Source organism: Pseudotabrizicola algicola (genome assembly GCF_010915705.1).
In the GTDB taxonomy this organism is placed as follows: Bacteria; Pseudomonadota; Alphaproteobacteria; order Rhodobacterales; family Rhodobacteraceae; genus Pseudotabrizicola; species Pseudotabrizicola algicola.
Genome location: NZ_JAAIKE010000006.1, coordinates 112,412 through 167,622, shown reverse-complemented (window position 1 = coordinate 167,622; position 55,211 = coordinate 112,412). Strand labels below are relative to the sequence as shown.

At 63.6% G+C, this 55,211-nt stretch carries 58 protein-coding genes and 1 riboswitch (2 of these 59 running past the window's edge); of the genes, 44 read left to right on the top strand and 14 right to left on the bottom strand.

What is annotated here, in order from left to right; genetic code table 11:
* Positions 1–474, top strand: the 3' portion of a protein-coding gene (locus G3572_RS17020; RefSeq protein WP_164614109.1) for a fumarylacetoacetate hydrolase family protein. The gene continues 651 nt to the left of window position 1, outside the view; only the last 474 of its 1,125 coding nucleotides appear in the window; its start codon lies beyond the left edge, outside the window; it ends in the stop codon at positions 472–474.
* A gap of 47 nt (positions 475–521) precedes the next feature.
* On the opposite strand, the gene G3572_RS17015 is transcribed toward G3572_RS17020, so the two are convergent.
* The gene (locus G3572_RS17015) at positions 522–1,424 is read right to left on the bottom strand and encodes a LysR family transcriptional regulator (RefSeq protein ID WP_164614107.1); all 903 of its coding nucleotides are present in this window, start codon (positions 1,422–1,424) and stop codon (positions 522–524) included.
* Positions 1,425–1,520: 96 nt separating this feature from the next.
* On the opposite strand from G3572_RS17015, the gene G3572_RS17010 reads away from it, so the two are divergent.
* The 6 genes from G3572_RS17010 (at position 1,521) to G3572_RS16985 (ending at position 9,503) form a co-directional block, all read left to right on the top strand.
* On the top strand, positions 1,521–2,699 hold the full coding sequence (locus G3572_RS17010; protein ID WP_164614105.1) for a pyridoxal phosphate-dependent aminotransferase: 1,179 nt from the start codon (positions 1,521–1,523) through the stop codon (positions 2,697–2,699).
* Positions 2,699–4,891: a dehydrogenase E1 component subunit alpha/beta gene (locus tag G3572_RS17005; protein ID WP_164614103.1), complete on the top strand. Its 2,193-nt coding sequence runs from the start codon at positions 2,699–2,701 to the stop codon at positions 4,889–4,891. The genes G3572_RS17010 and G3572_RS17005 overlap by 1 nt, the downstream gene beginning before the upstream one ends.
* Complete coding sequence (locus G3572_RS17000; protein WP_164614101.1) at positions 4,888–5,919, top strand: ACP S-malonyltransferase; 1,032 nt, start codon at positions 4,888–4,890, stop codon at positions 5,917–5,919. Before G3572_RS17005 ends, G3572_RS17000 begins: the two co-directional genes overlap by 4 nt.
* Before the next feature lies 1 nt (position 5,920).
* Positions 5,921–7,423 carry an L-piperidine-6-carboxylate dehydrogenase gene (gene amaB / locus G3572_RS16995; protein WP_164614099.1) on the top strand — a complete coding sequence of 501 codons (1,503 nt, stop codon included), beginning with the start codon at positions 5,921–5,923 and terminating at the stop codon, positions 7,421–7,423.
* A complete protein-coding gene (locus tag G3572_RS16990; protein WP_240335600.1) occupies positions 7,413–8,735 on the top strand; it encodes an NAD(P)/FAD-dependent oxidoreductase in 1,323 nt (440 codons plus the stop codon). Before amaB ends, G3572_RS16990 begins: the two co-directional genes overlap by 11 nt.
* A gap of 90 nt (positions 8,736–8,825) precedes the next feature.
* Positions 8,826–9,503: an SGNH/GDSL hydrolase family protein gene (locus tag G3572_RS16985; RefSeq protein WP_164614095.1), complete on the top strand. Its 678-nt coding sequence runs from the start codon at positions 8,826–8,828 to the stop codon at positions 9,501–9,503.
* A gap of 9 nt (positions 9,504–9,512) precedes the next feature.
* Here G3572_RS16985 and G3572_RS16980 read toward each other — a convergent pair whose 3' ends face one another.
* Positions 9,513–9,764 carry a hypothetical protein gene (locus tag G3572_RS16980; RefSeq protein WP_164614093.1) on the bottom strand — a complete coding sequence of 84 codons (252 nt, stop codon included), beginning with the start codon at positions 9,762–9,764 and terminating at the stop codon, positions 9,513–9,515.
* 149 nt (positions 9,765–9,913) lie between these two features.
* On the opposite strand from G3572_RS16980, the gene G3572_RS16975 reads away from it, so the two are divergent.
* From G3572_RS16975 to G3572_RS16960, 4 genes are all read left to right on the top strand, one after another.
* Positions 9,914–10,429 carry a ferritin-like domain-containing protein gene (locus G3572_RS16975; protein WP_164614091.1) on the top strand — a complete coding sequence of 172 codons (516 nt, stop codon included), beginning with the start codon at positions 9,914–9,916 and terminating at the stop codon, positions 10,427–10,429.
* Between the two features lie 127 nt (positions 10,430–10,556).
* A complete protein-coding gene (locus G3572_RS16970; RefSeq protein WP_205518772.1) occupies positions 10,557–10,799 on the top strand; it encodes a DUF2934 domain-containing protein in 243 nt (80 codons plus the stop codon).
* Between the two features lie 120 nt (positions 10,800–10,919).
* Positions 10,920–12,665, top strand: coding sequence for a malto-oligosyltrehalose trehalohydrolase (treZ, locus tag G3572_RS16965; RefSeq protein ID WP_164614089.1), 1,746 nt, complete (start codon positions 10,920–10,922; stop codon positions 12,663–12,665).
* A 69-nt stretch (positions 12,666–12,734) separates the two neighbouring features.
* Complete coding sequence (locus tag G3572_RS16960) at positions 12,735–13,028, top strand: hypothetical protein (RefSeq protein WP_354004059.1); 294 nt, start codon at positions 12,735–12,737, stop codon at positions 13,026–13,028.
* Positions 13,029–13,094: 66 nt separating this feature from the next.
* On the opposite strand, the gene G3572_RS16955 is transcribed toward G3572_RS16960, so the two are convergent.
* The 3 genes from G3572_RS16955 to G3572_RS16945 all read right to left on the bottom strand — a co-directional run bounded on the left by G3572_RS16955 (position 13,095) and on the right by G3572_RS16945 (position 15,305).
* Positions 13,095–13,619, bottom strand: coding sequence for a superoxide dismutase family protein (locus G3572_RS16955; protein WP_164614085.1), 525 nt, complete (start codon positions 13,617–13,619; stop codon positions 13,095–13,097).
* 90 nt (positions 13,620–13,709) lie between these two features.
* On the bottom strand, positions 13,710–14,762 hold the full coding sequence (locus G3572_RS16950) for a DNA topoisomerase IB (protein ID WP_354004058.1): 1,053 nt from the start codon (positions 14,760–14,762) through the stop codon (positions 13,710–13,712).
* 66 nt (positions 14,763–14,828) lie between these two features.
* Positions 14,829–15,305, bottom strand: coding sequence for an Lrp/AsnC family transcriptional regulator (locus tag G3572_RS16945; protein ID WP_164614083.1), 477 nt, complete (start codon positions 15,303–15,305; stop codon positions 14,829–14,831).
* Positions 15,306–15,508: 203 nt separating this feature from the next.
* On the opposite strand from G3572_RS16945, the gene G3572_RS16940 reads away from it, so the two are divergent.
* From G3572_RS16940 to G3572_RS16915, 6 genes are all read left to right on the top strand, one after another.
* Positions 15,509–15,961 carry an Rrf2 family transcriptional regulator gene (locus tag G3572_RS16940; protein WP_164614081.1) on the top strand — a complete coding sequence of 151 codons (453 nt, stop codon included), beginning with the start codon at positions 15,509–15,511 and terminating at the stop codon, positions 15,959–15,961.
* Between the two features lie 197 nt (positions 15,962–16,158).
* A complete protein-coding gene (locus G3572_RS16935; RefSeq protein ID WP_240335599.1) occupies positions 16,159–16,413 on the top strand; it encodes a hypothetical protein in 255 nt (84 codons plus the stop codon).
* 104 nt (positions 16,414–16,517) lie between these two features.
* Entirely contained in the window at positions 16,518–17,636 is a 1,119-nt protein-coding gene (locus G3572_RS16930) for a sulfate ABC transporter substrate-binding protein (RefSeq protein WP_164614079.1), read from the top strand.
* Between the two features lie 9 nt (positions 17,637–17,645).
* Positions 17,646–18,482: a sulfate ABC transporter permease subunit CysT gene (gene cysT / locus G3572_RS16925; RefSeq protein WP_164614077.1), complete on the top strand. Its 837-nt coding sequence runs from the start codon at positions 17,646–17,648 to the stop codon at positions 18,480–18,482.
* Entirely contained in the window at positions 18,475–19,353 is an 879-nt protein-coding gene (gene cysW / locus G3572_RS16920) for a sulfate ABC transporter permease subunit CysW (RefSeq protein ID WP_164614075.1), read from the top strand. Before cysT ends, cysW begins: the two co-directional genes overlap by 8 nt.
* A 10-nt stretch (positions 19,354–19,363) precedes the next feature.
* Positions 19,364–20,083 (top strand): sulfate/molybdate ABC transporter ATP-binding protein, encoded by a 720-nt coding sequence (locus tag G3572_RS16915; RefSeq protein WP_164614073.1) that lies wholly within the window; start codon positions 19,364–19,366, stop codon positions 20,081–20,083.
* 66 nt (positions 20,084–20,149) lie between these two features.
* On the opposite strand, the gene G3572_RS16910 is transcribed toward G3572_RS16915, so the two are convergent.
* Together G3572_RS16910 and G3572_RS16905 are read right to left on the bottom strand one after the other, a co-directional pair.
* The gene (locus G3572_RS16910) at positions 20,150–20,803 is read right to left on the bottom strand and encodes a DUF1236 domain-containing protein (RefSeq protein WP_164614071.1); all 654 of its coding nucleotides are present in this window, start codon (positions 20,801–20,803) and stop codon (positions 20,150–20,152) included.
* A 168-nt stretch (positions 20,804–20,971) separates the two neighbouring features.
* Positions 20,972–21,841, bottom strand: a complete 870-nt coding sequence (locus tag G3572_RS16905) for a hypothetical protein (protein ID WP_164614069.1) — start codon at positions 21,839–21,841, stop codon at positions 20,972–20,974.
* A gap of 163 nt (positions 21,842–22,004) precedes the next feature.
* Here G3572_RS16905 and miaB point away from each other — a divergent pair, with 163 nt between their 5' ends.
* The 9 genes from miaB (at position 22,005) to trmB (ending at position 30,860) form a co-directional block, all read left to right on the top strand.
* Positions 22,005–23,315, top strand: coding sequence for a tRNA (N6-isopentenyl adenosine(37)-C2)-methylthiotransferase MiaB (miaB, locus tag G3572_RS16900; RefSeq protein ID WP_164614067.1), 1,311 nt, complete (start codon positions 22,005–22,007; stop codon positions 23,313–23,315).
* 237 nt (positions 23,316–23,552) lie between these two features.
* Positions 23,553–24,095 (top strand): OmpA family protein, encoded by a 543-nt coding sequence (locus G3572_RS16895; RefSeq protein WP_164614064.1) that lies wholly within the window; start codon positions 23,553–23,555, stop codon positions 24,093–24,095.
* 5 nt (positions 24,096–24,100) lie between these two features.
* Positions 24,101–24,478, top strand: coding sequence for a hypothetical protein (locus G3572_RS16890; protein WP_164614062.1), 378 nt, complete (start codon positions 24,101–24,103; stop codon positions 24,476–24,478).
* Positions 24,479–24,679: 201 nt separating this feature from the next.
* Complete coding sequence (locus tag G3572_RS16885) at positions 24,680–25,687, top strand: PhoH family protein (RefSeq protein WP_164614060.1); 1,008 nt, start codon at positions 24,680–24,682, stop codon at positions 25,685–25,687.
* A gap of 126 nt (positions 25,688–25,813) precedes the next feature.
* Positions 25,814–26,317, top strand: a complete 504-nt coding sequence (gene ybeY / locus G3572_RS16880) for an rRNA maturation RNase YbeY (protein WP_164614058.1) — start codon at positions 25,814–25,816, stop codon at positions 26,315–26,317.
* Between the two features lie 39 nt (positions 26,318–26,356).
* Positions 26,357–27,298, top strand: coding sequence for a transporter associated domain-containing protein (locus G3572_RS16875; RefSeq protein WP_164614056.1), 942 nt, complete (start codon positions 26,357–26,359; stop codon positions 27,296–27,298).
* A gap of 56 nt (positions 27,299–27,354) precedes the next feature.
* Complete coding sequence (lnt, locus tag G3572_RS16870; RefSeq protein WP_354004057.1) at positions 27,355–28,791, top strand: apolipoprotein N-acyltransferase; 1,437 nt, start codon at positions 27,355–27,357, stop codon at positions 28,789–28,791.
* A gap of 32 nt (positions 28,792–28,823) precedes the next feature.
* Positions 28,824–28,873, top strand: a riboswitch (SAM-SAH riboswitch).
* 7 nt (positions 28,874–28,880) lie between these two features.
* Positions 28,881–30,047, top strand: a complete 1,167-nt coding sequence (metK, locus tag G3572_RS16865) for a methionine adenosyltransferase (RefSeq protein WP_164614054.1) — start codon at positions 28,881–28,883, stop codon at positions 30,045–30,047.
* Between the two features lie 117 nt (positions 30,048–30,164).
* Entirely contained in the window at positions 30,165–30,860 is a 696-nt protein-coding gene (gene trmB / locus G3572_RS16860; protein WP_164614052.1) for a tRNA (guanosine(46)-N7)-methyltransferase TrmB, read from the top strand.
* Here trmB and G3572_RS16855 read toward each other — a convergent pair.
* Positions 30,857–31,921, bottom strand: a complete 1,065-nt coding sequence (locus G3572_RS16855; protein WP_164614050.1) for an MBL fold metallo-hydrolase — start codon at positions 31,919–31,921, stop codon at positions 30,857–30,859. The genes trmB and G3572_RS16855 overlap by 4 nt on opposite strands.
* 97 nt (positions 31,922–32,018) lie before the next feature.
* Here G3572_RS16855 and aroA point away from each other — a divergent pair, with 97 nt between their 5' ends.
* The 8 genes from aroA to G3572_RS16815 all read left to right on the top strand — a co-directional run bounded on the left by aroA (position 32,019) and on the right by G3572_RS16815 (position 39,505).
* Positions 32,019–33,365 carry a 3-phosphoshikimate 1-carboxyvinyltransferase gene (gene aroA / locus G3572_RS16850; protein ID WP_164614048.1) on the top strand — a complete coding sequence of 449 codons (1,347 nt, stop codon included), beginning with the start codon at positions 32,019–32,021 and terminating at the stop codon, positions 33,363–33,365.
* A 95-nt stretch (positions 33,366–33,460) separates the two neighbouring features.
* The gene (locus tag G3572_RS16845) at positions 33,461–34,063 is read left to right on the top strand and encodes a (d)CMP kinase (protein ID WP_164614046.1); all 603 of its coding nucleotides are present in this window, start codon (positions 33,461–33,463) and stop codon (positions 34,061–34,063) included.
* 219 nt (positions 34,064–34,282) lie between these two features.
* Positions 34,283–34,915 (top strand): NAD(P)H-dependent oxidoreductase, encoded by a 633-nt coding sequence (locus tag G3572_RS16840; protein WP_164614044.1) that lies wholly within the window; start codon positions 34,283–34,285, stop codon positions 34,913–34,915.
* 170 nt (positions 34,916–35,085) lie between these two features.
* Positions 35,086–36,069 (top strand): hypothetical protein, encoded by a 984-nt coding sequence (locus tag G3572_RS16835; RefSeq protein ID WP_164614042.1) that lies wholly within the window; start codon positions 35,086–35,088, stop codon positions 36,067–36,069.
* A gap of 107 nt (positions 36,070–36,176) precedes the next feature.
* Positions 36,177–37,919, top strand: a complete 1,743-nt coding sequence (gene rpsA / locus G3572_RS16830) for a 30S ribosomal protein S1 (protein WP_354004060.1) — start codon at positions 36,177–36,179, stop codon at positions 37,917–37,919.
* 186 nt (positions 37,920–38,105) lie between these two features.
* On the top strand, positions 38,106–38,390 hold the full coding sequence (gene ihfB, locus G3572_RS16825) for an integration host factor subunit beta (RefSeq protein WP_135429377.1): 285 nt from the start codon (positions 38,106–38,108) through the stop codon (positions 38,388–38,390).
* Positions 38,391–38,477: 87 nt separating this feature from the next.
* Positions 38,478–38,837, top strand: coding sequence for a lipopolysaccharide assembly protein LapA domain-containing protein (locus G3572_RS16820; protein ID WP_205518771.1), 360 nt, complete (start codon positions 38,478–38,480; stop codon positions 38,835–38,837).
* Positions 38,838–38,842: 5 nt separating this feature from the next.
* Entirely contained in the window at positions 38,843–39,505 is a 663-nt protein-coding gene (locus tag G3572_RS16815; protein ID WP_164614038.1) for a phosphoribosylanthranilate isomerase, read from the top strand.
* A 97-nt stretch (positions 39,506–39,602) separates the two neighbouring features.
* Here G3572_RS16815 and G3572_RS16810 read toward each other — a convergent pair whose 3' ends face one another.
* Positions 39,603–40,382, bottom strand: coding sequence for a DUF4394 domain-containing protein (locus tag G3572_RS16810; protein WP_164614037.1), 780 nt, complete (start codon positions 40,380–40,382; stop codon positions 39,603–39,605).
* Positions 40,383–40,558: 176 nt separating this feature from the next.
* Between G3572_RS16810 and trpB the strand changes: the two genes are divergently transcribed.
* The 4 genes from trpB to G3572_RS16790 all read left to right on the top strand — a co-directional run bounded on the left by trpB (position 40,559) and on the right by G3572_RS16790 (position 43,626).
* Positions 40,559–41,791, top strand: a complete 1,233-nt coding sequence (gene trpB / locus G3572_RS16805) for a tryptophan synthase subunit beta (RefSeq protein WP_164614029.1) — start codon at positions 40,559–40,561, stop codon at positions 41,789–41,791.
* Positions 41,792–42,026: 235 nt separating this feature from the next.
* A complete protein-coding gene (locus tag G3572_RS16800; RefSeq protein WP_164614027.1) occupies positions 42,027–42,560 on the top strand; it encodes a PepSY domain-containing protein in 534 nt (177 codons plus the stop codon).
* Between the two features lie 106 nt (positions 42,561–42,666).
* On the top strand, positions 42,667–43,083 hold the full coding sequence (locus tag G3572_RS16795; protein ID WP_205518770.1) for a hypothetical protein: 417 nt from the start codon (positions 42,667–42,669) through the stop codon (positions 43,081–43,083).
* Positions 43,084–43,107: 24 nt separating this feature from the next.
* Positions 43,108–43,626, top strand: coding sequence for a helix-turn-helix transcriptional regulator (locus G3572_RS16790; protein ID WP_164614025.1), 519 nt, complete (start codon positions 43,108–43,110; stop codon positions 43,624–43,626).
* Here the strand turns inward: G3572_RS16790 and G3572_RS16785 are convergent.
* Complete coding sequence (locus G3572_RS16785; RefSeq protein ID WP_164614023.1) at positions 43,623–44,018, bottom strand: group III truncated hemoglobin; 396 nt, start codon at positions 44,016–44,018, stop codon at positions 43,623–43,625. The two genes, G3572_RS16790 and G3572_RS16785, sit on opposite strands and share 4 nt — an antisense overlap.
* Positions 44,019–44,061: 43 nt before the next feature.
* Complete coding sequence (locus G3572_RS16780; protein ID WP_164614021.1) at positions 44,062–44,439, bottom strand: DUF2237 family protein; 378 nt, start codon at positions 44,437–44,439, stop codon at positions 44,062–44,064.
* A 271-nt stretch (positions 44,440–44,710) separates the two neighbouring features.
* On the opposite strand from G3572_RS16780, the gene ileS reads away from it, so the two are divergent.
* A complete protein-coding gene (gene ileS, locus G3572_RS16775) occupies positions 44,711–47,641 on the top strand; it encodes an isoleucine--tRNA ligase (RefSeq protein WP_164614019.1) in 2,931 nt (976 codons plus the stop codon).
* A 158-nt stretch (positions 47,642–47,799) separates the two neighbouring features.
* On the opposite strand, the gene G3572_RS16770 is transcribed toward ileS, so the two are convergent.
* Entirely contained in the window at positions 47,800–50,013 is a 2,214-nt protein-coding gene (locus G3572_RS16770; protein WP_164614017.1) for a primosomal protein N', read from the bottom strand.
* A 76-nt stretch (positions 50,014–50,089) separates the two neighbouring features.
* On the opposite strand from G3572_RS16770, the gene fsa reads away from it, so the two are divergent.
* Positions 50,090–50,743: a fructose-6-phosphate aldolase gene (gene fsa, locus G3572_RS16765; RefSeq protein ID WP_164614015.1), complete on the top strand. Its 654-nt coding sequence runs from the start codon at positions 50,090–50,092 to the stop codon at positions 50,741–50,743.
* On the opposite strand, the gene G3572_RS16760 is transcribed toward fsa, so the two are convergent.
* A complete protein-coding gene (locus G3572_RS16760) occupies positions 50,744–51,595 on the bottom strand; it encodes an asparaginase (RefSeq protein ID WP_164614013.1) in 852 nt (283 codons plus the stop codon).
* Between the two features lie 159 nt (positions 51,596–51,754).
* On the opposite strand from G3572_RS16760, the gene G3572_RS16755 reads away from it, so the two are divergent.
* The 3 genes from G3572_RS16755 to G3572_RS16745 all read left to right on the top strand — a co-directional run bounded on the left by G3572_RS16755 (position 51,755) and on the right by G3572_RS16745 (position 54,127).
* Positions 51,755–52,447, top strand: coding sequence for a DUF484 family protein (locus G3572_RS16755; protein ID WP_164614011.1), 693 nt, complete (start codon positions 51,755–51,757; stop codon positions 52,445–52,447).
* Positions 52,441–53,364 (top strand): tyrosine recombinase XerC, encoded by a 924-nt coding sequence (locus G3572_RS16750; RefSeq protein WP_435530989.1) that lies wholly within the window; start codon positions 52,441–52,443, stop codon positions 53,362–53,364. The genes G3572_RS16755 and G3572_RS16750 overlap by 7 nt, the downstream gene beginning before the upstream one ends.
* Positions 53,365–53,425: 61 nt before the next feature.
* Positions 53,426–54,127, top strand: coding sequence for a CDP-alcohol phosphatidyltransferase family protein (locus G3572_RS16745; RefSeq protein WP_164614007.1), 702 nt, complete (start codon positions 53,426–53,428; stop codon positions 54,125–54,127).
* Here G3572_RS16745 and G3572_RS16740 read toward each other — a convergent pair.
* Complete coding sequence (locus tag G3572_RS16740) at positions 54,124–54,960, bottom strand: EamA family transporter (RefSeq protein WP_164614005.1); 837 nt, start codon at positions 54,958–54,960, stop codon at positions 54,124–54,126. The two genes, G3572_RS16745 and G3572_RS16740, sit on opposite strands and share 4 nt — an antisense overlap.
* A gap of 137 nt (positions 54,961–55,097) precedes the next feature.
* On the opposite strand from G3572_RS16740, the gene G3572_RS16735 reads away from it, so the two are divergent.
* Positions 55,098–55,211 carry the 5' portion of an MFS transporter gene (locus G3572_RS16735; protein ID WP_164614003.1) on the top strand. It continues 1,119 nt past the right edge of the window, so 114 of the gene's 1,233 nt are visible here — the first part of the coding sequence; it begins with the start codon at positions 55,098–55,100; its stop codon lies off the right edge, out of view.

Sequence of the window (55,211 nt, the reverse complement as noted above, 5' to 3'; positions counted from 1 at the left end):
CTGCGCGACGTCGAAGGGCGCTCGGCGCTGCTGCTGTCCAAGGCCAAGGATAACAACGGGTCTTGTGCCATCGGACCCTTCATCCGCCTGTTCGATGCAGGGTTCGGTCTGGAGGATGTGCGCAAGGCCGAACTCGCGCTGCGAGTGGAGGGAGAGGATGGCTTTGTTCTGGAAGGACAATCCTCGATGGCGCAGATCAGCCGCGACCCCGAGGATCTGGTTGCGCAGACCATCGGGCGGCACCACCAGTATCCGGACGGGCTGATGCTGTTTCTGGGCACCCTGTTTGCCCCCACAAAGGACCGTGGCGAGGCGGGGGCGGGGTTCACGCACCATCTTGGCGATGTGGTCACGATTTCCTCGGAGGCGCTTGGCACCTTGCGCAACCGCGTGACGCTGTCGACCCGCTGCGCCGAATGGACTTTCGGGGCGCGGGCCCTGATGACCAACCTTGCCGCGCGCGGGCTGTTGTAAGGGCGGTTTGCGAAAGCGGCGGGCGGCGCCGGGCAGGGCCTGAGCGGTCAGCCCGGGCCTTGCACGGTTTGGCTGTCCTGCTCCAGCCAGTGCAGCAACTGTTGCAAGGCACGGCTGGGCGGGCGGATTTGTGGCCAAACCGCAAAGTAGCGCCCGTCCACCGTCGTGAAGCCGGTGACGGCAGGGCGAAGCCGGCCCGACCGGAACTCGGCTTCGGCCAGAAACCTTGGCAGAAGCGCGATTCCGAAGCCGAGGGCGGCTGCTTCGGCCATCTGGGTGAACTGGTCAAACAGCATGCCATGCAGATGCCCCGCATCGCAGCCGTGGCGGGCAAACCAGTCTTCCCACGCGCCCGGGCGGCTTTCGAGGTGCAGCAGCGGCATGTCCAGCAACTGGCGCGGGGCAAGCGGGGCCTGCGGCACCAAGGAGGGGGCGGCGGAGGGGATGATCTCTTCGCTGGCCAGCGCAAGGTAATCGACCCCCGGCCAGTTCCGGGCGCCAAAATGGATCGCCGCGTCAAACCCTTCGCGGCTGAAGTCGAAGGGGGCCAGCCGCGTGCCGAGGTTTACGGTGATGTCGGGATGCTGGGCCGAAAAGCGGTAGAGTCGCGGCAGCAGCCAGTGGGTGCCAAAGGCCGGCAGCACCGCGAGGTTCAGGCTGCTTTGCTCGCCCGCCGCACGTATCTTGAGACTGGCGCGGGCCAGATGCTGCAAGTATTCGCGCGTCGAGGCGGCATATTCCTTGCCCGCAGGCGTCAGTGCGAGCCCTTTGCCGTCGCGGTGCAAAAGCGCGACGCCTATCTGGTCTTGCAGCGCCTTGAGCTGTCGGCTGATCGCGGAATGGGTCAGGGACAGCTCGCTTGCCGCTGCGATGGCCGTTCCGAGCCTGTCGACCGCTTCGAGCGCGAGGAGCGAACTCACGGATGGCAAAAAGCGTCTTGGGGCGATCATGTGAGTTTTTCTCCAAGGTAATGACCCATTCCTTGCTCATTTTTGCGGGCATGGCCAGCTATGCTAGGGGCCAATTCCTTTGGATAAGGTCATAAAATGCTCGACTCGCCAGAGTTTCACCGCGCTGCCCGTATCCGGGGTCTGGAGATTTCAGAGATTGTCCAGATTTCCGAACGCGCGGCTGCGCGCAAGGCGCTGGGGCATGATGTGGTGGCCCTGTCGACAGGAGAGCCCGATTTTCCGACGCCCGAGGCGGTGATCGCGGCGGCGCACAAGGCTGCGACGGACGGCAAGACACGCTATACCCCCACGCTTGGCACGGCAGAGTTGCGCGCGGCGATTGCAGCGGATGCCAAGGCGAGGCCGGATCAGGTGATCGTATCTTGCGGGGCCAAGCAGGTGATCGCCAATGCGATGCTGGCGACGCTGGAAGCCGGTGATGAGGTGGTGATGCCCGCGCCGTTCTGGACGAGCTATGCCGATATCGTGCGCATGGCAGGCGGCAGCCCCGTGATCGTTTCCTGTGCAATGGCGGACGGCTTCAAGCTGACCCCTGCAGCGCTGGAGGCCGCCTTGACGCCGCGCACGCGCTGGCTGATGCTCAACGCGCCGTCAAATCCGTCGGGCGCGATCTACAGCCCTGCCGAACTTTCGGCCCTGGAGGCGGTGCTGCTGCGGCACCCGCAGGTCTGGGTGCTTTCGGATGAGATTTACGAGCATCTCAATTTCATCCCGTTTCATCGCCTTGCCGATGTCGCACCGGACCTGCGCGGCAGGCTGCTGACGGTGAATGGCGTATCGAAGGCATGGTCGATGACGGGCTGGCGGATCGGCTGGGGGATCGGCCCTGTCGATCTGATCCGTGCCATGGGGGCGGTGCAGGGGCAGGTCACCTCGGGGGCCTGTTCCATCGCGCAAGCCGCCGCGACAGCGGCGCTGACGGGCGGGACCGAGGTGCTGGATGTCCGGCGTGACGCCATGCGCGCACGGCGAGATCTGGTGGTGTCGGCACTCGATGCGATGCCCGGCATCGAATGCGCCGCGCCCGATGGGGCCTTCTATGTCTTTCCGCGTATCACGGGGGCGATGCAGGCCCAAGGCCATGCGACAGACGCTGCATTTTGCGATTGGCTGCTGGCCGAGCATGATCTGGCCCTCGTTCCGGGGCGGGCGTTCGGATTGCCCGGACACTTGCGCCTGTCCTTTGCCTATGCCGAGAGTGAGTTGCAGACGGGCCTTGACCGCCTGGCCAGAGCTTTGAACGGGGATACCTGATGGACCGCAGCGCGATCGTTCACGACAACTTCCTGCGCCGTGTCGCGGCACAGGATTTTCCGCAGGGCCGCGCGCCCGATGGCCCGCTGGATGCGGTGACAGCGGTCGGCATCTACCGCGCGGCTTGCCTTTCGCGGGCGCTTGATCGGCAAAGCCGCGAGATGCAGCGGGCGGGGCAGGGGTTTTACACCATCGGGTCATCGGGCCACGAAGGTCTGGCCGCGATTGCCGCAGCCTTGCGGCCCACCGATATGGCTTTCCTGCATTACCGTGATGCCGCCTTCCAGATCGCGCGCGCCGCGCAAGTGCCGGGCCAGTCGGTCGCGTGGGATTTTCTGCTGTCCTTCGCGGCATCTTCCGAAGACCCGATTTCCGGTGGCCGGCACAAGGTTCTGGGGTCCAAGGCGCTGAACATTCCGCCGCAGACCTCCACCATCGCCTCCCATCTGCCTAAGGCGGTGGGGGCGGCCTATGCGATTGGCGCGGCACGCAGGCATCGGCCCGAACATGCCGAATTGCCCGATGATGCCATCGTCTATTGCAGCTTTGGTGATGCCTCGGCCAACCATTCCACCGCCCAGGGGGCCTTCAACGCAGCCGGATGGACAGCCTATCAGGCCGTGCCGCTGCCGCTGCTCTTCGTGTGCGAGGATAACGGCATCGGCATCTCGACCAAGACGCCGGAGGGGTGGATCGAAGCCAGTTTCAGGCATCGTCCCGGTCTGGCCTATTTCGCTTGTGACGGTCTGGACATCTTTGACACCTATGCCACCGCACTCAAGGCCACCCAGTTCGTGCGTCTGCGGCGCAAGCCCGCGTTTTTGCATGTGCGCACGATCCGGCTTTATGGCCATGCCGGTGCCGATGTGCCGACCACCTATCTGAGCAAGGCCGAGGTGGAGGCGGAAGAGGCGCAGGACCCGCTGCTACACATGGTGCGGGGGCTGGCGCAATCGGGTGCGCTGACGCCGGATGCCGCGCTCAGGATTTACATAGACACCAATGACCGTGTGGCCCGTATCGCCGCCGAGGCTGTCACCCGGCCGCGTCTGAAAACGGCTGCCGATGTCATGGCCTCGCTCATCCCGCCGCGGCGGACGTGCAAGCCCACCAACGGCCCCACGCCCGAGGCGCGCGCCGAGGCCTTCGGTAGCGACATGAAGCAGATGGCCGAGCCGCAGATCATGTCGCGGCTCATCAACTGGGCGCTGACCGACCTGATGCTTGCACACCGCGAGATCGTGATGATGGGGGAGGATGTGGGGCGCAAGGGCGGGGTTTATGGCGTCACGCAAAAGTTGCAGGCGCGCTTTGGCCCCGACAGGATGATCGACACGCTGCTGGACGAGCAGTCGATTCTGGGGCTTGCGATCGGCATGGCACAGAATGGTTTCGTGCCGATGCCGGAGATCCAGTTTCTGGCCTATCTGCACAATGCCGAAGACCAGTTGCGCGGCGAGGCGGCCACGCTGCCGTTTTTCTCGAACGGGCAATACACCAACCCGATGGTGCTGCGCATCGCGGGGCTGGGGTATCAGAAGGGATTTGGCGGGCATTTCCACAACGACAATTCGGTCGCCGTCTTGCGGGACATTCCGGGCCTTATCCTGGCCTGTCCGTCAAACGGCGCGGATGCGGCGATGATGCTGCGCGAAGCGGTGCGGCTTGCGCGGGAGGAGCAGCGGGTGGTGGTGTTTCTGGAACCCATCGCGCTGTATCCGATGCGCGACCTGCATCATGACAAGGATGGCGGCTGGATGCGCGTCTATCCCGAACCGTCGCAGGTCATTCCTTTGGGCGAGGTGGGGGTTCATGGCGCGGGCGCGGATCTGGCCATCGTCACCTTCGGCAACGGCACTTACCTGTCGCATCAGGCCGAACCTGCGCTGGCCGAAGCGGGGATTGCCACACGGATCATCGATATGCGCTGGCTTTCCCCTTTGCCTGCTGCGGCGCTGACTTCGGCTGTGGCGGGCGCCAAGCGGATCTTGATCGTCGACGAGACACGCCAGAGCGGCGGGGTGGCCGAAGCGCTGATGGCGCATTTCGCGGAAAGCCAGCCCGGCACGCCCTTGGCCCGCATCACGGCAACCGACAGCTTTATCGCCACCGGCCCGGCCTATGCAGCCACCATGCCCTCGCGCGACAGCATCATTGCCGCCGCCAAAGCCCTGATGGAGCGTGCAGAGTGAAAACCGCCGTTGTGATCTGTCCCGGACGGGGCACCTATACCAAGACCGAACTCGGCTATCTGAAACGGCATTTCAAGGATGCCGCGCTGCTGGCGGATTTCGATGCACGCAGGGCCGCCGCCGGCCAAGAGAGCCTGAGCGCGCTGGACGGGGCCGCGAGCTATTCGGTTGCGCGTCACACCCGTGGCGACAATGCGTCGGCGCTGATCTATGCCAGCACGCTCGGCGATTTCCGCGCGCTGGCCGGTGTGAAGGTGGTGGCTGTCACCGGCAATTCGATGGGTTGGTATTCCGCGCTTGCCTGCGCGGGGGCGCTGACGGCAGAGGCTGGCTTTGACGTGGTCAACACGATGGGCACGCTCATGCAGGAGCGGCTGATCGGCGGTCAGCTCATTTATCCCTTCGTCGATGAAAGCTGGCGGCCCGATGCCGCCCGCAAGGCCGAGCTTTTGGCTCTGGTCGCGGCGATTGGTGCGCGTGCAGGCCATAGCCTTGGCCTGTCGATCGATCTGGGCGGAATGCTGGTGCTGGCGGGGAATGAGGCGGGGCTGAGTGCGTTCGAGGCGGCGGTGCCCCCTGTGCAGGGGCGCTTTCCCATGCGCCTTGCCAATCACGCCGCCTTTCACACCGCCCTGCAGGCGCCGGTTGCCGCCGAAGGCCGCGCCCGCCTGTCGCCCGCGCTGTTCGGGCAGCCCGACCTGCCGCTCGTCGACGGGCGCGGCCATGTCTGGTGGCCGGGGGCGGTCGATCCGCAGGCGCTATGGGATTACACGCTGGGCCATCAGGTGACCGAGGCGTATGATTTCACGCGGGCCATAACCCATGCCGCGCGCGAGTTTGCGCCCGACCTGTTCATCATCACAGGCCCCGGCACCACATTGGGCGGCGCGGTTGCGCAGAGCCTTATCCTCGCCAACTGGCGCTCTTGGCGGTCCAAGACGGACTTCCAGACAGCGCAGACTGCGGCCCCTGTCCTTGTCTCGATGGGCATGGACGACCAGCGCCGCCTTGTCACCAAAGGAGATTGACATGGACCACGCCGAAATTCTCGAGGCAGCAGGGCTGCAGGCTGCCGAACTGACGGGTGGCACCTTGGCCGTCCGATCGCCGATTGACGGGGCGGTTGTCGCGCAGTTGCAGGAGACGGAAGCGGGCGGAATGCCAGCGGTGATTGCCCGCTCGCAAGCCGCGTTCAAGGCGTGGCGCAATGTTCCCGCCCCGCGCCGGGGCGAGCTTGTGCGGCTGCTGGGGGAGGAGTTGCGCGCCTCCAAGGCGGCGCTTGGCGCTCTGGTGACGCTGGAGGCGGGCAAGATCACGTCGGAAGGCTTGGGCGAAGTGCAGGAGATGATCGACATCTGCGACTTCGCGGTCGGGCTGTCGCGCCAGATTTACGGGCTGACCATCGCCTCGGAACGTCCGGGCCATCGCATGATGGAAACATGGCACCCGATGGGGCCTGTGGGCGTGATCTCGGCCTTCAACTTTCCCGTTGCGGTCTGGTCGTGGAATGCGGCGCTGGCGCTGGTTTGCGGCAATCCGGTGATCTGGAAACCGTCCGAGAAAACACCGCTTACCGCGCTTGCCACCATGAAGATCATGCAGCGCGCGCTGGACCGGTTTGGTGACGATGCCCCCGAGGGGCTTTGCCAGCTGGTGATCGGCGGGCCTGCGGTGGGGGAGGCGCTGGTCACATCGCGCGAGGTTCCGGTGATCTCTGCCACAGGATCGACGCGGATGGGCAGCATCGTGGGGCCGAAGGTTGCCGCGCGTTGGGGGCGGTCGATTCTGGAGCTTGGCGGCAACAATGCGATGATCGTGGCCCCGTCCGCCGATCTGGACATGGCGGTGCGCGCCATCGTGTTTTCTGCGGTGGGAACGGCGGGACAGCGCTGCACGACCTTGCGGCGGCTGATCGTGCATAACTCGATCCGTGCCGAACTGGTCGGGCGGCTGACGGCAGCCTATGCCTCCTTGCCGATCGGCGATCCGCGCAAGGGGTCAACGCTGGTCGGCCCCTTGGTCGATGCGGCCAGCCGCGACCGGATGCTGGCGCAGATCGAGAAGGCGCGCGGCGAAGGCGGCCGCGTTCATGGCGGCCGCGTGGTGACCGATGGCGTGCCTGCGGGCGGTGCCTATGTCGAACCTGCGCTGATCGAGATGCCCGCCCAGACCGACACCGTGCGCGAGGAAACCTTTGCGCCCATCCTTTATGTACTTGGCTATGACAGCTTCGATGAGGCCATCGCCTTGCAAAACGATGTGCCTCAGGGCCTGTCGTCCTGCATTTTCACGCTGAACCTGCGCGAGGCCGAAACCTTCCTTTCGGCAGCAGGGTCGGATTGCGGCATCGCGAATGTGAACATCGGGCCATCAGGCGCGGAAATCGGCGGGGCGTTCGGCGGAGAGAAGGAAACCGGTGGCGGGCGCGAAAGCGGATCGGATGCATGGAAGGGCTATATGCGCCGCCAGACCAACACCATCAACTATTCGGCACATCTGCCCTTGGCGCAGGGGGTCCGGTTTGAGTTCTGAGGTCAATCTGTGGCGGGCTTCCAGCCGCGAGCATTTCGCGGCCCCGCCACTGGCGACGAGCCGCGAGGTCGATCTTGCGGTGATCGGCGGCGGGTTCACCGGCCTTGCCGCCGCTTTGGAGGCGCGGCGGCACGGAGCCTCGGTTTGCGTGCTCGAGGCGCAGACGGTGGGGCATGGCGGGTCGGGCCGCAATGTGGGGCTTGTCAACGCGGGGCTCTGGCTGCCACCCGAGGCGGTGATTGCCCGGATGGGACCGACAGGGGGCAAGCGTCTGATTGACACGCTGGCCGAGGCGCCGCAGCGGGTGTTCGACCTGATCGCGCGCGAGGGGATCGATTGCGAAGCGACCCGCAATGGCACCTTGCACTTGGCCCATGCCCCCGCAGGACTGCGTGACCTGCAGGAACGCTATCGCCAAGGCAGGGCGCATGGTGCGCCGCTGCGGCTTCTCGATGCGGCGGAGACGGCGCGCCGCACCGGAAGCCGCGCCTTTCATGGGGCGCTGTTTGATCCGCGGGCCGGAACGATCCAGCCCTTGTCCTACGCGCGCGGGCTCGCACGGGCTGCGGTGCGGGCCGGAGCGGAGGTGCATGAGCAAAGCCCCGTCACCGGTCTGCAGCGTGCGGCGGGCCAGTGGCAGGTCACCTCGCGCGGGCAGAGCCTGCGCGCCCGTCATGTCTTGGTGGCCACCAATGCCTACCATCTGGGTTTTCATGATCCCTTTGCGCCGCAGATTGTCGGCGTCCACTATTGCCAATATGCGACCGATCCGCTGCCCGAGCCGCTGCGCCGCTCTATCCTCGCGGGTGGGGAAGGGTGTTGGGATACCGCGCTGGTCATGTCCTCGTTCCGGCTGGATCAGGCGGGCCGTCTGGTCATCGGCGGCATCGGCAACGGGGATGGACCGGCCGGGCGCGTGCATGCCGCATGGGCGGCGCGCAAGCTGGCGCGGCTGTTTCCCGACCTTGCGGGCCTGCCGTTCCGTCATGGCTGGAGCGGGCGCATTGCGATGACGGGCGATCATATTCCCAAGATCGTGGCCTTTGGCCCGCAGGCCTATGCGTGTTTCGGATATTCCGGCCGCGGCATCGGCCCCGGAACCGTGTTTGGCACGCAGGCCGCCCGTGCGCTTTTGCTGGACCGCCCCGATCTGCTGCCCGTCGATCCGCTTCGGCAGCACCGCGAAGGCTTTGCCGGGCTGCGGGCCGCCTATTACGAAGCGGGGGCAAGCGCCGTTCATGCGATTGCGGCGCAGGGGAGCGTTGGCGCGCGGGCTGGCCTGCCGCAGGCCGGTGCGTCATCCCGCGCCTGATCGGAAGGCCCCGCCCCACAAGGGTTTGATTTGCCCCTCGCCGGTCTGCGCCTACCTTTGCCGCCTGTTCGCCCGGTTCAGGGGATGCGGATGCGTGTTGTGACTGTTCTGTGCCTTGTGCTGGTTCTGTGCGGCTGCGGGCTGGCATCCAGACAGACGGATGGCGACATTCTTGTGATCGGAGATTCTGTTCTGGCGTGGAACAGGGGCGCGGGCGGCGATGTGGGGCGCGTGATCAGTGCCGAATTGCGGCGCGAGGTGGTGAACCATGCCGCTTTGGGCGCGCGTCTGGGGCGCGGGGGCATCGGGCGGTTCGGAGGGCTGAACATTCCGGCGCAATTGCCGCCGGGGCGCTGGAACTGGGTGGTCATGAACGGCGGCGCCAATGATCTGGGCCTGACCTGCGGCTGCACGAGGTGCGAGGCCGAGATAGACCGGCTGATATCGAAAGACGGCAGGACAGGTGTGATCCCTGACCTGATCTCTGCCGCGCGCGGACGTGGCGCGCGGGTGCTCTGGGCCGGGTATTACGCCGCGCCGCAGTCACGGTCTTTCCGGGGCTGCCGCCCGGGGCTTGTGGAGTTGGAGCGCCGCATTGCCTTGCATGCGCAGATGATGGACGGCGTCTTCTTTGTCGATAGCGAGGACGTGTTTGACGCAAGCAACACGTCCTTGTTCGCGGCCGACAACACCCATCCTTCGGTTGAAGGGTCAGCTGTCATCGGCCGATATCTTGCCCGACAGATCGCGGCGCGGACACCGCGCTGACGGGGCCGTTCAGTCTTTCACGGGTTCACCCAAAAGACGCTTGCGGCGCATGTCGTCGGGATCAAACTGCTCTTGGTCGCCATTGTCGTTGGGGTCTTCGTCCAGCGGGTCATTGCCCGGCAGGATATTGCCTTCGTCATCGGCGGGCAGGGTTTCGTCCTGTGGCCAGGGAAGGTCGTCCTGCGCCTTGTCAAAGACCGGCTCCTGGTCATCTTGCGGGCCATCGACGGGCGTGGCGGGGGTCTTGGGGGATTGGGCCATGAAACGCTCCTGAGGTAACTTCCTGTGACACCAATCCGCCAGCCTGCCTCGGGGTTCCCACATCGGGCCTTTTGCACCGGGTGCGCAGGCCGCGGGAACAAACCCGACTGCCACCCGTTATGACCGCCATCTCAAAACGGAGGTCCATCATGGCCGATACCACCAGTGCGCAAGATCTCTTCATCGTCGGGTTGCGAAATGCCCATGCGATGGAAAAGCAGGCCCTGTCCATCATCCAGCCGCAGTTGAACCGGCTGGAACACTATCCCCAAGTGGCGGAATTGCTGGAGCGGCATCTGCACGAGACGGAGGGCCAGATCGTGCGGCTTGACGAGGTGATGCAATCGCTTGATGCCACCTCTTCCGGGCTCAAGGATGCCTCCCTGTCCATCGCGGGCAGCATGGCGGCGCTGAGCCACACGATTGCCGATGACGAGATCCTGAAGAACTCTTTCGCGAACTTTGCCTTCGAGCATTACGAAATCGCGTCCTACATGTCGCTCATCTCGATGGCCGAAGCCTCTGGGGCCACCTCGGCGATTTCCCTGCTGGAAAATTCGCTGGATGAGGAGCGCCGGATGGCCGCCGCGATCCGCGACACGCTGGAGCCTGTCACCCGCCGCTACATGTCGCTGCGGGCCAGCGGCGAGCGGGCCGATATCTGATCGGCGCAATGCCCCCCTGAGCAAGAGGTCGAGGCGGTCATGCACCGCCTCGATTATTTTGCGGGATGGGGAACAAAGCGCTGTTTCAGGCAGTTGGGGCAAGCAGGGATAGACAGGAGTTGCTATCATGGACCACCGAGAGGACCTGATCCGCGAACGCGCTTATGCGCTGTGGGAAGCGGACGGACGCCCAGAGGGCAAAGCGATGCAGCATTGGGAACGTGCCCAGGCCGAGGCCGCTGTGGAGCAGGCTTCGCAGGTGCGCCCTGCCGGAAAAAAGGCGATGAAAAATCCGCCCGAAACCTGGAGCATCGTGGACGAGCAGTCAGACGAGTCCTTTCCGGCCAGCGACCCGCCGGGAAACTACTGACAAGCGGGGTGCGGCGGCCTGCGCGGGCAACCGGCGACCGCTGCCGCCCCTAGAGCGTTTCGCCCCTATTGCATCCTTTTGCGCACGGCGTTGCGTCAAGGGCTAAGAAGGAACGGCCACATGCCGCAAAATGCCGCTGCTGCTCTGGCATCAGACCATTCACATGATTTTGCCTGGGGCGCTGTTCCGGAAGGAGCGGGTCGGTGGCGGTTTCGCATCTGGGCGCCGTCGGCCCATGCGGCGGCCGTGCAACTTGGCGACCGGACGGAGCCGATGACGAAGGGGGCGGACGGGTTTTTCGAGGCGCGTCTTTCCGCGCAGGTCGGGGACAGCTACGGATTTCTGGTCGATGGCGCCTTTATTCCCGATCCGGCGGCGCGGCGGCAAACGGGCGGGGTGCATGATGCGTCTACCTTGGCCGATCCGGCGGGATACCGTTGGACAACCCCATGGGCGGGCCGCCCGTGGCATGAGGCCGTGGTTTACGAGTTGCACATCGGAACCTTCACCGAAGAGGGCACTTTCCGCGCCGCGCGCACCAAACTGGCGGAGATTGCGGAACTGGGGTTCACCGCGATTGAAATCATGCCTGTGGCTTCCTTTCCCGGTCAGCGCGGTTGGGGCTATGACGGCGTCCTGCTTTTTGCACCCCATGCGGCCTATGGCACCCCCGAAGACATGCAAGCCTTTGTCGAGGCGGCGCAAGCGGTTGGTCTGATGGTGTTTCTTGACGTGGTCTATAACCACTTCGGATCGGAGGGCGCCTATCTTGCGCCCGATTTCTTCCATAGCGAGAAACACACGCCCTGGGGCAGGGCGATTGATTTCTCGCAGCCCGCCGTCCGGCAGTTTTTCACCGATAACGCATTGATGTGGCTGCGGGACTATCGGCTGGATGGACTGCGCTTTGACGCGGTGCACGAAATCATCGATGACACGCACCCCGCTTTCATGGTGGAACTCGGGCAAACCGTGCGCGGGTTGGATCTGGGGCGTCCGATCCACCTGATCCTCGAAGATGAACGCAACGTGACCTTCTTGCGCGACACCGGTCTTTATGATGCCGAGTGGAATGATGACTTCCATCACAGCGTCCACGTCCTGCTTACCGGCGAAAATCACGGGCATCTGGCCCCTGTCGCTGTCGATCCGATGGCCGATCTGCTGCTCGCCCTGCGCGACGGGCAGGTGCGGCAGGGACAAGACCGTGGAAAGGCGAGCCCGCCCGGCGAGGCCTCGGGGCATCTGCCCCCGACGGCCTTCGTCAACGCCATCCAGACACATGACCAGATCGGCAACAGGCCGCAGGGCGAGCGTCTGATCACGCTGGTGCCGCAGGAGGCCACGGAGACGGCCTATGCCATGCTGATGCTGTGCCCCTTCATCCCGATGATCTTTATGGGGGACGAGGCAGGCGAGACGACCCCGTTCTACTTCTTCGCCGACTATTCGGGCGAGTTGGCGGAGATGACGCGTGAGGGGCGGGTCGCCGAGTTCGGATCGCCATCGGGCGGAACAGCGCCGCCCGATCCGATTGCGCCTTCCACCTTTCGTGCGTCGCGCCTGCAAGAAGCGGATGCGGCCCATGCTGCCCACTGGCGCGCCCTGACGCGGGAATTGCTTGGCCTGCGCGCGGCCCATGTCGTTCCGCTTCTGGCAGGGGGTGCGCAAGCCAATGCCGAAGTCGTTCAGACGGGGCCACGGTCTGTGCGGGCTACATGGGCATTTGAAGAGAAAAAGCTGACGCTTCACGTCAACCTCGGGGCGGTGCCGGATCAAGAGCCGGACAGAGCTGGCGCGCTGTTTTCCCTGCGAGACACCGGAACAGACCCCTATGCGCTGTCGATCGAGGTAAGCGGGCTGTGATGGGTTGCAAGCGCGCATGGACCCGCCCACGGGCGGGTCAGTTGAAACAGGATCGAAAGGATGCACACCGTGACGAAAGACCCCGCCCCGCCGCGCGCCGGACTGACTGTCGAGGCGATCGAAGGCAAGCTCTTGGCGCAGCGCAAGGTGCTGGCGCTGATCCTGTCGCGGCTGCTCGGTTCTGACGCCGGCCGTGACCTGCGGGCGGCGCTGGACAGTCTGTCGGTGATGCAGGACCATCAGGAAGACCCCGGCGTGCTGCTGGACGGTCCCGAGGTGATCCAAAGCGCCTTGGCGGTCGAGGTGCGCGAGATCGTTCTGGCCGCCACCCGCGCACAGACGGCGATGGAACCGGAGGCGTGACCGAAACCTATCCGCCGGACCAAGCGGCTCCGGCGGATATGCCATTTTGTTTCAGGCCGGTCGCGCTTAGCCGATCACCGCGCAGGCGAGCCGTTCGCCAGCGTCGCCCGATGGCTGGCTGGCGTGATCGTCGGGGTCGGCGTGGATCATCAAGGCGCGGCCCAGAACGCTGTTCTGACCTTCTGCCAGCAGGATGAAGGGGTTGAACACCTCTGCCCGCGCGACGCCGGCATCATCCACCCAAAGGTTCGGCATATCGCCGGCATGTGGCCCCGTATCTGTCAGAAAGCCGTGCTCGACTCCGCTGGGGTTGAAATGGTCGCCAGCGCTTTCGTGCTGGCTGGCCGGATCGCAGGTGCCGATTTCATGGACATGAAAGCCCACCCATGAGCGTGGCGGCAGGCCGTTGATCTCGACGCGGAGCAGCACGCCGCCATCGGTGGCGGTCAGGGTCGCCGCGCCAATTTCATTGCCACTTTGGTCAACAAACGTGGCTTGGGCATCCTGCGCGAGCACGGTGGACGGCAGGACGGCAAGCCCGAGCGCGGCAAGGCAGCGGATTGCGGTCGCGGCAAAGGAGGTATGGGGCATTGTGATATCCTCTGGTGCTGGGTTGGGTGTAACCGCAGGCAGAGGGGATTGTTCCGTGCTTCCGGCGGGCTTGCTCGGGCCATATCGGCGTTAACCCGATTTGCCGCGCCGATCCGGTGCCGTCCGGGTCAAGAACGCGTGCAGGCGCGCTTCGTTGCGGCGAAGTCCGGATATCGGGGCAGGGCGCAGGGCGGCAAGTTCGTCAAGCCTTTCCGCGGGGGACAGCGCGGCGAGGCCGAGCACATCGGGATGGATATAGGATTTGCGGCTGATCGTGGCGGTATTGTGCAACCGCTTGGCCGCCGCTTCGGCCAAATCACGGATGCTGAGGGCGCAATCCGCCTCTGCGGCCATAGCCGTTTCAAAGGCCGCGAGCGAGCCGCCCCATGTGCGAAAGGTCTTGGCGGTTATGCCGCTGCCTGCGACACCGGTCAGATAGGCGTTCACATCGGCAGACCCGATCGGGCAGGCCTGACCATCTTCGGACAGATAGGTGAACAGGTTCCGGCCGGGCAGATCACCGATCTGTTGCAGCACTTTGTGCAGGCGCTTGTCACGCAGGGTCTGGCGCACCCTTTTGCCGCCCTTCGCGCGGAAGCCAAGCTCGACCACGCCATCGCGCAGGCGCAGATGGCGGCGCAGCAATGTTGTTGCCCCGAAGGACCGGTTCTGTGCGGTGTAGGTCGGGTTTCCGATCCGCAGATAGCCACGGTCAAGCAGCATCACCAGCGCTGCCACGGTAAATGCCTTGTCACCCGCCTCGCCGCGCAAGTCGGACTGAATGCGCCGACGGATCGCGGGCAGGGCTTCGGCGAACCCTGCAAGTTGGCCGTATTTGGTTTCCGCCTGCGCATCGGCCCACAGGGGATGGTAGATGTATTGTTTGCGGCCGCGCGCGTCGCGTCCGGTGGCTTGCAGATGACCCCGAGGGTCGGGGCAGATCCATACGTCGCGATAGGCAGGAGGGATGCCCAGTTTCAGCACCCGCGCCCGTTCGGCTCCGGTCAACCGTCTGTTCTGCGGGCAATAGAAGGCAAAGCCCCGTCCGAACCTGCGGCGCCGTATGCCGGGTTCGTTATCGGTGACATGCACCAAGGCCCGTTCTTCTGATGGGGTTTGCGAGGGAATGTGTGCGGGTGCCACGGCGTGCCTCCGTGCTTGGCACAGCAAAAACGCCCCAAGCCTGCGCCGGTTCCACGACGGACAGCATCACGGCTTCGCACTGGTGTTGACGGGGTAGGCCGTGGTGAACTTGATCCGCTCCATCGCGAAATGGCTGGTCACATTCTTGATCGGGATGGCATCGGTGAGGCGTTTGTAGAGGGTGTCAAACGCGGCCATATCGGGCACGGCGATGCGCAAGAGGTAGTCCATCTCTCCGGCCATGCGATAAATCTCCATGATCTGCGGCATGTCGCGCGTGACCTTGGCAAAAGCCTCGCGCCAGTCGGCGCTATGGTCGGGTGCCTCGATCCCGACAAAGATGGTCAGGCCAAAGCCCAGCTTGTCCGGGTCGGCCAAGGCGACGCGAGCTGTCAGGACACCTTGTTCTTGCAGTTTCTGGATGCGTTTCCAGCACGGGGTCTGCGACAGTCCCACCTTGTCGGCGATCTGGGAGACGGGAAGGGTCGCATCCCGCATCAACTCTGCCACGATCTTGCGGTCGATCAGATCAAGGGTGTCCATGCACTGTCTCCATCTCGCTCGGGTTCGGGGGCAGCTTGAGCATGACAGTAAAATTATATTTGTCTATCATCTTTATCGTGTATTTTGCAGGGTTGGAAAAATGTTTCTTATACAATGGGTTGCATAGTAGTGGCGGCATGGGGAGCGGTTTGTCCCGAGAATCTCGACCTTGAAACTGAGATTTCTTGGGGCTAGGCTGAACCATGATCACGCAAAAGATGAAATATGCGCTGAAGGCACTTTTGGCGCTGGCGGATGAGGCGGCGCAGGCCAAGCCGCAATCTCTGACCATTGAAGAGATTGCAAAACGGTCGGGCGCGCCGAAGCGCTTTTTGGAACATATCTTGCTGGAGGTGCGCAACGCGGGTGTGATCGGGTCTATCCGGGGGCGGTCGGGCGGTTATGTGCTGATCAAAAAGCCGGGCGACATATCGATCTCGGAACTGCTGCGTACGATCGACGGTCCGATTGCGCCGCTGCCTTGTCTGTCGCGCCGGGCCTATCAGCGCTGCGAGGATTGCAGCGACGAGGCGAGTTGCCGGATCCGCAAAGTGTTTGCCGAGGTCTTCTGGTCTTATCTGTTGATCATCGAATCGCTCACCTTGGAAGACATGCTGCGCTCCGGAGCGGTGGCAGATCAGGTGATTGGCGTCTGACCTTGCCGCGTAAGCACAAGTAATCAATATATTTTCTGGCTTCTTGTCTCGTCGCCGCCTGTGCGGTGGCGAGAAAATTCTTCTATATTCACGACAAAATTAGACGTGAATATTCCGTTGCAATACTCGACCAATCCTGTCGATATTAAATCATCGAGGCGGCACCGGATGCCCCCGAAAATGACAGGAGATTGCAGATGACCGCTGGTATTGCCGCACACTATTCCGCCTCCGCTCGGGACGGAGCCATGTCGATGATGCAAGGCACTGCGCGGGCCTGCATCGTGCGTTTGATCGACCGCCGGACCGGTGCCGCGCACCGGATCAATGGCACACCCCTGACGCTTTACACCCGCCGCCCCGCCGAGGCTGCTGCCGAGTTGCTGCAGGGACGCGACCCCGCCCTGTGGGAAGCGCGGGTCGAACTGATTGACCCGCAGGTGCCGCGATGAGCGCATATGGCCATCCGACCTGCCTTTTTGGCCTCGCGCCCGTTTTTTCACGCAGTCCCGCCGCGCCGCAGGGATCAGCCCCCCAACCTTTGAAGGAGACCATCATGTTGACGACCATCAAGATTGCAGGCCAAGTGACCGCACAGGGTTTGAAAGTTGCCGAACTTGCCGATGGCCGCGTGACCATCGAGACGGGGCGAGAGCGCATCACAGGCTGGCCCTTGCCGCGTGTGGTGCGGGGGGTGGTGTCGGGTCTTGCGCTGGCGCTCTTGTCGGTCTGGGCGATGCCCGCGCAGGTGCAGGCGCAAACGCTTTTGAACGTCAGCTACGACCCGACGCGCGAATTGTATCGCGAGTTCAACGAGGCGTTCAGCGCGCATTGGGTGGGGCAGGGCAATGCCGCGCCGACCATCGAGGTGAGCCACGGCGGATCGGGGTCGCAAGCCCGTGCGGTGATTGACGGGCTGGAGGCGCAGGTTCTGACGCTGGCGCTGGCGGGCGATATCGACCGCGTTGCAGCAGCAGGCAAGCTGCCGGCCGACTGGCAGTCGAAACTGCCCAACAACTCATCACCCTATACCAGCACGATCGTGTTCCTGGTGCGCGAGGGGAATCCCGAAGGCATCGCCGATTGGGATGATCTGGTGAAAGAGGGGGTGGAGGTAATCACCCCCAACCCGAAAACCTCTGGCGGGGCGCGCTGGAATTACCTTGCTGCCTGGGCCTGGGCGGAAAAGAACGGGCAGGACCCGCAGGCGTTCGTGGGCAAGCTGTTCGCCAATGTGCCGGTGCTTGACAGCGGCGCGCGCGGGTCCACCACCACCTTTGCGCAGCGCGGCATCGGCGATGTGCTGCTGGCATGGGAGAACGAGGCCTATCTTGCGCTGAAAGAGCTTGGCGAGGACCAGTTCGACATCGTGGTGCCGTCTATCAGTGTGCTGGCAGAGCCGCCGGTGGCATTGGTGGAAGGCAACATCAAATCGGATGAGCAGCGCGCGCTGGCCGAGGCCTACCTGAACTTCCTCTACACGCCCGAAGGTCAGGCGCTGGCGTTCAAGCACTTCTACCGCGCCTGGGATGCCTCTGCCGCCAATCCCGAAGATGTGGCCCGCTTCCCCGAGCTGGAGCTTGTGGACATTGCCAGCTTTGGCGGCTGGGCAAAGGTGCAGGCCGACCACTTCGCCGATGGCGGCATCTTCGACCAGATCTACGTGCCGAAATAAGGAAAGATGATGGGCAGACCCCTGATCCACCGCTCCCCCATGCCCGGCCTTGGCCTCAGCATGGGGATCACCCTGACGATGCTTTCCCTTGTCGTCCTTCTGCCCATCGGCGCCCTTCTCCTGAAGGGCGCCAATTACGGGCTGGCGGGGATATGGGAAACGGTGAACCGTGAACGCGTCTGGGCGGCGCTGTTCCTGTCGTTCCGCCTGTCGCTGTTTGCGGCGCTGTTCAATCTGGTCTTCGGTGTGCTGCTGGCCTGGGTGCTGGTGCGTTATCGCTTTACGGGGCGGCGTATCCTTGACGCTGCGGTTGACCTGCCCTTTGCGCTGCCAACGGCGGTGGCGGGCATCTCGCTGACCGCGCTTTACGCGCCCAACGGCTTCTTCGGGCAGATGGCTGCCGAGATCGGCTGGAAGATCGCCTATACCCAATGGGGCATCTTCATCGCGCTGGTGTTTGTGGGGCTGCCCTTTGTCACCCGCACCGTGCAGCCCGTGGTCGAGGAAATCGAGCGCGAGGTGGAAGAGGCGTCGGCCACCCTTGGCGCAAGCCGCCTGCACACGATCCGCCATGTCATCCTGCCGATGCTGACGCCCGCCGCGCTGACGGGCTTTGCGCTGGCCCTCGCCCGTGCGGTTGGCGAATACGGGTCGGTCATCTTTATCGCGGGGAACATCCCGCTGGTCACGGAAATCGCGCCGCTGCTGATCATCATCCAGCTGGAAGAGTTCAACTATGACGCCGCCGCCGCCATCGGCATCGCCATGCTGCTGATCAGCTTTGCGATGCTGCTGGTCATCAACCTCATCCAGGTCTGGAGCCGCCGGAGGATTGGCTATGTCTGATATCACAGTGACCAAGGGCGCGCCGGCCCGCTTCCGCTCGGCCACCGAAGAGGCGCCGCTCGCCCGTTGGGCGATGATCGCGGCGGCCGTGCTGGGGCTTGGCATTCTGGTCTTTGCCCCGCTGATCGCCGTCTTTGTCGAGGCATTGGCGCGGGGCGTGGCCGCCTCGCTTGCCAGCCTTGCTACGCGTGACGCGCAAGAGGCGATCAAGCTGACGCTGACCATCGCCGCCATCTCGGTGCCGTTCAACGCCATCTTCGGCGTGGCGGCGGCGTGGTTCATCACCAAGTTCGACTTCCGTGGCAAGGCCTTCCTGATCACGCTGATCGACCTGCCGTTCTCTGTCTCGCCGGTGGTCGCGGGGCTGTGCATCGTGTTGATGTTCGGGGCCAATTCCCTGATTGGCGGCTGGCTGGTGGCCAACGGCTTTCCCATCGTCTTTGCGATGCCGGGCATCATTCTTGCCACGATGTTCGTGACCTTCCCCTTTGTCGCGCGCGAGTTGATCCCCGTGATGATCGAACAGGGAAGGGCCGAGGAAGAGGCGGCGCTGACGCTGGGCGCATCCGGCTGGCGGGTGTTCTGGACGGTCACGCTGCCCAACATCCGCTGGGCGCTGCTTTACGGTGTCCTCCTTTGCAACGCGCGCGCGATGGGCGAGTTCGGGGCGGTGGCCGTGGTCTCGGGCAAGATCCGCGGCCAGACCGCCACGATGCCGACCACGATCGAGATGCTGTATCAGGAATACCTTTCGGTCGCGGCCTTCAGCCTTGCCGCCGTGCTGGCGCTGCTCGCGCTTGTCACGCTTCTGCTCAAGACCGCTCTGGAAATCCGCCATGCCGACCAGCTCGCCGCCACGCACCGCCACTAGGAGACATCCCATGCATATCGAAATCGACGAAATCTCCAAATCCTTCGGCACTACGGCGGCGCTGCATCCGGTGTCGCTCTCTATCCCCTCGGGGGCGCTGGTTGCGCTTCTGGGCCCCTCGGGTTCGGGCAAGACCACGCTGTTGCGCATCCTCGGCGGGCTCGAATTCCCCACCTCGGGCCGCGTTCTGTTCGACGGGCAGGACGCCACGGGCCTTTCCGTGCAGGAACGCCGCGCGGGGTTCGTGTTCCAGTCCTATGCCCTGTTCCGCCATATGACGGTGTTCGACAACATCGCCTATGGCCTGAACGCCCGCCCGCGCGCCAGCCGCCCGACCAAGGCCGAGATTGCGCGCCGCGTGACCAAGCTGCTGGAGCTGATCCAGCTGCCCGACATCGGCGCGCGCTATCCCAGCCAGCTGTCGGGCGGGCAGCGCCAGCGCGTTGCGCTTGCCCGGGCGCTCGCCATCGAGCCGCGGATGCTGCTGCTCGATGAACCCTTCGGCGCGCTGGATGCCAAGGTCCGCAAGGAATTGCGTCAGGGCCTGCGCGATATCCACGACACCACGGGCCTGACCACGGTCTTTGTGACCCATGATCAGGAGGAGGCGATGGAACTCGCGGATCTGGTGGTGGTCATGTCGATGGGTCGGATCGAGCAGATCGGCAAACCGCAGGACGTGCGGGCCAAGCCGAAAACCGCGTTTGTGCGCGAGTTCATCTCTTTGTGACCAGAGGTCGGCGCAAGGAACAAGGCGGCCCGCAGCGGGGCCGCCTTGTCTGATCCGATGAAGCGATCAGCGCACGATATAGACGATCTGGCGCTGCTGCGGCTCGACAATCACCGGCAGACCGTTGACATAGGCATAGGAGTAGTCGCTGTCAGGCACTGCCACCAAGGTGACGGCTTCGGGAATGCCCGCTCCGACGACGACCTCGCCTTCCAGATAGACCGGCTCGACCGGATTCGACACGACATAGGTGGTCACGGTTTCCGTGGGCGTCACCGCAGCGCCAAGCCCGCCGCCAAGCACAACACCGGCCAGCGCGCCGACCGGTCCACCGACTGCCGCCCCTGCAAGCGCACCCGCGGCGCCGCCTGCGACCGTGCCATCGGCACTGCGCGTTTCCTCATAGGTCACGGTGCCGACGGCCACCCGCTCGCGGTTGGCATAGACGACAACCGGCGCGTTATCGACCTGCGCTGTCAGATAATCGCCTGATGCCCAGCCTTCGGTGCCATCATAGGCGACCTTGCACCAGTTCGCGGTTTCGAGGCAGCCCTCCACAGACACCACACCATCGGCCGGAATGACCGAGACGATCTCATAGATCGGGCCGGGCCCCGCGCGCAGGTTCAGATCGGTGAAGGCAGAGGCTTCGGTCGCCGCATGGGCCGTGGTGGACAGCAAAGCGCCGGTTGCGGCGATGATGAAGGTTTTCTTGAACATGGTCATCCTCATTGTTTCGGTCAGTGGCACCGAGGTGCCGGCGACCCTGCGCAGAGGTAACAGAGCAGGCCCCGTTTCGTTCCCGCCTGTGCCGGACTGTGGGGAATTTGTTATTTTTTACAATTGCTTGACGCTGCGGCAATGCGACGTCGGCGCCGCGTCAGAGCGTCAGAACCACTGACCCGGTTCCATCAGGCCCAAGTCCATCAGTTGCTGGCTTTTCCATTCAAAGGGGGTGGAATTGCGCCAACGGAAATCCTGGATGTCAAAGCGCGAGCCCGGATTGCTGCGCAGTGCTTTTGCCGTGCGAAAAGAGGCCAGCACCGTGGTGATGTTATTGTGCCACGGGCAGGCGTAGGTGTTCATCTCTTCGTCCGAGAGCGTGAAATCGGGCCGCAGGGTCAGGCCCGGTTTGGTGCGGAACAGGCTGATGCGGTCAATCTTGCGGCGCTGCGGCGAGATATGTTCCTCAAACCGCCAGCGCAGGCCGCCGAAGAAATTGAGTTGCCGCTCTCGCGGGTAATTGTGGTTTGCCGGGTCGGGACGGCCCAAGGCGTAATAGCCAGACTTGTCCAGATGCGCATCGCCGAGCGATACGGCATTCGGGCTGCGCGCCAGATCGCCAGCGTAAAGATCGATCACATAGGTCAGCAGGGAATCGCGCCGCTCTTCCGTGTGGAAGGCAAGCATTTCCAGAACGTTGCGCGTTTCGCAAAAGGGGTGGAACAGGTATTCGGCATTATAGCCATAGAACAGCCAGACATCGGGGATGGCCTCGATCATCGCATTGACGGCAGTGATCAGGGCACCTTCGACATGGACATCATGGTCAACGCGGTGAATCCCGTCTTCGACCGCAGGGTCCAGCGATATTTCCGGAGGGGCCAGAAGAACCAGAACCGGAAACCCTGCACGCTGGTGGTGGCGCACTGTGCTTTCCACCTCCACCTCGTCCTCGGCCATGATCAGGGCGACCGGCCCCTTGCCAACGGTGGCGCGCGCGCGGGCAAGAAATTCGGTCATTCCGCTGTGGCGCATGTCTTCTCCATTGCCGGTCCCGACCCGGTTGTGCACAAAGGTCTGCGATGCTTGGTCGCAATGCAAGGGGGCTGGTGGGGGCCCGTTGCGCCTTTTGCCGCCGCGCGTTGCGCCTTTGCGTGGTTCAGGGTAGAAAGCGCGCTGATCCACGGCGGGGTGAGCCATGTCTGATGCAAAGAAACTGTTCATCAAGACCTATGGCTGTCAGATGAATGTCTATGACAGCGAGCGTATGGCCGAGGCCATGAGCGCGGAGGGCTACACCCTTACCGATGTGGCCGAGGACGCCGACATGGTGCTGCTCAACACCTGCCATATCCGTGAAAAGGCCAGTGAAAAGCTGTTTTCCGATCTGGGGCGGCTGCGCCCGCTGAAGGACGCGAGGCCCGATCTGAAGATCGGGGTGGCGGGCTGCGTGGCGCAGGCGGAAGGGGCCGAGATCCAGCGGCGGATGCCCTTGGTCGATATCGTGGTCGGACCGCAGGCCTATCACCGCCTGCCCGCTCTGGCGCGCGCCAGCGGGCCGCAGGTGGACACCGAATTTCCTGCCGAGGACAAGTTCGATCACCTGCCCGAGCGCAAGGCGCTGCGCGGGCCCACGGCTTTTCTGACGGTGCAAGAGGGCTGTGACAAGTTTTGCGCGTTTTGCGTGGTGCCCTATACGCGGGGCGCGGAAGTCAGCCGTCCGGTCGAGCGTATCTTGCGCGAGACGCGCGATCTGGTGTCGCGCGGGGTGCGAGAAATCACGCTCTTGGGGCAGAACGTGAACGGGTATCACGGTGAGGGTCCGGATGGGGTCTGGAGTTTGGGGCGGCTGATTCGGGCGCTGGCCGAGGTCGACGGGCTGGAGCGCATCCGTTACACGACAAGCCATCCGAACGACATGGATGACGATCTGATCGCTGCGCATGGCGATGTGCCGCAACTGATGCCCTATCTGCATTTGCCGGTGCAGTCCGGATCGGACCGCATTCTCAGGGCCATGAACCGCAAGCACGGCAGGGACGACTATTTTCGCGTGATCGACCGGATCCGCAAGGCGCGGCCCGACATCCTGTTTTCATCGGATTTCATCGTCGGTTTCCCGGGTGAAACGGATGCCGATTTCGCCGACACGCTGGATCTGGTCCGGCGCGTGGGGTTCGGCCAATCCTATTCGTTCAAATATTCGGCGCGTCCGGGAACCCCTGCCGCCGAAAAGGCCCCCGTCGCGCCGGCCGTCGCCGACGAGCGTCTTCAGATTCTGCAAGCCCTGATCCTCGAGCAACAGCGCGCGGGGCAGGAGGCGATGGTGGGGCGCGAGGTGACCGTGCTTTACGAAAAGCCCGGACGCCAGCCCGGCCAGATGGTGGGAAAGTCCGATCACCTGCATGCGGTCCATGTCAATGATGCGGGCGGACGGGTCGGCGAACTGGCGCGGGTTCGTGTGTTAGCTTCGGCAGCCAACTCGCTGTCGGCTGTCAGAATTTCCTGAATTTGACCAATCCGGCAACCGTGGCCGGATTGTTGCTGCAGGCACATCAATGGCGCAAGATGTAGCGGCTTTGCCCCGGGGCAAAGCTAAGGGTTGCCACACAAATGCCCTAAATTGTTCAAATTTCGCTTTACTTCACTTTTTCTCGACGTCAATTCTGGTCGCATTAGTCTGCTTGTAAATCGTCATATTAGGAAAGGGGCTGCGGCTGTGGAACGTTTTTCCAAAGCGTTGCGGATGATCCTTGGGGGAGCGGCGCTTGCAGTCGGAATGTCGGGTGCGACATCCGCGATGGCGCAAGGAGCCCCCCAAGTTACCGGTAAGATCGAATGGGGTGTGTGGATCGACGATGACGGCTGCATGCACTGGTGGGCCGATGGCGGGCTCGAAGGCTATATGGTGCCGCGTCGCAACCCCAAGGACGGCAAGCCCGTCTGCCTGAAGCGCAACACCTGTCTGGTGGAAAACACCGACACATTGTTTGCAACCGACAGCGCCCGTCTTACGGCGCAGGGGCATTCAAGGCTCAAGTCGTTCTTCCAGTCGGCGGGTGCCTTCGGCTATGCCATCTATGGTCATACCGACAGCCGCGCCTCGGATGAATACAACATGGACCTGTCCAAGCGCCGTGCTGCTGCCGTGGCCAATGTCGCGCGCTCTGTCGGGGCCCATGTGGAACGCGAAATCGGCTTTGGCGAGCGTCAGCCCGTCGCCTCGAACAATTCGGCTGCCGGAATGCAGAAGAATCGTCGGGTTGAAGTCGTCTGCTACCGGTGGTGATCAGCATGAACAACACATTCAAAATCGGCGCAGCACTGGCCGCATTGGCGCTGAGCGGTTGCGTGTCCGGTGACGGTCTGTCGCCCTATCGCGGGCCGGATTCAGTGATCGCAACCGGGGTGGACAAGGGGCGCGACTCGGGTGTCCTGCGAAACGGCAATGCCGCCATCGCCTATGATCCGGATGGCTGCCAGAACTGGATCATGGATGATGGCGTCGAAGGCTACTCCAGCCCGCGCTTTGACCCGCGCACGGGCCTTCCGGTGTGCAATGATCTCTTCCCGCCGGGGACCGTGATCAAGAACTACCAGACCGGCAGTCAGGGCATCCGCGACTACGTTCCCGGCCCCGGCATCCGCACGGTGGTGCGCCGCGCCAACTGAGGCCGGAAAAATGAGAAAAGCGGGGGGTCACGGGGAACCGTGGCCCCCTTTTGCCTGTTGGAGCCTTTGCCTGCCGTTTGGGCAGGTGTCACATTTCCGTGCGGGCTGTGGATATAAAGTCGGGCTGATACGAAATCGATGCTTGCCAGATCATGTGACGCGGCGCACGATACATACAGGCCCTAGCCAAAGGAGACCTCATTGGGCATCAGCGCGCTGACCCCCCCGACCAAACCCGAGGACATCATCGAGACTGTTCTCGAATTCCCAGACAACCGTTTGCTGATAGATCTGTGCGGCGAATTCGATCGCAATCTGGCACAGGTAGAGCACCAGATGGGGGTTCACATCCTCAGGCGCGGAAACCGCCTTGCGGTCATCGGGGACAAGGGGGCGCGAGAGCAGGCAGCCGCGGTGCTGCGCAGCCTTTACGCGCGGCTTGAGTCGGGCCGGACAGTTGCGGCGGGCGATATCGACGGTGCGATGCGTCTTGGCCAAGCGTCCATCGGGGCCGAGGGAGAGCAGATTGAGCTGTTCAATCCCGGCAAGGAAATCCGCACACGCAAAAAGCCGGTAGAGCCGAGGACAGAGGCGCAGAAGGCCTATGTCGCCAATCTGTTCAACCATGAACTCGGCTTCGGCATCGGGCCTGCGGGCACCGGCAAGACCTATCTGGCCGTCGCGGTCGGCGTGACCATGCTGGTGTCGGGTGCGGTGGAAAAGATCATCCTGAGCCGTCCGGCCGTCGAGGCGGGGGAGCGGTTGGGTTTTCTTCCCGGCGACATGAAGGAAAAGGTCGATCCCTACATGCAGCCGCTCTATGACGCGCTGAACGATTTTCTGCCCGCCAAGCAGGTGCAGAAGTTGATGGAGGAAAAGCGGATCGAGATCGCACCGCTGGCCTTCATGCGGGGCCGGACGCTTTCGAATGCGTTCGTGGTGCTGGACGAGGCGCAGAACGCGACCACCATGCAGATGAAGATGTTCCTGACCCGTCTGGGGCAGGGGAGCCGCATGGTGATTACCGGCGACCGCACACAGGTGGACTTGCCGCGCGGGATGCCTTCGGGTCTGGCCGATGCCGAACGGATTCTGAAGGGCGTGAAAGGGGTGACCTTCAACTACTTCACCTCGAAAGATGTGGTGCGGCACCCGTTGGTCGCGCGGATCATCGAGGCCTATGAGGCCGACGAGACGCCGCAGGCCTGAGCCTTGCACGCGCTGAGGTGTCCGGGGGATGTCTGCCCCCGGACCCTTGAGCACATTTTCACACAGAAAACCGACGGAGCCGGAGTCGGGCTTGCCCGATCCTGTCGCTTGAGGTAGGGCGCGGGGATGGAGCCGCTGGTCGATTGCGTGATAGAGGATGCCCGCTGGGAGGGGCCGGGGCTGGAGTCCCTCTCTTTGCGTGCGGCATCGGCGGTGCTGGTGGCCCTCGGGTTGCCGCAGAGCGGGTTCACCCTGTGCGTGATGGGCTGTGATGATGCGCGGATTTCGGTGCTGAACGCCGAGTTTCGCGGCAAACCTGCGCCGACCAATGTGCTCAGCTGGCCCTCGGAGGAGCTGTCGGAAGAGGGGCCGGGGGCGGAGCCTGCACGGCCCTTGCCGGGAGAGGCCGGAGAGCCTTGGTCATTGGGCGATATCGCGATATCTTTCGACACCTGTCTGCGCGAAGCCGAGGCGGCAGGGAAACCCTTTGCCGACCATGTGACGCATCTTGTTGTTCATGGTGTGTTACATTTGCTTGGCTATGATCACATCGATGATGCGGATGCGGAACTGATGGAAAAACATGAGGTGGCGATACTTGCCACCCTCGGGGTCGATGACCCATATTGACGGTGCATCCGGCTTGGGGTGTTTTTGGGATAAGGACTGATGGGCAGTAGCAACGACGGGTCTATGGCGGCGCATGGCGCGCTGTCTGATATGCAGGCCGACGAAGATCAACCTCCGAGTAGAAGTCTGTTCGGGCGACTGATGGGAGTGTTTTCGGGGGCCGACAGCCCGTCTGGCAGCAGGTCTGACGAGTCGGCGCCCGTCTCGGCCAGCGGTGTCTCGTCCGCACCCGGTCTGGGCAATTTGCGCCGTCTTCGGGTCGACGATGTTGCCATCCCCAAGGTGGATATCGCGGCCGTGCCCCTTGACATCGGGCGCGACGAATTGGTCGAAGTCTTTCGCGAGCAGGGCTTTTCGCGTCTTCCGGTCTACAAGGGAACCCTGGACCATCCACAGGGTCTGGTGCTGCTCAAGGATCTTGCCTTGCAGCACGGGTTTGGAAGTTCGGGGCGGTTTTCCCTGCGCAAGTTGCTGCGTCCGCTGCTTTATGCGCCGCCCTCGATGCCTGTCGGCGTCTTGTTGCAGAAAATGCAGCGGGAGCGGGTTCATATGGCCCTGGTCATCGATGAATATGGCGGTGTCGACGGGTTGGTGACGATCGAGGATCTGATCGAAACCGTGATCGGCGAGATCGAGGATGAGCATGACGAGGACGAGGGCCTGCTTTGGAAAGAAGAGAAGCCCGGCGTGTTCCTTGCACAATCCACCGCGCCGCTGGAGGAATTCGAGGCAGCCATCGGGTTCAAGCTGCGCCATGACGAGGACGACCAAGAGATCGACACTTTGGGCGGGCTGATCTTTGTGCGAACGGGCCGTGTGCCTGTGCGCGGAGAGATTGTGCCGCATGAGTCCGGAGCCGAGTTCGAGGTGGTTGACGCCGATCCGCGCCGCATCAAGCGGTTGCGGGTGCGTCTGCCGGGCAGCCAGCCCGACGCTGTGGCAGAGCTTGCGCCGCCCGTGCTGGAGAAGGCCGCGTCTTGAGAATTGGCGCGCGGTTTCTTGCGTCTGCCCCATCGCGGCGGGCTGGGGCAGTCGATGTGCTGGCCGGCGCTGCGGCAGCTTTGGGGCAAGCGCCGCTTTCGGCCTGGTATCTTGCGTTTCCGGCTTTGGTCTGGGCGATGGCGCGGATGCTGCGGACCGGATCTGCCGCCAGCGCCTTCTGGGTGGGCCTTCTGGTCGGGGCGGGGTATTTCGCAGCCTCGTTGAACTGGATTGTTTCGCCCTTTCTGATTGATCCTTTGGTCTATGGCTGGATGGCGCCCTTCGCCCTGGTGCTTATGGCCTTGGGCTTTGGCCTGTTCTGGGGAGCGGCCAATGCGCTGACCTGCCGTTTTGCACTGCGGCCTCTGGCTCTGGCGGCGGGGTTGGGCACGGTGGAACTGCTGCGCGGCAATATCCTGACGGGGTTTCCCTGGGCGTTGACCGGCCATATGTGGCATGCCACGCCAGTAATGCAGACGATGGCGCTGTGGGGCGCGACCGGTCTTACGGTTGTGACGCTGGCTTTGGCTGCCTTGCCGCTGATCTGGCGGGTGTGGGGCGCGGCGGCGGCGGCCTTGGTTCTGGCGGCGGGCTTTGGCTTTGGCCAATGGCAACTGGCACAGCCCGATCCCGCCCCGCGCGTGGCGAGCTTGCGCCTTGTCCAGCCGAATGCCGAGCAGCACCTGAAATGGAACCCGGACGAGGCGCGTATCCTGTTCCAGCGCCAGCTTGACCTGACCCGTGCCGGAACCCCTGCCGATCTGACGATCTGGCCGGAAACGGCAGTGCCCTATTTGCTGGAATACTCGCCCGAGGTCGCCCCGATCATCACCGGCGCGTCCGGCGGGCAGAAGGTGGCCATCGGCATCCAGCGCGTCGAGGGGGACCGTGGCTGGAACTCGCTGCGCGTGCTGGAAGGAGACGGCGCGCTGGTGGCGACCTATGACAAGTTTCATCTTGTGCCGTTTGGCGAATACATGCCGATGGGCGATCTGTTGCAGGACTGGTTCGGAATCGGGGCCTTTGCCGCGCAGGTCGGCAATGGCTATTCGGCCGGCACCGGGCCTGCGGTGATCGATCTTGGCCCCGAGTTGGGGCGCATGTTGCCGCTTATCTGCTACGAGGCGGTGTTCCCCTATATTCCGCGCCGCGCGCCGGAACGACCTGACTGGATGTTGCAGATCACCAATGACGCATGGTTTGGCACGCTTACCGGCCCGTTCCAGCATTTCCAGCAAGCGCGGATGCGCGCTGTCGAGCAGGGGCTTGCGCTGATCCGCGTGGCAAATACCGGAGTGACGGCGGTGATCGATGCACGCGGGCGGGTGGTGCAGGCCTTGCCTTTCGGCGAGGCAGGGGCCCTGGACGTAGCGGCCATTCCGGGTGCGCTGGCCGCGACGCCCTATGCGCGCTGGGGCGAATGGCCTGCCATTGCCGCGATATTGCTGCTTTTTGCCGGGGCCTTCTGGCGCAGGCGACGCCACCTCGCTTGACCCTCCTGGGTATTCGCTCTAGGCACATCGCTGAACCGCCACAACGGCTTCCTGGCGTGGCGGGGATCATTCAAATGGAGCACGACCCCATGAGCCGCAAGAATTACGTTTTTACCTCGGAATCCGTTTCCGAGGGGCATCCGGACAAGGTCTGTGACCGTGTTTCGGATGCCGTGTTGGATGCCTTTCTGGCCGAAGAGCCGAATGCCCGCGTTGCTTGCGAGACTTTTGCGACGACGAACCGGGTGGTTGTCGGGGGCGAGGTGGGGCTGTCAAGCAAGGCTGCGACCGATGCCATGCTGGAACGCGTCGAAGGCATCGTGCGCGACTGTGTGAAGGATATCGGATACGAGCAGGACAAGTTCCACTGGAACACCCTGACGGTGCATAACTACCTGCACGGCCAGTCTGCCCATATCGCGCAAGGGGTCGACAAGGATGGCGCGGGCGATCAGGGTATCATGTTCGGTTATGCCTGCCGCGAGACGCCGGAGCTGATGCCCGCACCGCTGCAATATGCGCAGGCCATTCTGCGGCGTCTTGCGCAGGCGCGCAAATCGGGCGAGCAGCCGACGCTGGGGCCGGATGCCAAGTCGCAGCTTTCCCTGCGGTATGAGGATGGCAAGCCGGTCGAGGTGACATCCATCGTGCTCTCGACCCAGCATGCGCTGGAGACCCAGACCTCGGCCGATATCCGCGCCATTGTGGAGCCTTATATCCGTCAGGTGTTGCCCGATGGCTGGCTGACCGAGGCGACCAAGTGGCACGTGAACCCCACGGGAATTTTCGTCATCGGTGGACCCGATGGCGATGCGGGTCTGACCGGGCGCAAGATCATCGTGGATACCTATGGCGGCGCAGCCCCGCACGGCGGCGGCGCGTTCTCTGGAAAGGACCCCACCAAGGTTGACCGTTCGGCCGCTTATGCCGCACGCTATCTTGCCAAGAACGTGGTGGCGGCGGGGCTTGCCGATCGCTGCACCTTGCAGGTGTCCTATGCGATCGGTGTGGCTGAGCCGTTGTCGATTTATGTCGATACGCATGGCACAGGCCAGGTGGAGGCTGCCCAGATCGAGCGTGCGGTTTCGGCCTGCATGGACCTGACGCCGCGCGGGATCCGCACGCATCTGAACCTCAACCGCCCGATCTATGCGCGCACCAGTGCCTATGGTCACTTTGGCCGCGCGCCGGAGGCTGATGGCGGTTTCAGCTGGGAGCGCACCGATCTGGTCGAGGCCCTGAAAAACGCCGTCTGAACGGCAGCGCGCGCGCCGGCCTGTCGCGGGCGCGCGCTTTTGCCGATCGGCAAAGCCTTGACCCGCCGGACGCGGCCTGACACTAGGCGCGCCAGAGGCGGAACAGGACAGTGCTGCATGACCGAACCAACGGAACGTCGCAATTTTTACGGTCGGGTGCATGGCAAGACGCTGCGCGCCAGCCAGAAGGATTATCTGGCGCATGATCTGGAAACCCTGCGGCTGCGCGGGGTGGTGCCAGAGGAAAATCCGGACCGCACCCTGCTTGATCTGACCGTATTTCCGGGCGCGCGCCCCCTGTGGGTCGAGGTCGGGTTCGGTGGCGGCGAGCATCTGGTGCATATGGCTGCCCGTTATCCGGACGTTGGCATCATCGGCTGCGAGCCTTTTGTGAACGGGGTCGCCATGCTGCTTGGCAAGATCCGGCAAGCGGGCGCCACGAACCTTGCCATTCACCCCGGCGATGTGCGCGACCTGTTTGACGTGCTACCCGCCGCCTCGGTCGAGAAGGTGTTTCTGAATTACCCCGACCCGTGGCCCAAGGCCCGCCATCACCGCCGCCGCTTTGTGACGCCGGGCTATCTGGCCTTGTTGGCACGGGTGATGAAGCCCGGTGCCGAATTCAGGGTCGCAACCGACATTCCCGACTATGTGCGCCAGACACTCGAAGAGGTGCCGCGCGCGGGGTTCGATCTGATCTCGCAAACCGGGGAAGGGCAGGCGTGGGAGGACTGGATTTCCACCCGCTACGAGCAAAAGGCACTGCGTGAAGGGCGCATGCCCCATTACCTTACCTTCCGGCGCGCGGCCTAGATCGGGGGAATTTCCCAGACCCGACCCGGGGCAAGGGCGCGAAAGCTGTCTGCGGCGATGCCCTTGCCTTTCAAGGCAGCGTCCAGCGCGGCAAGCGGCGCCTCGCGCGCCTCGTCCGTCAATTGGAACGTCCCCCAGTGATGGCCGATGGCATGTCTGGCGCCCGACAGGACAAAGCCCTCGACCGCTTCGGCCGGGTTCTGGTGCTGGGCGCGCATGAACCAGCGCGGCTCGTAGGCCCCGATGGGCAGGATCGCGGCGCGGATCACCCCATAGCGCGCGGCCAGCGAGCGGTAGGGGCGGCCCTGATCAAACCCGGTGTCGCCAATGTGCAGCACCTTGCCCGAAGGTCCGGCAATCACGAAGGCGGCCCATAGCGCCATGGACCGATCGCCCATGCCCCGCGCCGACCAGTGGTGGCAGGGTTCGAAATGGATGGTCAGCGGGCCAAAGGGCGTGGTGTGCCCCCAGTCGCCGATGGCGATGCGCGCATCGGGCACCGCTTTGCGGATGATCGTATCATTGCCCAGAGGCGTGATGATCTGCGGTGCATGCGCGGCGTGCAAGCTGGCCAAAGTGGTCAGGTCAAGGTGGTCGTAATGGTTATGGCTCAGAAGGATCGCATCGATTCTTGGCAAGTCGGCAAAGGCGATGCCGGGCGCGGCCACCCGCTTTGGTCCGGCAAAGGCAAGGGGGCTCGCGCGGTCTGACCAGACCGGATCGGTCAGCAGGTTTACCCCGTCCATCTGGATCAGCATCGTGGCATGACCCACCATCGTGACGGTCAAGTCCTGCACCTTTGCCGCCGGTTTGACCGAGCCGACCTGCACCTGCGCGGGCCATGTGGCGCGGGTGCCGCCGAATTGCCACTTGAGCAGATCGCCGAAACCCGAGGGCGGCGCACCGCCCGGATTGAAAAAGCGCACCCCGTCGAAATGATCCGACTGCGGGCCGGCGTAGTAGCGGTTTCTGCTCGACGATATGGCCATGGCTGCACTGCCCCCGCCAAGCCCGAGGGCGGCGAGAAGGGCGGTTCCCTTGATGAAGTTCCGGCGTTTCATGGCCCTGATATGCATCGCGCCTTGCGCGCATCAACCCCCCATAGACCGCCGCCCTTGCTTGCGCTATCACGCGGGCGTTCACATACGGGAGAAGACGATGTCCGGCCATGGCGATGCGCAACCGATGACCTCCGCAAAGAGCGGACCGCTGAGGGGGACTGCTGCCGTTCCGGGCGACAAGTCCATCTCGCACCGCGCGCTGATCTTTGGCGCAATGGCCGTGGGAGAGACGAAGATCACCGGCTTGCTGGAAGGGCAGGACGTGCTGGATACCGCGCGGGCAATGCGGGCTTTTGGCGCCGATGTGGTGCAGCATGGACCCGGTGCATGGTCGGTGCACGGTGTGGGCGTGGGAGGATTTTCGGAACCGGCCGATGTGATCGATTGCGGCAACTCCGGCACCGGCGTGCGGCTGATTATGGGGACGATGGCCACGACGGCGATGACGGCGACGTTCACCGGCGATGCCTCCTTGCGCAAACGGCCGATGGGGCGGGTGACCGACCCGCTGTCGCTGTTTGGCGCGCAGGCCTATGGCCGCAAGGGCGGGCGCCTGCCGATGACGGTAGTGGGGGCCGCAAATCCGGTGCCGGTGCGCTACGCCCTGCCCGTCGCATCGGCGCAGGTCAAATCGGCGGTGCTGCTCGCGGGGCTTAACGCACCAGGAGAAACCGTGGTGATCGAGCGCGAACCCACGCGGGACCATTCGGAACGCATGCTTTTGGGCTTTGGCGCGCAGCTTTCGGTCGAGAAAACCGCCGAAGGCCATGTCATCACCCTGCAAGGCAGGCCCGAGTTGCGCCCGCAAACCGTGGCAGTGCCGCGCGACCCGAGCTCTGCTGCCTTTCCGACCTGCGCGGCGCTGATTGTCGAGGGTTCGGATATTTTGGTGCCGGGCGTCAGCCAGAACCTGACCCGAAACGGTCTTTACATCACCCTGTCCGAAATGGGGGCCGAGATAGAGTTCCAGAACCCGCGCGAAGAAGGCGGCGAGCCGGTGGCCGATCTGCGGGTGCGCTTTTCCGACAACATGAAGGGCATCGAGGTGCCGCCCGAGCGCGCGCCGAGCATGATCGATGAATATCCGATCCTGTCGGTTGTCGCAGCCTTCGCCACGGGCAAGACGGTGATGCGCGGGGTCAAGGAATTGCGCGTCAAGGAATCCGACCGTATCGACGCGATGGCGCGGGGCCTCGAAGCCTGCGGCGTGCGGATCGAGGAAGATGAGGACACGCTGATCGTGCATGGCATGGGGCCGGGCGGCATGCCGGGCGGTGCCACCTGCGCCACCCATCTCGATCATCGCATCGCGATGTCCTTTCTGGTGGCGGGCATGGCAGCGCAGGCACCGGTTTCGGTTGATGACGCATCTCCTATCGTGACGTCGTTCCCGATCTTCGAAGGCTTGATGAACGGGCTGGGCGCGTCGATCCGGCGCGGTTAGGCGGCAGGCCTGCAACGCCGGACGGGCAGCACAGGCGGATGCCTCCGGCGTCGGCCGTGTGCGGTTCGTGGTTACGGGAACACAAAGGGCTGGACATGATTTTCACTGTGGCCATTGACGGACCTGCGGCTGCGGGCAAAGGCACCATCAGCCGTGCGGTGGCCGAGGCTTTCGGTTTTGCGCATCTGGACACGGGGGCGCTCTATCGGGCGGTCGGCGTCAAGGGCGGCGATCCCGTAGAAGCGGCGCGAAGCCTGACGCCTGAAGATCTTTCGCGCGACGATCTGCGCAGTCTGGAGGCGGGGCAGGCCGCCAGCCGGGTCGCGGTGATCCCCGAAGTGCGCGCGGCCCTGCTGGACTTTCAGCGCCGCTTTGCGCGGCGCGATGGGGGCGCGGTGCTCGACGGACGTGACATCGGCACCGTGATCTGCCCCGAGGCCGAGGTGAAGCTGTTTGTCACCGCAAGCGCCGATGTGCGGGCGCGTCGGCGCTGGCTGGAGTTGGGGGGAGAGGCAGCCCCGCGCGCGCTGGCCGATGTGTTGGCCGAGGTGCAGGAGCGCGATGCGCGGGACATGGGCCGCACGGATGCACCCTTGCGGGCGGCAGCGGATGCGCAGGTGATCGACACCAGCGCGCTGACCAGCGCCGAAGCCATCGCGCAGGCGGTGGCCTTGGTCGCCAAGGCGCTGCAACGCTGATTTTCTCCCCACTTCGGTCCGCAGGTGAAAGCCGAGGTCGCTGCGAGGCCCGGCTAGGGTTTCGCAAACGTCATCTGTGCAAATGGCGTGGCGTTTCGCCCGATCGAACAGTGCCTGTGCGCCGCTGCACTTGGGTTCCGCACGCGGCTCACCTACATCGTGCTTCCAAGGAATTGAGCAGACCCGAGGTCCGGGTCGGCAAGCACAAGGCGCACGAACATGCTGCACGAAAAATTGAACTGGCGTTATGCCACCAAGAAAATGGACCCGTCCAAGCCTGTCACGCAAGACAAGGTGGACCGCATTCTGGAGGCCATCCAGCTGGCCCCGACCTCCAGCGGCTTGCAGCCGTTCGAAGTGATCGTGGTCACCAACCCGGACGTGAAGGCGCAGTTGCGCGATGTGGCCTATGGTCAGGCGCAGGTGACCGATGGCAGCCATGTCTTGGTCTTTGCTGCGTGGGACAATTACACCGAAGCACGCATTGACGCCGTGGTGGACCAGTTGGTGGCAGAGCGCGGGATTCCGCGCGAGGCGGTGTCGGGCTATTATGACAACCTCAAGTCGATGGTCCTGCCCCGCTCTGCCGAGGTGAACTTCGAGCATGCCGCGCGTCAGGCCTATATCGCTTTTGGCATCGGGCTGACGGCTGCGGCGTTCGAAGAGGTGGACTCGACCCCGATGGAAGGCTTTGACGCCGCCAAGGTGGATGAGATCCTCGGCCTGCGGGCGCGCGGATTGCGCTCGGTCACGCTGTTGCCGCTGGGCTACCGCGCGGCTGATGGCGATTGGCTGCTGGGCATGAAGAAAGTGCGCAAGCCGATGGCGGAACTGGTTTCCGAAGTCGCCTGACCGTTTTGGCCTTGGCCTGACAGGGCATAGGGAAGGGTGCGGCATCCAAAGGTGCCGCACCCTTTTTCCGTTTTGGTGCGGGCCTTTGCTGACCTTGGGACGGTGGACCTTGCGCGGCGCGTGGCAATCGCGGATCGTGCGGGAAATCGAAGCGGTGGCGGAGCGGGGTTATGGCGCAAGCGCGCGTTGTTTTTCATCTCCCCGCGCGGCATCTGAAGGATTGGCGCGAGACGCGCTATCTGAAATTGTTTGCCCGGATCGAGGAAGCCTTTGCACCTTTGGGCGCGCGGATAAGTGTGTGCGATCGTCGCACGCGGCCCTTTCAGGCAGGGACGACCGACGCCTATGATGACGGGGACCTGCATATTCTTGATACCGGACGGGCGCGGGGGAGGGGGGTGTTGAACGCCTCGATCGCCTATCTGCCGCCCTTCTGGCATCTCGATCCCGCAGGCATGCAGGCCGAGAGCAGCATCGGTGCGCAGGTGTTCGACCCAAGCGAGGTGCCGCAGCGCGCGGCGAACGGGTTCTTCGAGCGGATGCGCGAGCGCTATACGCTTGCGCGGCGGTCGCGGCGCGCGCAGGAGGAAGAGGCGGCGAGCTTTGCGCCGGGGGCGATCTCGGTGTTCCTGCAGGGCAGCCAGCCGGAGGAGAACGGTCTTGCCCATGTCTCGGGCGAGGCGATGCTCCGGGCCGTGGCGCGGGGGGCAGGCGGGCGGCAGGTGCTGGTCAAGCCGCATCCGCTGGCGCCCGAGCACGATGCCGCGGTGATCGCGCGCGTGATTGCGGAGGGGTGCAGCATCACCCCCACAACCGCCAATGTGCACGACATGATTGCAGCCTCGGTGGCCACCGTGAGCATAAACTCGGCCTGTGCCATCGAAGGCTTCTTGCAGCACAAGCCCGCCATTCTGTTCGGGCCGTCGGATTTTCACCATGTGGCGCAGACGGTGCGCCAGCCGGAAGGCTTTTCCGCCGCCTTGGGGAACGCCCTCGCGCTGCCTCAGCCAGACTATAGGCGGTTCCTCTATTGGTACTTCGTGCGCAACTGTCTGAATGTCGGCGCGCCCGATTTTGCCGCGAAGGTGCAGGCGATCTTTGCCCAAGCCGGTTTCCCGCCAGAGCGGTTGGGCCTGCGCGCACCTGTGATCTGAGCGCGCGCGCTTTGTCTTGCTCTTGCTGCGTTCTGGCGCTATAGGCCCCGCATCCTGACGGAGTTTTCCGGCCCGGCTCCTTGGGCTATGGACAGCAGATCAGGGCGATCAAAGACCGGCGGAGCCAACCGCAAGGCCAGAAAACCACGAAAAAGGACAAACTGCATATGTGCGCTAAAGCTACCATGGAAGACTTCGAAGCCCTCTTGAAAGAAAGCTTCGAGATTGACACCCCCGAAGAGGGTTCGGTTGTCAAAGGCAAGGTCATCGCGATCGAAGCGGGCCAGGCCATCATCGACGTCGGCTACAAGATGGAAGGCCGCATCGATCTGAAAGAATTCGCAAACCCCGGCGAACAGCCCGACATCAATGTCGGCGACGAAGTCGAGGTCTATCTGGACCGCGTGGAAAACTCGCGCGGGGAAGCCCAGATCAGCCGTGAGAAAGCCAAGCGCGAAGAAGCTTGGGACCGTCTGGAAAAAGCCTATGCCGCCGAAACCCGCGTCGATGGCGCGATCTTTGGCCGTGTCAAAGGTGGCTTCACCGTCGATCTGGGTGGCGCTGTTGCCTTCCTTCCCGGCTCGCAAGTCGACGTCCGTCCCGTGCGTGACGCCGGCCCGCTGATGGGTCTGAAGCAGCCGTTCCAGATCCTGAAGATGGACCGTCGCCGTGGCAACATCGTTGTCTCGCGTCGTGCGATCCTTGAAGAATCGCGTGCCGAACAGCGCGCCGAAGTCATCGGCAACCTGACCGAAGGCCAGACCGTTGACGGCGTGGTCAAGAACATCACCGAATACGGTGCGTTCGTTGATCTGGGCGGCGTGGACGGCCTGCTGCACGTGACCGACATGGCTTGGCGCCGCGTCAACCACCCGTCGGAAATCCTTGCCATTGGTGAGACTGTCAAAGTGCAGGTCATCAAGATCAACAAGGAAACCCACCGTATCAGCCTCGGCATGAAGCAGCTGCAGGAAGATCCGTGGGATGCAGTCGAGCGCGCCTATCCGCTGGGTTCGGTCCACAAGGGCCGCGTGACCAACATCACCGATTACGGCGCATTCGTCGAGCTGGAAGCCGGTGTCGAAGGTCTGGTTCACGTTTCGGAAATGTCGTGGACCAAGAAGAACGTGCACCCCGGCAAGATCGTTTCGACCAGCCAGGAAGTCGACGTCATGGTGCTGGAGATCGACTCCGCCAAGCGCCGTGTGTCTCTGGGCCTCAAGCAGACCCAGCGCAACCCGTGGGAAGTGTTCGCCGAGAACAACCCGGTGGGCTCGACCATTGAAGGCGAAGTCAAGAACATCACCGAATTCGGTCTGTTCATCGGTTTGGAAAACGACATCGACGGCATGGTTCACCTGTCCGACCTGTCGTGGGACCAGCGCGGCGAAGACGCGATTGCCAACTATCGCAAGGGCGACACCGTGAAGGCGGCCGTTTCGGAAGTTGACGTCGAGAAAGAGCGTATCTCGCTGTCGATCAAGGCTCTGGGCGAAGACACCTTCACCGAAGCGGTGGACGGTGTGAAGCGAGGCTCGGTCATCACGGTTGAAGTGACCGCGATCGAAGAGGGTGGCGTCGAAGTGGATTACAACGGCGCCAAGTCGTTCATCCGCCGCAGCGACCTGAGCCGCGACCGTGGCGACCAGCGCCCCGAGCGTTTCCAGGTCGGTGACAAGGTTGACGTTCGCGTGACCAACATCGACCCGAAAACCCGCCGCATGGGCCTGTCGATCAAGGCGCGCGAGATCGCCGAAGAGAAAGAAGCGGTTGAGCAGTATGGCTCGTCCGATTCGGGCGCATCGCTGGGCGATATCCTTGGCGCGGCGCTGAAAGGCGACAAGAACTGAGGCTTTGCCCTCAATTGTTGAGGAAAGGCCCCGCCGAAAGGTGGGGCCTTTTCGTATCGCACGGGGATTCCAGCCTTTTCGTTTGTGTGGCGCCGAATTTTTTGCCTATAGTCGGGTCACAATAAGCACAGCGGCGGCTGGATTTGCTCCCGCAAATCGCGAACCGCCGCAGGGGGGACACTTCGGATGATCCGTTCGGAACTGATCCAGAAAATTGCGGACGAGAACCCGCATCTTACGCAACGCCATGTCGAGCGTATCGTGAATACGGTGTTCGAAGAAATCATAGAGGCCCTGGCCAAGGGCGACCGCGTCGAATTGCGCGGATTTGGGGCCTTTTCGGTCAAGGCACGCGATGCCCGCGTCGGGCGCAACCCGCGCACGGGTGAGGCTGTTGAAGTCGAGGACAAGAAGGTGCCGTTCTTCAAGACCGGCAAGTTGCTTCGTGACAGGCTCAACGGCAAGGGTTGACGCCCGCTTGCCGATGCTTTGCGTGGCCCTTGCACCTGACGGCTGCCGCGCCGATATTCAGGGACAGGCGTCACCGGGAGTTCTATCATGATCCGTTATCTGCGTTATGCGCTTCTGGCCGTGCTGGCGATCAGCTTGCTTACGGTGGCCTTGGCCAATCGCGCGCCTGTGACGCTGAAGGCCCTGCCCGATGACCTCGCGGCGTTTTCCGGTCTGGGCTGGCAGATTGAGCTGCCGCTTTATCTGGTGATCTTTGCAAGCATACTGGTCGGGGTCCTGATCGGTTTTGTCTGGGAATGGTTCCGCGAGCATAAGCACCGCGCGCTCGCCAGCACGAAGACCCGCGAAGTCTCGAAACTGGAGCGAGAGCTTGCAGTCATGCGCGACACCAAGCCCGAACCGCAGGATGATGTGCTGGCGCTGCTGGATCAACGCAAGGCAGGCTGAGCGCAATGGTTGATATCAGGGTCAAGGTCTGCGGTCTGAGGACCGTGGCAGATGTTGCGGCGGTGGCCGCGGCCGGTGCAGCCTATGCCGGTTTTGTGTTCTTTCCCAAAAGCCCCCGCCATCTGAGCGTGGAACAGGCGCGCGAGCTTGCACTGGCCGCGCCGGTGGGTCTGGCCAAAGTGGCGCTGGTGGTGGATGCGGATGACGCGGCTCTGGACGCAATCACCGAAGCGATGCCGCTCGACATGTTGCAGTTGCATGGCCATGAGAGCCCCGATCGCGTGGCCGAGATCCGCGCGCGCTATGGTTTGCCGGTGATGAAGGCGGTGGGCGTCGCCGATGAAGGGGATCTGGCTGCGCTGCTTGATTACAGTCTGGTGGCTGACCAGATCCTCGTTGATGCCAAGCCGCCCAAGTCTGCCGATCTGCCGGGGGGCAACGGCCTGGTTTTCGACTGGCGGCTGGTGGCACAGCGGCGCTGGTTGCGTCCGTGGATGCTTGCCGGCGGGCTGACGCCGCAGAATGTGGCAGAGGCCATCCGCCTGACCAATGCGCGGCAGGTGGATGTGTCATCTGGGGTCGAGTCCTCTCCAGGTGTGAAGGATGCGGCGAAAGTTGCGGCCTTTGTCGCGGCAACACGCGCGCCCGCGATCCCCAGGTTGCGCTGAAGCTGCCCTAGCCGATCTTTGGCGACCTTAACCGCAAAGAAGAAAAGGGGGGCGAGTTCGCCCCCCTTTTACCGACGCAGCCCTGCCTTTTGGGGGCTTACATTGCAGGCAGGATCGTCAGGTCTCGCAGCGCCGCATCGGTGCCGGTGATCGGCCAGGACTGGAGGACGGCCCCGGTCTCAAGGTCGACGGTGTGCAGCGCGCCATTGGCGGCCAGCCATGCGGTGTTTGTCCCATCCGCTGTGGTGGCGATGTCAAAGCCGACGGGGCCCTCGATCATCGCACCCAACATGCCGATGGTGGCGTTGGTGCCGTCATTCGGGGCGGTCTGGCGCAGCAGCGCAGAGAGCCCGGTGTCGATGTTATACATCGCGGTGGCTTCGGGCTTGCCATAGCTGTTGCTATAGCCCGTGCCGGCGACCATCAGATTTGCCATGCCGTTTGCATCGCCGGCCTCCCACGCCAGATTGCCGTCAACGGTGACTTCGCCCGTATCCATGTTGATGCGGTGGTTGGTGGTGCCCGACATGAAGCGCAGGCGGTCGGCAGCGGGGTTCACATCGACGATCACCGCCGCGCCATCCGCGATTTCCATCATGGTGTTCATGGTCGACAGCGGGGTGGTGGCGCCCGTCATCGGGTCAATCGTCACGATGGCCTGTTCGTCGGTCACGCCGATCACGGTCATCGTGCCGGGGCGGTAGTCGATGCCGTGCAGACGGTTTACGCCTTGCACTTCAACCGTGCCGGTGACGGCGGCGGTGGAAGTGTCGATCATCACCAGCGTCTTGTCGCCGGTCAGGCCAAGGGCGGTGTCTGCGAAAGCCGGGGCTGTGAATGCGGCGGTGGCAAGAAGAACTGAAAGAATACGTGTCATAGTGTCACTCCGATGAGGGCGGCGCGGCCGCTTTTTCCTTAACGGTCCGGATACGAAAGGCCGTGTCGCGAAGTTTCAGATGTGCAGATAACGAAACCGTGACTGCGAAAGCGTCGCGTGGCTTTACCGCGTGTCACGCGCGCGCTAGGTAACCCCAGCAGATATGGAGGCGGACGATGGCCGAAGACGGAATCAACAGCTTTATGACCGGGCCGGATGAGGCGGGCCGTTTCGGCATCTTCGGCGGGCGTTTCGTGTCGGAAACGCTGATGCCGCTGATCCTTGAACTGGAAGAACGCTACGAATTTGCCAAGACCGACCCGAGCTTCTGGGCCGAAATGGATGATCTGTGGGCGCATTATGTGGGCCGCCCCAGCCCGCTTTATTATGCCGAGCGTCTGACGCAGCATTTGGGCGGTGCCAAGATCTACATGAAGCGCGACGAGTTGAACCATACCGGCGCCCATAAGATCAACAACGTGCTGGGCCAGATCATTCTTGCGCGCCGCATGGGCAAGACCCGCATCATCGCGGAAACCGGCGCAGGGCAGCACGGCGTGGCCACCGCCACCGTCTGCGCCAAGTTCGGATTGAAATGCGTGGTCTACATGGGCGCGCATGATGTCGAACGGCAGGCACCGAACGTGTTCCGCATGCGGCTTCTGGGGGCCGAGGTGGTGCCGGTGACGTCGGGACGCGGCACGCTCAAGGATGCGATGAATGATGCGCTGCGCGACTGGGTGACCAATGTGCGCGACACGTTCTATTGCATCGGCACGGTCGCAGGGCCGCACCCCTATCCGGCGATGGTGCGCGATTTCCAGTCGATCATCGGCAAGGAAGTGCGTTGGCAGCTTGCCGAGCAGGAGGGGGAGGGGCGCCTGCCCGACACCGTGATAGCGGCCATCGGGGGCGGCTCCAATGCGATGGGGCTGTTCTATCCCTTCCTTGACGATCCTTCTGTGAACATCATCGGCGTCGAGGCCGGAGGCAAGGGTGTCGACGACCGGATGGAGCATTGCGCCAGCCTCACGGGCGGCCGTCCCGGGGTGCTGCACGGCAACCGCACCTATCTCTTGCAGGACGAGGATGGCCAGATCCTCGAAGGTTTCAGCATCAGCGCGGGCCTCGACTATCCCGGCATCGGTCCCGAACATGCATGGCTGCATGATGTCGGGCGGGCGCAATATGTCTCTATCACCGATGTCGAGGCGCTTGAGGCGTTCCAGCTGTCTTGCAAGCTGGAGGGAATCATCCCGGCGCTGGAGCCGAGCCATGCGCTGGCCCATGTGATGAAGATCGCACCGACCTTGCCGCGCGACCATATCATCGTGATGAACATGTGCGGGCGCGGCGACAAGGATATCTTCACCGTTGCCAAGCATCTCGGTTTTGACATGAAAGTGTGACGCGCGGCAGATCGCACGGCACAGCCCCCGCCAGCACCGCTGGCGGGGGTTTTTCTTTGCAAGGCGCATAAACCTTGGTTTAGGGCCGTAATCCGGTGGCAGAGGCGGTGCACCCTAAACCGCCGGTTAATGGTGCGCCGCATGGCGTTGCGGCTTGCTGGACGTGTCGCCAATGGGTGCGATGCAGGCCGGGTCGGGGGGACAACTCGGGATCGGCCGAGTTCGGAGAATGACCATGATACGGAAAGTTGGACTACTGGTTCTCGGCTTGATGCTGGCGGCACCGATGGGCTTCGCGCTGACGGTGGAGCAGGCGGTCGCGGATTTGCAGGCGGCAGGATATACCCGCATCGAGGTAAAGCGCGGCCTGTCCCAGATGAAGCTGGAAGCGTTCCGGGGTGGCGAAAAGCTTGAACTGGTGCTGGATCGGGCAACCGGCGCGGTCTTGAAGCGCGAGGCAGAAGCGGTGCGTCCGGGCGAAAACACCATGCCCGGTGTCAGCATCCGCGAGCGCAACCGCGATTTCGTGCGGGTGCGCGCCGATGGCGCGGCGGATGACGATGGCGCGGGTGATGACCGTCGGGGTCGTGGCTCGGATGATGGCGCGGGTGATGACCGCCGTGGTCGCGGATCGGATGATGGCGCGGGTGATGACCGCCGTGGTCGTGGTTCTGATGATGGCGCGGGTGATGACCGGCGTGGTCGCGGATCGGACGACGGTGCGGGTGATGATGGTGGCAAGGGTCGTGGACGCGGCGGGGACGACTGAGACCCTTTGCGCCCGTCGCAGAATGCCCCGGCCTTGCCGGGGCGTTCACTCTGTAGAATAATGACTTGGCGCAAGGGCCGCGCCGTTTAGGGCCGGAAAGGAAGACATGCAGCGCCGCAGCTTTCTGGGGCTTGGTTTGGGGGCTGTCCTGATCGGACAGCCTGCCTTTGCAAAGGACTTCACCCAGCGTGTGGTGGAGCAGTTGCAGGAACAGGGTTTTGCCTCGATCGTGGTCGAGCGCACCTTGCTGGGCCGCACGCGCATTTTGGCCGACAGTCAGCGCGGGCGGCGCGAGATCATCCTGAACCCCCGCACGGGGGAGATCCTGCGCGATCTCTGGACCGTCACTTCGGATGGCAGCGGGGGGGGCGGGCTGATCCGAGATGATGACGCTGCAGACGATGACAGCGGGCGTGGCCGGGGGAGGGGGCGCGGCGGCGACGACGGCGATGACGACAGCCGCGACGATAACGGCGACGGGGACAACAGCGGCAAGGGCGGCGGTTCCGATGATGACAAGTGACCCTGCCGGCCAAGGGCGCGGCTGATGCAGCGCGGTGCGATTGTTGCAGTCTTTGTGGTGCAGGCGCTCTGCGCGTTTTTCTTTGTTTCGGACATCCTGTCTTCGCTGCTTGGCCTGCGCAGCACGCCCTTGGCTTGGGAACTGCGCGAGTTGCTCGAAATCGGCGCGGCACTGGGGCTTTTGCTGGGCCTTGTGCTCGGGGCGCTGGTCTTGCGGCGCAGCTTCCGTGACCGCGCGCGGGCCGAGGCGCGGTTGCGCCGTGCCTCGGGCGCGTTCATGGACCTGCTTGGCGAACGCTTTGACGAATGGGGGCTTACGCCGGCAGAACGCGATGTGGCGCTGTTCTCGATCAAGGGCATGAGCACGGCGGAAATCGCGGCGTTGCGGGGCACCAGCGAAGGCACCATCAAGGCGCAAACCAATGCCATCTATCGCAAGGCCGGTGTGACCGGACGGCCCCAACTCCTGAGCTTGTTCATCGAAGATCTGATGCGCGACGACGGGGCGGTGCGTCAGGCCGCGAAGGCGCCGGATGCGGCCTAGCCCAGTCTGGGCGGCCCTGCGCTGTCACGATCCTGAATGGCGATGTGCATTCCCCGTCCGATCCGATGCGCAAGGGCCGACCATGCGGCTGCGGTTTCGGCCGGAAGGGTGCGGCGCAGCACCGAATCGAAGAGGCCGAGCCAGACGGCAAACATGGGCGCGCGCACATCCCACGCTGCCATATGTGCCGCCATCGGGTTGCCGTCATAACTGCGCTCGAACAGGATGGCGTTGCGCCAGAAGCGGGCAATCTTGGTTTCATGCGCGGACCAGTCCGTGACATGCCGCGCAAAGACCGGCCCCAGACCGGGATGTTCGCGCACGCAAGCATAGAACTCGGCCACGGTCGCCTCGATCTGGGACACGGTGATGGGAAAGCGTGGCGGGATCATGGAACGGTCTTTCGCCCCTCTGGCTTTTTGCGCAAGGCGGGGATCAGGATGTTTCCGGCAGCGCGTATTGCGCAAGGATGTCGAGTGGCACGACTTGAAGTGTGATCTTGTGGGTGGCGGCAAGGTTGACCTGCGGCGCCGCGCCTTCCTCGTGAGCCTGAAGGAAGCGCCCTGCGCAGAGGCACCAGCGATCCCCCGGCTTCAGCCCTGCAAAGCCATATTCGGGGCGGGGCGTTGACAGATCGTTCCCGAGATACTTTGAAAACGCCAGAAACTCCGCCGTCATCACCGCGCAGACGGTGTGCAAGCCCCGGTCCATCGGCCCTGTGTCGCAGCAGCCGTTGCGGAAAAATCCGGTCACGGGGTCGGTAGAGCAAGGCTCCAACCGGCCGCCAAGCACGTTGACTGATGGCTCTTTCATGACGATCCCTCGTTGCCCCCTTGCCCGCGCCAAGCATAGGGCCTGCGGCTGGGGTGGTCCAGTCACAGCACAAAAGACAAGTGCAAGCGGTGATCTGGACCGCCGCCGATCTGCCGCGTATAAGGCGCGTTATGTGGATGAACCGGATCATAGCGCGAATTAGTCGCCCGGAGTTTTGACGGTCTCGTTGAAACGTCCGGGATGCCTTTTGCCTGTTGCGCGGCCGGTGCGGGCCGCCCTTTCCACACCCCCTTTTCCAAGGAATTCGCCTATGTGCGCCGATACCCCCGAAACCGCTGGCCCCGATTATCGCGACACCGTCTTTTTGCCTGAAACCGCCTTTGCGATGCGCGCAGGCCTTCCCGCCCGCGAGCCTGAATGGCTGGCGCGATGGGAGCGGCTCGGGGTTTATGACAGGCTGCGCGCCAGCGGCAAGGATCGCCCCCCGTTTGTGCTGCATGACGGCCCTCCCTATGCCAACGGGCACCTCCATATCGGCCATGCGCTGAACAAGGTGCTGAAGGATATGGTGGTGCGGTCCCAGCAGATGATGGGGCGCGATGCGCGCTATGTGCCGGGTTGGGACTGCCACGGCCTGCCGATCGAATGGAAGATCGAAGAGCAATACCGTGCCAAGGGTCTGAACAAGGATGACGTCGATGTCGTCGCCTTCCGTCAGGAATGTCGCAAGTTCGCCGAGGGCTGGATCGATGTTCAGCGCGCGGAGTTCAAGCGGCTTGGCATCACCGGCAAATGGGACCGTCCCTATCTGACGATGGATTACCATGCCGAAGCGGTGATCGCGGACGAGTTCATGAAGTTCCTGATGAACGGCAGCCTGTATCAGGGCTCCAAGCCTGTGATGTGGTCGCCCGTGGAAAAGACTGCCTTGGCCGAGGCCGAGGTCGAGTATCACGATCACACCAGCCACACGATCTGGGCGCGCTTTCCGGTTGTAAAGGCCACGGATACCCTGTTCACCAAGACGCGGACAGATGTTGTGATCTGGACTACCACCCCCTGGACCATTCCGCAGAACCGTGCCGTCGCCTATGGCCCCGGTATCGCTTACGGGCTGTATGAAATCATCGGTCGCCCCGAGCAAAGCACGCTTACCATTGGCCATCGTCTCATCCTCGCAGATGCTTTGGCAGAGGGCGTGTTCGCACAGGCCAAGCTTGCAGGTCCAGAGATGGTCCGTCGCCTTGGCGACGTGCGTGCCGATGATCTTCAGGGCATGGTCTGCGCCCATCCCTATCGCGGGATCGCCGAAGGCATGGGCGAATGGGATTATGACGTGCCTGTTCTGCCGGGTGACCATGTGACCGACGATGCAGGCACGGGCTTTGTTCACACCGCGCCCAGCCACGGGGACGACGACTATCAGATGGGCCTGAAATTCGGTCTGCCGATGACGTGGAACGTCGAGGCGGACGGCAGCTATCGCAGCGACCTTCCGGTTTTCGGCGGTCAGGCCATCCTGACCCCCGATGGCAAGGAAGGCCCTGCCAATGTTTCCAACATCAAGGCCTTGGCTGCTGCCGGCGCCTTGTTGGCCAAAGGCAAGCTCAAGCACAGCTACCCTCATTCCTGGCGGTCGAAAGCCCCGCTGATCTTCCGCAACACGCCGCAATGGTTCGTGGCCATCGACAAGCCGCTGGACGATGGCATGGACGGCTATGGCGACACGATCCGGGCGCGCGCGCTCAATTCGATCAACCAGCTTGTCACCTGGACCCCGCAAACCGGTCGCAACCGGCTTCACTCGATGATCGAAGCGCGTCCGGACTGGGTGCTGTCGCGCCAACGCGCCTGGGGCGTGCCGCTGACCTGCTTTGTCAAGAAGGGCACCCGCCCCGATGCGCCGGACTTCCTTCTGCGCAACGCCGAAGTCAACGCCCGCATCACGGCCGCCTTCGAGGCGGAAGGTGCCGATGTCTGGTATGTGGAAGGGTTCAAGGAGCGTGTGCTGGCCGGCATCGTCGATCCGGCGGACTACGATCAGGTCTTTGACGTTCTTGATGTGTGGTTCGACTCCGGCTCCACCCATGCTTTCGTGCTGCGCGATCGCGAAGATGGCACGGCGGATGGCCTTGCCGATCTTTATCTGGAAGGCACCGACCAGCATCGCGGCTGGTTCCATTCGTCCATGCTGCAAGCCTGCGGCACCAAGGGCCGCGCGCCCTATCGCGGTGTGCTGACCCACGGGTTCACGCTGGACGAGAAGGGCATGAAGATGTCCAAGTCGCTTGGCAACACGGTGGCCCCGCAACAGGTGATCGACGAATACGGCGCGGATATCCTGCGGCTCTGGGTCGCGCAAAGCGATTACACCGTCGATCTGCGGATCGGAAAGGAAATCCTCAAGGGCGTTGCTGACAGCTACCGCCGCCTGCGCAACACGATGCGCTACATGCTGGGCGCGTTGCATGGTTTCGACGAGGCGGAACGGCTGCCTGTCGAGGAGATGCCGGAGTTGGAGCAATGGGTGCTGCACCGCCTGGCCGAACTTGATGCCGACGTGCGCGCCGGTTACAGCGCCTACGATTTTCAGGGCGTGTTCCAGAAGGTCTTTACCTTTGCCACCACCGACCTTTCGGCCTTCTACTTCGATGTGATCAAGGACACGCTCTATTGCGACGGGGCGCAGACGCTGACCCGCCGTGCGGCGCGGACCGTGCTCGACCTTCTCTACCACCGTCTGACGACGTGGCTCGCGCCGATCCTTGTCTTCACGATGGAAGAGGTCTGGCTGGAGCGCTTTCCGGGGGCAGAGTCTTCGGTCCACCTGATCGACATTCCGGAAACCCCCGCAAGCTGGCGCAATGATGCGCTTGGCGCGAAATGGGCACAGGTGCGGCAGGTTCGCCGCGTGGTGACCGCCGCGCTGGAAGTCCAGCGGACCGCCAAGGTGATCGGGTCTTCGCTTGAGGCTGCTCCGGTTGTGCATGTCGAAAATCCGGCCCTGCAAGCGGCCCTGCAAAACGTGGATCTCGCTCAGGTCACCATCACCTCGGCTATCGCGCTCACCTTTGGCGCGGCCCCTGCCGGAGCCTTCACTCTTGCCGAAGTTCCGGGTGTCGGGGTCGAGTTTGCCGCCGCCGCGGGCGGGAAATGCCAGCGTTGCTGGCAAATCCTGCCGGATGTCGGCACCCACACCCACGCCGGTGTGTGCAAGCGCTGCGACACGGTTCTGGGCTGATCCTGCCGCCGCCACCCCGTGCAACGCTGCGGGACGCCTGCGGCGGGGGGGGTGTTCGGAAAAGGTGCAGGTCAGGCGCTCGGTCCGTGATTTGCACCATTCCGAGATACACCCCCGCCGGAGGCGTCCGACAGGCGGAGTAGGCGCGGGGGTGGGGATCAGTAGAAGCTTTGTGGGTCGATGTCGATCGCCAGCCGCAGGGCTGGGGGCAACCTTACCTGTTCCACCCATTCCGCAAGGGCGGATTGGAGGGCGCTGCCCTTGTCTGCCTTGACGAGAAGCCGTACGCGGTGCCTTCCCCTTATGCGGGAAATCGGGGCAGGGGCGGGGCCGAAGACCTGCGCGCCGATCCGGCGCAGCGGCGCGTCAAGTCGCGCAAGCTCTGCGCCCACATCAAAAACCTGTGCAACATCCGGCCCCGACAGGATGATGCCGGCCATGCGCCCGTAGGGCGGCACGCCTGCCGCCTGCCGCTCGGCTGCCTCGGCTTTCCAGAAGGCTTCTTCCTCGCCTCCGAGGATGGCACGGATGACGGGGTGATCGGGTTGATGGGTCTGCAGCAGGGCGGTGCCGCGCAATTCGGCGCGACCCGCCCTGCCAGCCACCTGCCGCATCAACTGGAAGGTGCGCTCGGCTGCCCGCAGGTCTGACCCCTGCAATCCAAGATCGGCGTCAATCACGCCCACGAGGGTGAGCAAAGGAAAGTTGTGGCCCTTGGCGACGATCTGGGTTCCGATGATGATATCGGCGCCCCCCGAGGCAATGGTCTCGATCTGGGCTTTCAGCGCGCGGGCCGACCCGAACAGGTCTGACGACAGGACCGCAAGCCGTGCCTCGGGAAAGGTGGCCGCCACCTCTTCGGCCAGACGTTCCACCCCGGGGCCGACAGCAGCCATTTTCCCCTCTACCTTGCAGGCAGGGCAAGCGGTTGGCACGGGCTTGGTGGCGCCGCATTGATGACAGACCAGTCGCTTCAGAAAGCGGTGCTCCACCATGCGGGCGTCGCAATCATCGCATCCGACCTGATGGCCGCAGGCGCGGCAGAGCGTGATCGGCGCATAGCCGCGACGGTTGAGGAAAAGGAGCGACTGTTCCCCCTTTGCCACCCGCGCCCGCACCGCTGCGGCAAGGCTGGGCGAGATGAAGCGGTCATGCGGCAGCGTTTCGGCGCTCATGTCGATGGCCTGCATCTGCGGCATTTCCGCAGCCCCGAAGCGCGCCCCGAGATTCAGGCGCAGATACTTTCCGGCATCGGCATTGGCCCAGCTTTCCAGCGAGGGCGTGGCCGAAGCCAAAACCACCGGACAGCCCGCGATCGCACCGCGCAGCACCGCCATATCGCGGGCGTTGTAGAGCACGCCATCTTCCTGCTTGTAGGACGTGTCGTGCTCTTCATCCACCACGATGAGGCCCAGTTGCTGAAAGGGCAGGAACAGCGCTGACCTTGCGCCCACCACGAATGACGCGCCGCCCTCGGCAACCATGCGCCAGAGGCGGCGGCGTTCGGTCAGCGTAACGCCGGAGTGCCATTCGGCAGGCCGCGCGCCAAAGCGGGCCTGCACGCGGGTGAGGAAATCGGCCGTCAGGGCGATTTCGGGAAGCAGCACCAGCGCCTGCCGCCCTTGGCGCAGACATTCGGCGACCGCCTCGAGATAGACCTCGGTCTTGCCCGAGCCTGTGACACCCTTCAGCAGGGTGCAGGAATAATCCCCCCTGTCCACCGCAGCGACGAGGGCATCGCCTGCCGCGATCTGGTCCCCCGCAAGCCGTGCTTCCGATGTTGCGCAGAGCGGCGGGTAGGGGGTGTCCTTGGGCGCATCTTCTTCGCTCAGCACGCCCTTGGCCACCAGACCCTTTACCACAGATGCCGTGCAGCCCGCCGCCTCGGTGAGTTCCGCCAGCGTGACCGCCGCGCCGCGATAGTCGCGCAGCGCCTCGACCACGCGAAAACGCGCATCAGTCAACTGGTTGGGCACCGGACCCGTCAGGCGATAAACCCGCCGCGTCGCCGCGCCCGACATCAGCCCCGGCGCGCGCGTCGCAAGGCGCAGCATGGCCGGTAGCGGGGTCAGCGTGTAATCGGCGGCCCGCGTCAGGAAGGCGCGCAATTCGGCGCGCATCGGCCGCGCATCAAGGACACGGCTGACACTTCGCAGTTTCGCCACGTCAAACCGGCCTTCTCCCGGACCCCAGATCACACCTAGCACCTTGCGCGGTCCCAGCGGCACCTCGACGAAATCTCCGTCCGCGCAGCCACCCTCGGGGGCGCGGTAATCCAGCACACCGAGGCCGGAGCGGCCAAGCGTCTCGGTGATCAGAACGCCGACGGTTTGTCCGGGCGCATAGGTCCGATCTGTGACTGTTAGCGCCATCCGCTGTCTTTCGTTCTGCCTCCCGATGGGGTAAACCCCCGATGAACCCCTCGCAACCCATCGAAGGACGCGCCCCATGAGATTTTTCGTAGACACCGCCGATGTCGAGGCAATTGCCGAGTTGAACGACCTTGGCATGGTGGATGGTGTGACCACCAACCCCTCGCTGATCCTGAAGTCTGGCCGTGACATTCTGGAAGTGACCAAAGAGATTTGCGGCATCGTGTCCGGCCCCGTGTCGGCAGAGGTCGTGGCGCTCAAGGCTGAGGACATGATCGCCGAAGGCCGCAAGCTCGCCGAAATCGCCGAAAACATCGCGGTGAAAGTGCCGCTGACCTGGGACGGCCTCAAAACCTGCAAAGTGTTGTCGGGCGAAGGCTTCATGGTCAACGTCACCTTGTGTTTCTCTGCCAATCAGGCGCTTCTGGCGGCAAAGGCAGGGGCGACCTTTATCAGCCCCTTCATCGGGCGGCTGGACGACATAAACCTCGACGGGCTCGAGCTGATCGGCGACATTCGCCAGATCTATGACAATTACGGCTTTGACACGCAGATCCTTGCCGCCTCGGTGCGCACTGCGAACCATGTCACGCAATGCGCCCTGATCGGGGCGGACGTGATGACCGCACCGCCAAACGTCATCAAGGCGATGGCCAGCCATGTGCTGACGGACAAGGGCCTGGACCAGTTCATGAAGGACTGGGCAAAGACCGGTCAGAAGATCCTGTAATCAGGACAGGGAAAGCCACAGACGGGCGAGCGCGAGTTCGGCCGTCTCATGGCCGCCGTTTTCCACTCCGGCAGACCACAGCGCGGCTCCGGCCGCATAAGCGGCGGGCATCAGTCCGCCGTTTTCGCATTGGCTGACCGCACGGATGCGGCAGCCGGAGTCCACAGCGCTGCGCAAGGCGGCAATGATCTCGGGGTCTTGCATCATGGTTCCGGCCCCGAACACGCGCAGAACAGCCCCGTCAAGCTGCGCCAAGGCGGCGCCGAGCGCGGCCGCAGGCAGACCGGGTGACAGTGACAGGATTGCCAGCCTGCGGGTGGCAAACCGGCGAGAGCTTGGGGGATAGGCGCTTTGCAGGGTGCTGCGGAAAGCGTCGGCGGCGTGGCTGTCTTGCTTGATCAGGCCGGCGGCGGGCAGCAGCCGCCCCGCGAAGGCGAGCCAGACGCCCGCTGGCGCTGTTAGGGCCGCGTCCAGCGCAAGTTGCAGGTTGGCCTCGGCATCCCCGCCCGTGTTCAGCGGGGCCATCGACCCGCTGAGGATCACCGGAAGGCGGGTTTGGTCAAGCACGCTAGAGAGTGCAGCCCCCGTAAATGCCATCGTGTCTGTTCCGTGAACAATGATGACGCCATCGCCCTGCCATGCTTCGATCCGGTCAAGCATGTGGTTCCAGTCGGCGGGGCGGATGTTGGCGCTGTCGATCAAGGGGGAGAACTGTTCGATCGTCACCTTTGTGCCTGCGGGTGCCAGCTTGTCCACCGCCGCTTCAAGCACGCCCGCGCCGGGGTGCAGGCCATCGGGGCCGGGGATCATCCCGATGGTGCCGCCCGTGTAGAGGATCAGAATATGCGCCATGCCCTTGCCCCGGTTTGCCTGTTCACGCGACATATCAGATACAGGCCGGCGGCGGAATGCGGGCGGAAATCAGCGACGCGGGCAGAATACCTTCCCCACGCTTGCCGATTTCCGCTATATTTCCCCTCAAATCAGCAAGAATGACCGGGCAGAGTTATCATGATCGAACAAGACCTGCGTGACCGCATCATTGCGGAACCCGAGACGATTCTCGAGGACCGTGATCTGATGGCCGCGCTGATCGGCGCGAACGAGCGTGCGATGGGAAGCAATATCGTCGATCTGCGCGGGATTGCGATGGAACGGCTGGAAAACCGTCTCGACCGTCTGGAAGATACGCACCGCACCGTGATTGCGGCGGCCTATGAAAATCTTGCGGGAACCAATCAGGTGCATCGGGCCATTCTGCAAATGCTTGATCCGCTCAGTTTCGAGGATTTCCTGAAAAACCTCGCCACTGACGTGGCGGCGACCTTGCGGGTGGATTGTGTGCGTCTTGTGCTGGAGTCGGTGCAGGATGCCGAAGATCCCGCGCTGCGCAAACTGGGTGAGGTCCTGTTTGTCGCCGAGCCCGGATTTGTGAGCGAGTATCTCTCGGGCGGGCGCAACGTGCCCTTGCGACCGGTGACCCTGCGCCAGACGATTCCTTCCTCCGACATGCTTTATGGCGAAACCGCGGGCTGGATCAGGTCGGAGGCGCTGCTGAAGCTTGATTTCGGCAAGGGCCGACTGCCGGGCATGCTGGTGTTGGGTGCAGAAGACCCGCACCAGTTCAAACCCACGCATGGCACGGATTTGCTGACGTTTTTTGCGGGTGTGTTTGAACGGACCATGCGCCGCTGGTTATCATGACCGCGATCTCGCCACAGGTGCGCGACGCCTTGGCAACGTGGAGCGCGCAGCTTTCGGGCGTGCATGGGGCGGCGCAAAACACGGTGGCCGCCTATTTGCGCGACGTGACAGGGTATCTGCATTTTCTGGCCATCCATCGCGGCGGCACCGAAGGTCTGGCCGGGCTGGCCGGCCTGCCACAGGGCGATTTGCGCGCCTGGATGGCACATGAGCGCGCGCGTGGTGTGTCGGCCCGGTCCTTGGCCCGCAGTCTGAGCGCGGTGAAGAACTTCACGGCATGGGTTGCAGACCGGGCCGGGGTCGATGCCTCGACCGTGCTGTCGGCCCGCGCCCCCCGCTTCAAGCGCAAGTTGCCGCGGCCTTTGTCGGCCGAGGCCGCGCAAGACATGATCGAAATCGTGGCCGATCAAGGGCAGGACGGCTGGACAGGGGCGCGCGACCGTGCGGTGGTCACGCTGCTTTATGGTTGCGGTTTGCGGATTTCCGAAGCCCTCGGCCTGACGGGGGCGGCGCATCCTCTGCCCGAGGTGCTGCGTATCACCGGCAAGGGCGACAAGACGCGTCTGGTGCCGGTTCTGCCCGTCGCGCGGGCTGCGGTGGCGGAATATGTGCGCCTGTGCCCCTTTGATCTGGCGGCAGATCAGGCATTGTTTCGGGGTGCGCGCGGCGGGCCGCTTAACCCGCGCCTGATTTCGGCAGCGATGGAACGGGCGAGGATGCAGCTGGGGCTTCCCGCCACTGCCACCCCCCATGCCATGCGCCACAGCTTTGCCACCCATCTGCTTTCCGCCGGCGGCGATCTGCGGGCGATACAGGAATTGTTGGGCCATGCCTCCTTGTCGACAACGCAAGTTTATACGGCGGTTGATGCGGCGCGTCTGATGGACGTGTATGAAAAGGCACATCCCCGTGCCTGAACTTTGTGCGAGCCTTGCCTGAGCGGTTGCACAGCGCGGCGCTTTGCGCCATCAAAACGTGATGCAACTCCGTTACAAAGCCCTCTGTGTTCATCTCCTCACCGCCTCTGGCGCCGTTCTGTCGATGTTTGCCATGTTGGCGGCGGTCGAGGAAAAATGGAGCCTGATGTTTCTTTGGCTGGTCTTTGCCCTGATTGTTGACGGCATCGACGGGCCTTTGGCACGGCGTTATGAGGTAGACAAGAACTGGCCCAATTATGATGGCGTCCTTCTGGACCTCATCATTGACTTCCTGACCTATGTGTTCATTCCGGCCTATGCGCTGTTCAAGTCCGGGCTGTTGCCGGGTTGGACCGGCTGGATTGCCATCATCGTGATCGTCTATGGTTCGGTGATCTATTTTGCCGACACACGCATGAAAACAAAGGATAAATCCTTTTCCGGCTTTCCGGCCTGCTGGAACATGGTGGTGCTTGTCCTGTTCGCGGTCGCCCCCAGCACGGGGTTGATTCTGGCCATCGTGATCGCGCTGACGGTGGCGATGTTCTGCAATCTGAAGTTCATTCACCCCACCCGCACCAAACGGTGGCGCAATGTATCCCTGCCGGTTTCACTGCTTTGGGTGGTCTTTGCCGGATGGGCGGCCTATGTCGATTTCCACCCCGCATCATGGGCGCATTGGGGGCTGATCCTGACGTCGCTTTACCTGACTTTCGCGGGAATCGCGCAGCAGGTGATCCCCGAACGCCCGGGGGCCCGCTAAAGCCGGGTCAGCAGAACCCCGGCGACAATGACGGTAGCGGCAAGCGCTTTCTCGCCGCTCATCTTCTCGCCGAACGCGATCCAGCCGATCAGCACCGCGAACAGGATCGAGGTTTCCCGCAAGGCGGCGACCACTGCGATCGGGGCGATGGTCATGGCCCAGATCGATACGGCATAGGCCCCGTAACTGGCCAGCGAGGCGACAGACCCCAAAGCCCAAGCGCGGCGGTCCAGTGGCAGGACGGACCGGCCGCGCAAGGCGAGCATTCCCAGCGTGAATATGATGCCATCCGCGACAAAGACCCAGGCGACATAGGCCGCCGGAGCGCCGGAAATTCGCGCGCCCATGCCGTCGATCATCGTGTAGGTGGCAGTTGCCGCAGCTGACCCGAGCGCAAAGGGCAGCAGCCGCCGATCTTCGCCGTTCGAGAAGACACCGCGCGCCATCAGCAGGATGCCAAGGCCAAGGACGGCGATGGCAAGATACTGGCGCGCGCTGACCGCGTCGGGCAACAGGGCCGCGCCGACCATGGCCACCACCATCGGGGCGGCCCCCCGCGCAATCGGGTAAACGCGCGACAGATCACCCCTGTCATAGGCATAGGTCAGGAAAAACTTGTAGGCAAAATGGGTGCAGCCCGCGGCAATTACCCAGGGAATCGCTGCCGGGTCAATCGGCGGCGATACCGCCACCACCGCCAGCCCGATCGGCACCTCGATCACTGACAGGATGACCATGGTTCCGACCTTGGAGGTGCCGATCTTGATCAGGGCATTCCAAAGCGCATGCAGAAAGGCCGCGCCAAGGACCGCCAGAAACACTCCAAGGCTCATGGCTCTGCCTTTGCTTTCATGCTGTGCCCGCTTGCTGCATGGAGTAAGCGGCAGCGATCATCCGTGCAAGGGTGCCGCCTGTATCCCACACAATCGCGCGCTTGGCGCAGATCGGGCTTCGGGTGTAGGAGTATGGCATGTTCGAACGCATTTCCCTTGATGACGCCCACCACCTGCCACGCTGGCGCAGGCCCGAGATGCTGCTTTACGTGATGGCTGCGGCAATGCCCCTGGCCTTTGCCACATGGTCG

Excerpts from the sequence above, each read along its gene's own strand:
- G3572_RS17015 (WP_164614107.1), bottom strand. The coding sequence starts at position 1,424 with ATGATCGCCCCAAGACGCTTTTTGCCATCCGTGAGTTCGCTCCTCGCG.
- G3572_RS17010 (WP_164614105.1), top strand. The coding sequence starts at position 1,521 with ATGCTCGACTCGCCAGAGTTTCACCGCGCTGCCCGTATCCGGGGTCTG.
- G3572_RS17005 (WP_164614103.1), top strand. The coding sequence starts at position 2,699 with ATGGACCGCAGCGCGATCGTTCACGACAACTTCCTGCGCCGTGTCGCG.
- amaB (WP_164614099.1), top strand. The coding sequence starts at position 5,921 with ATGGACCACGCCGAAATTCTCGAGGCAGCAGGGCTGCAGGCTGCCGAA.
- G3572_RS16985 (WP_164614095.1), top strand. The coding sequence starts at position 8,826 with ATGCGTGTTGTGACTGTTCTGTGCCTTGTGCTGGTTCTGTGCGGCTGC.
- G3572_RS16980 (WP_164614093.1), bottom strand. The coding sequence starts at position 9,764 with ATGGCCCAATCCCCCAAGACCCCCGCCACGCCCGTCGATGGCCCGCAA.
- G3572_RS16975 (WP_164614091.1), top strand. The coding sequence starts at position 9,914 with ATGGCCGATACCACCAGTGCGCAAGATCTCTTCATCGTCGGGTTGCGA.
- G3572_RS16970 (WP_205518772.1), top strand. The coding sequence starts at position 10,557 with ATGGACCACCGAGAGGACCTGATCCGCGAACGCGCTTATGCGCTGTGG.
- treZ (WP_164614089.1), top strand. The coding sequence starts at position 10,920 with ATGCCGCAAAATGCCGCTGCTGCTCTGGCATCAGACCATTCACATGAT.
- G3572_RS16955 (WP_164614085.1), bottom strand. The coding sequence starts at position 13,619 with ATGCCCCATACCTCCTTTGCCGCGACCGCAATCCGCTGCCTTGCCGCG.
- G3572_RS16945 (WP_164614083.1), bottom strand. The coding sequence starts at position 15,305 with ATGGACACCCTTGATCTGATCGACCGCAAGATCGTGGCAGAGTTGATG.
- G3572_RS16940 (WP_164614081.1), top strand. The coding sequence starts at position 15,509 with ATGATCACGCAAAAGATGAAATATGCGCTGAAGGCACTTTTGGCGCTG.
- G3572_RS16935 (WP_240335599.1), top strand. The coding sequence starts at position 16,159 with ATGACCGCTGGTATTGCCGCACACTATTCCGCCTCCGCTCGGGACGGA.
- G3572_RS16930 (WP_164614079.1), top strand. The coding sequence starts at position 16,518 with ATGTTGACGACCATCAAGATTGCAGGCCAAGTGACCGCACAGGGTTTG.
- cysT (WP_164614077.1), top strand. The coding sequence starts at position 17,646 with ATGGGCAGACCCCTGATCCACCGCTCCCCCATGCCCGGCCTTGGCCTC.
- cysW (WP_164614075.1), top strand. The coding sequence starts at position 18,475 with ATGTCTGATATCACAGTGACCAAGGGCGCGCCGGCCCGCTTCCGCTCG.
- G3572_RS16915 (WP_164614073.1), top strand. The coding sequence starts at position 19,364 with ATGCATATCGAAATCGACGAAATCTCCAAATCCTTCGGCACTACGGCG.
- G3572_RS16910 (WP_164614071.1), bottom strand. The coding sequence starts at position 20,803 with ATGTTCAAGAAAACCTTCATCATCGCCGCAACCGGCGCTTTGCTGTCC.
- G3572_RS16905 (WP_164614069.1), bottom strand. The coding sequence starts at position 21,841 with ATGCGCCACAGCGGAATGACCGAATTTCTTGCCCGCGCGCGCGCCACC.
- miaB (WP_164614067.1), top strand. The coding sequence starts at position 22,005 with ATGTCTGATGCAAAGAAACTGTTCATCAAGACCTATGGCTGTCAGATG.
- G3572_RS16895 (WP_164614064.1), top strand. The coding sequence starts at position 23,553 with ATGATCCTTGGGGGAGCGGCGCTTGCAGTCGGAATGTCGGGTGCGACA.
- G3572_RS16890 (WP_164614062.1), top strand. The coding sequence starts at position 24,101 with ATGAACAACACATTCAAAATCGGCGCAGCACTGGCCGCATTGGCGCTG.
- ybeY (WP_164614058.1), top strand. The coding sequence starts at position 25,814 with ATGGAGCCGCTGGTCGATTGCGTGATAGAGGATGCCCGCTGGGAGGGG.
- G3572_RS16875 (WP_164614056.1), top strand. The coding sequence starts at position 26,357 with ATGGGCAGTAGCAACGACGGGTCTATGGCGGCGCATGGCGCGCTGTCT.
- metK (WP_164614054.1), top strand. The coding sequence starts at position 28,881 with ATGAGCCGCAAGAATTACGTTTTTACCTCGGAATCCGTTTCCGAGGGG.
- trmB (WP_164614052.1), top strand. The coding sequence starts at position 30,165 with ATGACCGAACCAACGGAACGTCGCAATTTTTACGGTCGGGTGCATGGC.
- G3572_RS16855 (WP_164614050.1), bottom strand. The coding sequence starts at position 31,921 with ATGAAACGCCGGAACTTCATCAAGGGAACCGCCCTTCTCGCCGCCCTC.
- aroA (WP_164614048.1), top strand. The coding sequence starts at position 32,019 with ATGTCCGGCCATGGCGATGCGCAACCGATGACCTCCGCAAAGAGCGGA.
- G3572_RS16845 (WP_164614046.1), top strand. The coding sequence starts at position 33,461 with ATGATTTTCACTGTGGCCATTGACGGACCTGCGGCTGCGGGCAAAGGC.
- G3572_RS16840 (WP_164614044.1), top strand. The coding sequence starts at position 34,283 with ATGCTGCACGAAAAATTGAACTGGCGTTATGCCACCAAGAAAATGGAC.
- G3572_RS16835 (WP_164614042.1), top strand. The coding sequence starts at position 35,086 with ATGGCGCAAGCGCGCGTTGTTTTTCATCTCCCCGCGCGGCATCTGAAG.
- ihfB (WP_135429377.1), top strand. The coding sequence starts at position 38,106 with ATGATCCGTTCGGAACTGATCCAGAAAATTGCGGACGAGAACCCGCAT.
- G3572_RS16820 (WP_205518771.1), top strand. The coding sequence starts at position 38,478 with ATGATCCGTTATCTGCGTTATGCGCTTCTGGCCGTGCTGGCGATCAGC.
- G3572_RS16815 (WP_164614038.1), top strand. The coding sequence starts at position 38,843 with ATGGTTGATATCAGGGTCAAGGTCTGCGGTCTGAGGACCGTGGCAGAT.
- G3572_RS16810 (WP_164614037.1), bottom strand. The coding sequence starts at position 40,382 with ATGACACGTATTCTTTCAGTTCTTCTTGCCACCGCCGCATTCACAGCC.
- trpB (WP_164614029.1), top strand. The coding sequence starts at position 40,559 with ATGGCCGAAGACGGAATCAACAGCTTTATGACCGGGCCGGATGAGGCG.
- G3572_RS16800 (WP_164614027.1), top strand. The coding sequence starts at position 42,027 with ATGATACGGAAAGTTGGACTACTGGTTCTCGGCTTGATGCTGGCGGCA.
- G3572_RS16795 (WP_205518770.1), top strand. The coding sequence starts at position 42,667 with ATGCAGCGCCGCAGCTTTCTGGGGCTTGGTTTGGGGGCTGTCCTGATC.
- G3572_RS16790 (WP_164614025.1), top strand. The coding sequence starts at position 43,108 with ATGCAGCGCGGTGCGATTGTTGCAGTCTTTGTGGTGCAGGCGCTCTGC.
- G3572_RS16785 (WP_164614023.1), bottom strand. The coding sequence starts at position 44,018 with ATGATCCCGCCACGCTTTCCCATCACCGTGTCCCAGATCGAGGCGACC.
- G3572_RS16780 (WP_164614021.1), bottom strand. The coding sequence starts at position 44,439 with ATGAAAGAGCCATCAGTCAACGTGCTTGGCGGCCGGTTGGAGCCTTGC.
- ileS (WP_164614019.1), top strand. The coding sequence starts at position 44,711 with ATGTGCGCCGATACCCCCGAAACCGCTGGCCCCGATTATCGCGACACC.
- G3572_RS16770 (WP_164614017.1), bottom strand. The coding sequence starts at position 50,013 with ATGGCGCTAACAGTCACAGATCGGACCTATGCGCCCGGACAAACCGTC.
- fsa (WP_164614015.1), top strand. The coding sequence starts at position 50,090 with ATGAGATTTTTCGTAGACACCGCCGATGTCGAGGCAATTGCCGAGTTG.
- G3572_RS16760 (WP_164614013.1), bottom strand. The coding sequence starts at position 51,595 with ATGGCGCATATTCTGATCCTCTACACGGGCGGCACCATCGGGATGATC.
- G3572_RS16755 (WP_164614011.1), top strand. The coding sequence starts at position 51,755 with ATGATCGAACAAGACCTGCGTGACCGCATCATTGCGGAACCCGAGACG.
- G3572_RS16745 (WP_164614007.1), top strand. The coding sequence starts at position 53,426 with ATGCAACTCCGTTACAAAGCCCTCTGTGTTCATCTCCTCACCGCCTCT.
- G3572_RS16740 (WP_164614005.1), bottom strand. The coding sequence starts at position 54,960 with ATGAGCCTTGGAGTGTTTCTGGCGGTCCTTGGCGCGGCCTTTCTGCAT.